The following is a 57,671-nucleotide window of genomic DNA, read 5'->3' on the forward strand; positions in this document are numbered from 1 at the left end:
CGAACGCTCAGAAGAAAATTGAACTTACTGAATTACCAAAGCCGGCACAGGAATTTTTAAAAAAGTATTTCAGTAATACAACAGTAGAAACTGTCAAAAAAGATGCTGAGCATGGAGAAAAAGGATACGAAGTAAAACTGAAAGACGGCACTGAAGTAGAATTCTGGAAAGACGGTGCTTATCGGGAAGTTGATGGGGGAGATAAACCTATCCCGACTGAATTTATTCCGATAAATATAAAAGAATATGTGTCAAAACATTATCCAAATGAAAAAATTACCCATATCGATTATGGGCACAAAGACCTTGATGTAGATTTAACGAACAAAATTGATCTTGAATTTACGAAGGAAGGTAAATTTATTAGAGGAGAAAAAAAGTAACATATCAATTTTACAATTTTTCTGAATGGTATAAAAAAACAAAACTCCATTAGAAATAATGGAGTTTTGTTTTATAAATTATATCGAAAATTTTTATTGCTGCTTGGCAGAGGTTTCAATCTCAAAAATCAAAGTTGCATTTGGTGGAATTACTCCTCCGGCACCTTTTTCTCCATAAGCTAAATTTGAAGGAAGGAAAAAGATTGCTTTATCTCCGTCTGTCATCATATCAAGCGCTTCAATAAATCCTGGAATCATTCCGTCTTTTTTTCCTACAGTGAAAGGAAAAGATTTATAACCTCCCTGTGCATCTCTGTTAGGATTGTATTTTCCGTAAGCTTTTTCAACATTAGCCATACTACTGTCAAAAAGGTTTCCGTCTTCAAAATATCCTGCATAGTGAAAATAAATAGTAGATCCTTCGGCACCTTTTGTGCCAGTTCCTTTTTGTGTAATCACATATTTCAACCCAGACGCAGTTGTGGTAGCTTTTGCTTTGGTGGCTGCAAAATAAGCCGCTTTGTCTTTAACTACTTTTTGAGCTTCAGATTTTTTTGCTTCCTCTTTTTTAGCATCGTCAGAGATAACTTTTAATGCATCAAATTTTTTAGCAGCAGCACCTTTTCGGGTAATAGTAATTTTTGTCATGATATCATCCTGAACAATTTTGTTTACATTGTCCATTCCTGAAACCACATGGCCAAAAATAGTATGTTTTCCGTTTAACCACGGAGTTTCTTTGTGTGTGATAAAAAACTGACTTCCATTTGTAGCAGGGCCTGAATTAGCCATTGCTAAAATACCGCCTTTGTCAAATATTAGTTCTTTTACGAATTCGTCTTTGAAAGAATACCCTGGTCCACCCGAGCCATTTCCATCGGGATCACCACCCTGAATCATAAAGTCATTGATTACTCTGTGAAATTTTAATCCGTCATAAAATGGTTTGCCTTTCAGTTTTTCTACTTTAACATTTGGATTTTTACCTTCAGCTAAAGAAATAAAATTTGCAACCGTTACAGGTGCTTTTACATATTCTAAAGTCAAAACAATATCGCCTTTTGTAGTTGAAATAGTAGCAAAAATACCTTCAGCAGGATTATTTGTCTTAGCTGTTGTTTTTGACGCTGGTTTTGTTGTTGTGGCTTTTGGTTTCGCTGCAGGTTTTTTAGTAGTTTGCGCTTGAATATTAAGTATTGCCAGGCAAAAAAGAAATAAAAATTTATATTTCATTATATTTCAAATTATGTGTTTTTAAAATGTATTATGGCTTTTCTAATAATTGAATTTCGAAAATAATGTTAGCGTTTGGAGGAATAACTCCACCAGCTCCGGTTTCTCCATAAGCTAAATGAGATGGAATAAAAAGTACGGCCTTATCACCAAAAGAAAGCTTTTCAACCCCTTCAATAAATCCGGGAATTAAGCCTTGTTTGCTCCCTGCTGTAAAAGGAATTGCCTGATACTGATTTGCATCCGCTTTTGCCTGAATAAACTTTCCAAATGTTTTTGAGATATCCGCAGAGCTTGAATCAAATAAAGTTCCGTCTTCTAGGAAACCTGAGTAGCTAATGTATACCTGTTTACCTGTTGTGGGTTTTTTACCTGATCCCTTTTCAGTAATTACATATTGCAAACCACTATTTGTTTTTGTAGCTTTTCCTTTTAAGGCAGTCAAAGAAGCTGCTTTTTCTTTCTGAACACCGGCATATTTACTTTGCTCTTTTGCGATCTCTGAAAAATAATCATGAAATACTTTTACGGCATCGAACTTTTTAGCCTCTTCACCATTTCTGATAATAGTTACAGCAACAACAGTATCATCCTGAAGTATTTTGTTCACTACTTCCTGATCTTTTGCTTCAACAACATGTCCAAAAATAGTATGCTTATCGTTTAACCATGGAGTTTCTACATGTGTAATGAAGAATTGGCTGCTGTTTGTCCCCGGACCATTATTTGCCATTGCCAGAACACCTGGTTTGTCAAATTTTAGATCTGAGAATTCATCTTTAAATTTATATCCGGTATCTCCAGAGCCTGTTCCTTCCGGATCTCCGGTCTGAATCATGAAATTTTCAATAACCCTGTGAAATTTCAATCCGTCGAAAAAAGGCTTTTTTTTCAGGTAATCTTTAGTTACAAATTCATTCTTTCCTTCTGCTAAGGTTACAAAATTAGCAACAGTTACAGGTGCTTTTTTATAATCTAATGCAACTATAATATGTCCTTTGTTGGTTTCAATATCAGCATATAAACCATCAGGTAAATTGCTATGCTCGTTTTTACAGGAGTAAAATGAAGTAACGGCTAATAGTAATAGTAAAATACTCTTTTTCATTTTTAAAATGTTGTTTTTATGGGTTTATTGTATCTTTTTTAGCTACAACCACTGGTTTTGCTGCTGTAGGTTTTGGAGTTTGTTTCGTTGCCGTTTGTCCGGCTGTAGTTTGTTTTGTAGAGTCAGCAGCTGGCGCTCCTGTGGCTGTAGGATCCGGAACGAAATTGCGTAAAGTAACTGTGCATATTAACGATTGATTGGTTCCGATTTTTTTGTTGTCTCCATGATATCCATACGCAATATGGGATGGAAATAAGAAAGTTACGGTTTCATTTTTACGCATTAACTTTATTCCGTCTCTCAATCCCATCATGATATCTTGTTTGTCTACATAATACGTTTGTGGACCAAGTTCAGCTTCAGAATAGATGATTTTGCCTTCAATGTCTTTTATCTCTAAATTGAAATACGCTATATCTCCTTTTTTAGGGGTTTGTGTATCGGTTAGATTTTTTTCGTCATAATAAAGCCAATAGCCTTTTCTGGTGGCGTAGTATTTTACTTTTGGATTGTTTTTGATAATTTTTTTTATCACATCCTCTTCACTTGCAACCAGTTTTTTGTTTCTGTCGGCTGATTTCTTCATAAAAGTACCGGAAGCCTGAGAAATGGGTCTTCTGGCTTCTTCGTGATGTTTACAACTAATAAATAAAACAGTAAAGAGCAAGGTATAAATGCTTCGTTTTAAGTAGTTCATATTGGGTTATATTTTTAGTTTAGTTACTAAATCTTCAAACTTTTTCAGGGTTTCTTCCATTGAAACTTCTGATCTTCCTCCGGCAGCATTGATATGTCCGCCACCATTAAAATGATCTCTTGCAAACTGATTTACATCGAATCCGCCTTGTGAACGAAAGGATATTTTAATAATGTTTTCTTCTTTGTTTTCGATAAAAATAGCTGTGAAAATAATATCTTTTATACTTAGTCCGTAATTCACTATTCCTTCTGTATCGCCTTTTACATAATTAAAGGAATCAAGTTCCTCCTGAGTTAGGGATGTATAAGAAGTTTTATATGCCGATAAAATTTTCATATTCTGCAAGGCTCGTCCCAGCAGTTGTAGACGGCTGTATGAACTATTATCAAACAATAAAACGGGTATTTCTGTATTATCTGCACCGAAATCAATCAATTCTGCTACTATACGATGGGTATTTCCTGTTGTTTTAGGAAAGCGAAAGGAACCTGAATCAGTTAATATTCCGGTATAAATGCAGGTTGCAATAGTTTTATCTATGTCTTCTTTTTTGTTTAAAAACAAAATGAAATTATAAATCATTTCGCAGGTAGAACCAAAAGAAGTATCAGAATACGTATAAGCTGCATAATCATGTGGTTTTTCATGATGGTCGATCATGATAAATGGAGCGGTTAGTCTGGCTAAAGTATGTTCCATTTCACCTGTACGATGAAAAGCATTAAAATCAAGAGTAAAAATCAACTCAGCTTCTTCTAATATTCTGGTGCAGTTTTGAGTGTCTTTCTCAAATATTTTTACAGTTTCAGAACCCGGAAGCCAGGCTAAAAAATCAGGAAAATCATTTGGAGCAATCACAGTTGGCTGATGATTGTTTTTTAATAAAAAATGGTATAGTGCCAACGTAGAGCCCATAGCGTCGCCATCTGGTCCTCTGTGCGGAATTATTACAATTTTCTTTGGGGCAGCAAGCAACAACTGTATTGCCTGAATATCTTGTATTTTCATAGTGTGCGAATTTACATTTTTTTAATGTAATGCTGAAATCATTTTAGAGATTAACACACTTTTATAGATTGAAAGTGATTAGTTAAGAGTTTTAAGTTTTCGTGAAGTGACTTATTTTGCAATAATGATTGATGTGTTGAATATATTGTAGATTCTGAAATTTAAAATCAAAGGTTTTCCAGCTCTTTTCTTTGTAATTTCTGATACAATTTATATTTGGCGCCCTTTACAATTTGAGACTTATAAATCCCAACAGGACCCGAAGAGAAATAAGCTATTGTACAGGCAATCACAATAAAAATTCCTGGCTGAATCCCAAATAATTCTATTCCCATGATAGTGCAGGCAATGGGGGTGTGGGTAGCGCCTGAAAATACAGCTACAAATCCCAGACCAGCCAAAAGTGCAATTGGCATCGGAATAATAAGAGATAAAGCACTTCCTAAAGTAGCGCCCACAAAAAATAAAGGTGTTACTTCGCCGCCTTTAAAGCCGGCACCCAAAGTAAATCCGGTAAATAAAATTTTAAGCAAAAAGTCATACCATGGATTAGAATTTGAAAAAGAATCTACAATTACCGGAACGCCTAACCCAGAAAATTTTGTGAGTCCGAAACCTGCAAAGGCAATGGCTAAAATGGTTCCGCCAATAAAAGGTCTTAATGGTGGAAATTTTATATTTTTTGAAAAAAAAGAATTCCAAAAATGAGCATTTCTTGAAAAAAGTAAAGCAGCCAAACCAGATAGGATTCCAATGATAATTGTGTATAATAAGGTAGAAAAATTGAATTCCGGAACAACCGGAATATTATAATGGGTATGTTTCACCTGCCAAAACTCAACAGTAAAATAAGCGACATATGCCACTAAAAATGACAAAACAATGCTTTTAAAATTGATTTTACTGAAATATAAAACTTCAAGCGCAAAGATAGCACCTGCCAATGGAGTTCCGAAAACGGATGCAAAACCTGCGCTGATTCCAAGAATAATCAGAATTTTTCTTTCGGAATTATCTAATTTGAAAAGTTTTGTGAATTGATCAGCGATAGCACCGCCCATTTGTACAGCAGTTCCTTCACGTCCTGCAGATCCGCCAAATAAGTGGGTAAGTAAGGTTCCTAAAAGTACTAAAGGAGCCATTTTAAGCGGAATTACTTTCTGAGGATTTTCATATTCCTCTAATAGCAAGTTATTGCCTTTTACAACAGATTCTCCCCAATAGTAATAACTGAATCCAACTAATAGCCCGCCTAGAGGTAACAGCCAGATAATCCACTGGTGTTGGATTCTAAATTGTGTAACAAATTCCAGTGAAACTAAGAAAAAAGCTGATGCAGATCCTGAAAAGAAGCCAATTAAAACACAAATGAAAATCCATTTGAAAATTGTCAGAAGTATTTCTTTTAATTTTTGAAGATTCATTTAAAGAAGTTTTGCCACGAATTTCATCAATTAAAACGAATTTTAAAAGTTCCTGATGAAATTCGTGGCAAAAAAATTATTCCTGTACTACAGCGGTAAACTCAATTTCGACTAAATATTCAGGAGCAACAAGTTTGCTGATTTCATAAAAACCGGTAGTTGGCTTTACATCCTTGAAAAAAACTGCATGTGCCTTTGCTACATCTTCGAAAGTAGAGATATCTGTAGTGAAAATTCGTGTTCTGATGACATCTTTCATTCCAACATTCAAATCTTCTAATACTTTTTCAATGCGTTCCAGAATATTGTAAGTTTGTGCATAAGCATCATCGGCTTTTACTTTTTCGCCATCAACAATAGCCACAGTGCCCGAAACCTCAATAATATTGCCAATTCTTACGGCACGACAATATCCCATTTTGTCTTCCCACGGTGATCCTGTTAAGATGTTTTCTCTTTTCATTTTTTTATAATTTTTCAAAATACTTTAAAGTATTTTGTAGTTAGATTAATGGCTTGCAATTTAAAAAAATAGAATTACAATATCATTAATTCTATACTAATCCTTTATCAAGAAATAACTTCTTTTTGTTATAATTTAGAATGATTTGGGCATGTCCCGCAAAAAAAAGCGGGCCGGGCTTTCCGCTAAATCTTTTATTCCGTTTCTCTCCATAAAAGGATATCGCTCCAATCCCTCATGCACTTCATAATTGATATTTGAATAGCATCAAATAAATGGCAGGTTTTTTGCTTCCAAAAATTAGCCTAATATATTGTTATAAAATTCTTAAACCGACAGTCAGTAATTAAATTATGTTATTTTTGCGAGACCTGAATATTGATTTTTATAAAATTTTAAAAGCCGATTCGATAATACCTTTTCAATGAAGCATATTTTATTATTCATATTATTTTTTACTTTCCTGACTGCTTCTGCTCAGAGAGAATTTAATTCTGGTTTTAAATCTATTCCAGCACCAAAGTTTGATGCTAAGCCTAAAAATATACCTGCTCCTGAAGTTAAAAATCCACAGACACAAAATTCAGATATTCCAAGTATTAAAACCCCGAATGTTTTTGATAATACGAGTATAACTCCAAAGTCCAGATTTCAGATTGGTGAAGAAAAAAACACCTTTTCTATGACCCCTAAAAATGATTTTGCTAACCCGGGAGACCGATATGTTCCTAAAATGGAAAAAGATCTTGATAAAGCTTTAAAAGAAGCCGGATTAAAAGAGGGCAGGGGAGAATTGGTCAAGAAAAATATTTCTTTGGGCGAAATAAGAACGAAGTCAGCTTATTTTATTGTTAAATTAAGAGATTTTGGTGCTATCGACGGTGATTTGGTTAAAATTTCTTCTAATGATCAGGTTATTCAAAATCAATTGTTTTTGGATAGTAATTATAAACAAGTAAAAATCATACTTGTTAATGGTTTTAATAAATTGGATTTTGAGGCATTAAATATAGGTTCTTTAGGAGGCAATACAGCTGAAATCCAGGTTTATGATGATAAAGGTACTCTGGTAACCAATGATTACTGGAATAATCTTGCGGCTGGTTTTAAAGCTACTATTATTGCAACGAAAGAGTAATTCCTTAAAAATTGTTTATATAAACTTTTTTGATTGAAAACTTCGTGTTTTTGGATTAAAAAGGATCCGCAGTTACCTTAAACTTCATATTTGCTTTTATCGTTACATCTTTAGTTAAGGTTTCTTTTAATGTAACTTTTGTTCTGATTTTATAGCTCTCGGCTTTGATATACTGATCTAATCTTTTATCCGTACATATTAAATCTATCATATTTGCTGTTGTACTAATATTGTCAAGATAAGCCAGTTCTATTTCGTTAGAACCGGTAGTAGAAATATAAAGATGTACTGATTTTAAAAACGTAAACGTTTTATCTGAAGGATCCGAAATGGATAGTTTTAAAGATCTTATTTTTACATCTTTAACCATACTGGCTTTAGTTTTGTTGTTTTCAAATTCGGAAGAAGAATTTGTAGTGACTTCTGGCGTAATAATTTCAGAAGGCAAATTGATTGGAGAGGTACTTTTAATTTTAATAGAAGCTTCATTTGAAATATTGAAGGTCAATAAATCATCAATAGCATCACAGGAACTCAAAAATAATGTAGATAAAAATGCGAAGAAAACAAGTTTTGATTTCATAGTTAATATAATAGGTTATCTCTGCAGATACGAAATTGTTTAAAGTTTGGATTTGTCTTTTTTTAAGAAACAGGATTTTTTATTGTTTCTAAAATTTATATTTCAGATTTACAGATGTTTAACGTCTTGGTGTTCAAAAAGAAAAAAAATCAAAAATCAATTTTTCATTTTCGAATATAAAAAGTATTTTTGCGCATGCAACACAACGTACTTATTTTAGATTTCGGATCGCAATATACACAGCTTATTGCGCGTAGAGTTCGCGAATTAAATATATTCTGCGAAATTTTTCCTTACAATCACATTCCAAGTGATTTATCAAGTTATAAAGCCGTAATTTTAGGAGGAAGTCCTTTCTCTGTTAGAGGAGAAGATGCACCACATCCTGATTTATCGCAAATTAGAGGCAAAATGCCTTTGCTTGCTGTTTGTTATGGAGCTCAGTATTTGGCTCATTTCAGCGGAGGTGAAGTAGCAGCTTCAAATACAAGAGAATACGGAAGAGCCAACTTGTCTTATATTAAAGAAAATGAAACTTTTTTTGAAGGAGTTTCAGAAAACAGCCAGGTTTGGATGAGCCATAGTGATAGTATTAAAGCGCTTCCGGCAAATGCTGTAAAATTAGCAAGTACACATGATGTGGAATTTGCTGCTTACAAAATTGAAGGAGAAACTACTTATGCTATTCAATACCATCCGGAAGTTTACCATTCAACAGATGGAAAAAAGATGTTGGAGAATTTCTTAGTGAAAATTGCTGAAGTTCCTCAAAACTTTACTCCAAATGCTTTCGTTGATGAAATGGTAGCAGAATTAAAAGAAAAACTAGGAAACGACAAAGTTGTTCTTGGTTTATCAGGAGGAGTGGATTCTACAGTAGCGGCAGTTTTATTAAACAAAGCAATTGGACAAAACTTATATTGCATTTTTGTAAACAACGGTTTACTTCGTAAAAATGAATTCCAAAGTGTGTTAGATCAATACAAAGGAATGGGACTAAATGTAAAAGGAGTAGATGCCGGAGATCGTTTTCTTGGCGAATTAGCAGGAATCAGTGATCCTGAAACCAAACGTAAAACAATTGGTCGTGTATTTATCGAAGTTTTTGATGATGAATCACATTTATTAGAAGACGTAAAATGGCTGGCACAAGGAACAATTTATCCTGATGTTATTGAGTCTGTTTCTGTAAAAGGACCTTCTGCAACTATTAAATCACACCACAATGTTGGTGGATTGCCGGATTATATGAAATTAAAAATTGTAGAACCGCTTAGAATGCTTTTTAAAGACGAAGTAAGAAGAGTAGGAGCTACTTTAGGAATAGATCCTGAATTATTAGGAAGACACCCTTTCCCTGGACCTGGATTGTCAATTAGAATTTTAGGTGATATTACTCAGGAGAAAGTTAGGATTTTACAAGATGTAGATTCTGTTTTTATCGAAGGATTAAAATCCTGGGGATTATACGATAAGGTTTGGCAGGCAGGAGCAATTTTGCTTCCGGTGAATTCTGTTGGAGTAATGGGCGATGAGCGTACATACGAAAAAGTAGTTGCGTTGAGAGCTGTTGAATCAACAGATGGTATGACGGCTGACTGGGTTCATTTACCTTACGATTTCCTGATGAAAGTGTCAAATGACATTATCAACAAGGTAAAAGGCGTGAATCGTGTAGTTTACGACATAAGTTCAAAACCACCTGCAACAATTGAGTGGGAATAGTATTATTTTTAAAATTAAGGTCTTACATTTGTAAGGCCTTAATTTTTTATAACCTACTATTTATGAGAGAACTTTTAACGATTTCTCTTGTGTTTATTTTGTCTTTTAACAAAATAACGGCACAAGATTCAATTATTGAGCACAAAATTCAAAAGGGAGAAACTGCTTATTTTATAGCTCAAAAATATAAGGTTTCTGTAGATGAAATCTATAAACTCAATCCCGAATCGCAAAACGGAATCAAGGACAATCAGATTATTAAGGTTCCGGTTCATTCTCCAGAAAAACCAAAATCAGACAAACGGATTACCCATATTGTTGGAGAAAAGGAAACACTTTACGGTTTATCAAAAAAATACAAAGTTTCTCAGGAGACGATTTCAGAAGCCAATAAAGAAATCCTTGTCAACGGACTTCAGGCTGGTCAGGAATTGGTAATTCCACAAAACATTTTGAATCCTCCAAAAACTGAAATTTCTGTTTCTTCTAAGTTTAAACATCAGGTTGTGGCTAAAGAATCTTTGTTTAGTATTGCCAGGCAATATAATGTTTCGGTTCAGGATCTTGAAAATTTGAATAAAGATTTACTCCAAAACGGATTGCAAATTGGTCAAACAATTGTTATTCCGAATAAAAGAAAAACGCTCGATGGAAGACTTCGTGTAATCAACCCGGAAACTTTCTTTCACGTGGTTGAGGCTAAGGAAACAAAATTTTCAATTTCCAAAAAATATGGTATTACAATCGATCAGTTAGAGTCACAAAATCCCGAAATTGTAAATGGATTAGTCGTTGGAAATAAATTAGCTATCAATACTACAGCCATTAAACCTGCAAATGAAAATGAAGAGCTAATGCTGGCTTTGGCCGAAAAACAAGTGGTGGTTGAAAAGACAAAAGCCAAAACAGTTGAAATAGATGATTTGAAAGACAGATTGGTTATTCAGAAAGAAATGAATCAGAAGATTATAAAAATCAATGATTTGAAAATGAACCTGAATGATCTTAATGGCTCTAAAGAAAATTCTGTTGAAAAATTGCGGTTGGTTTTAGAAGCGAATAAAAATGTACAGGATATTTTAATGACAAAATTAGATTCTTTAGTCAATACGATGAACAATGATTTGGACGAATTGAAACGTATGGATGTTATGAATATCAACGAATCAAAACGTTTGGAGAAACAATCTTATGAAAGTATTGGCCAAACAAGTGAATTGTCTTCTCAGTTAAAAAAAGAACTGGCTGAAAACCGAAAGGCATATGCTGGTTTAATGAATAAAGTTGAAAAGATTGCCGTAGAAGAGAATCAGGAATACAAGAAAAAAATACGCGAAAACGAAAAAAAGAACAATACCACATCAATCCAGCAAAGGCTTTCTTTAGAAGAAATTAAACGCTACAAGATTGAGCAGGAACAGGTTGATGTACAAAACCAGCTTTTAATTGCAAAAATTGATTCTTTAGATGTCCAGAAAAAAATTGAGGTGAAACGGCATATCAGCAAAGCTTCTTATTATAGCATGGAAGCCAGGAAATTTGATGATAAACTCGCTTTGGTGAAACTAAAAAAATATCAGGATGAGGCCATTAAAAATCAAAACAAATCAGGTTTAACTGAAAATTCGAAAACTGTTTCACTGGAAGAAATGAAAAAGGAGCTCAAAGAAAATCCGTTTAAAAATGAAAAAAACATAAAAATTGAAGTTTTTGATAATCTTAAAGAAGTTCCAAATGGATATTATTTGGTTTTAGGTACATTTACAGATGCTGCTCCACGGGATTCATTCATTATGAAGCTCATTGATTCAGGAGATTTTAATGCAAGTTTCTTTTTTAATATTAACAGTCTTTCTTATTATGTATATTCGGATAGATATAATAATATGGAGGAAGTTTTATACCAATGCAAGAAAAAGGAAGAAAATGAGTTATATAAAGACATTATTATTGCTAAGGCAGAAATTGATCTTAGACAATAATTAGTAAAGAATTAACTTTCGGACTGATTTTTGTTTTAAGCAGAAATTAGTATCTTGTTCGCATTAAAGAATAATTGTTTTTAATATCTATTATGAAATATTTTTTCACATTTTTTTCTATTGTTTTTTTTATGACGTGTTCTGCTTTTTCTCAGGGAAAAGTGGTTAAATATACTGTGTCAGCAGGAGAAACTATCAATCAGATTGCTCAAAAATTTAAGGTTACGCCTTATGATATTTACCAGTTAAATCCGGATGCAAGAACTTCTTTGAAGCCGAACACAGTTTTGTTGATTCCAAATAGCAGCGGTAAGTCTGTATTGGCTAAAAAAGATGAAACTTCACCTAAAAAAGGGAATACCAAAGAAGTTATTCATGAAGTACAGCCAAAAGAAACCTTTTACAGTATCGAAAAAAAATATGATATTTCAGATGAGGATTTAAAGGCTGCAAATCCATTTTTGGAAAAAAATGGCGTTCAGATTGGTCAGAAATTGGTAATTCCGGCAAAGGGTTCTGCTGCAAAAAATGTTGCTACAAATAAAAAAACAAAGGATAAAGTATCTGAAAAGTATGTTTATCACGATGTTGTGGCAAAGGAAACCAAGTTTTCTATTGCGAAAAAATATAATACAACTATTGAAGATTTAGAAAAACGTAATCCTGAAATTGTTTCGAGTTTACCTGTTGGATATCGATTAACAATAAAAGGAACGGCTCCAAAAACAGAAGCTGCAGCTTCTGTTGCAAATACTGTAAAACCCTCTGAGGCTAAAAAGTCTGCTGATAATTCAAAAAAAGTGACTACTTATATGGAGTATCAGGTAAAACCAAAAGAAACTTTTTATAGTTTAGGAAGAACATTTCACCTTACTCAGGAAGAATTGACAGATTTAAATCCCACTCTTTCTGAAGGTGTAAAAGAAGGAATGGTTTTGAAAGTTCCGTCAGGATATGTTGCTCCTGTACCAATTATTGTAAAAGAAGAACCAAGGCAAACTGAAAAACCCGCAGAAAATAAAGGCGGGATTCAAATTCTTGAAAAAGTAAAATCAGAAACTGTTTCTGCTGATCCGGAAGTAGTTGAATTAAGCAAAAAGAGAGGTCAGAATGAACGTAAAAAGCTCGTTTTGTTGTTGCCTTTTAATATTGCTAAAATTCAGAATGACACAGTAGGTTTTGCGAGTCGTGTAAAGACGGATAAGTTTTTAAATATGACGCTGGATTTTTATTCAGGAGCAATGATGGCAATTGATTCGGCAAAAACTTTAAAACTGCCAATTGATATTTCAATTTATGATTCACAGGAGACAAAAAACACTTCAAATATTCCGAGTTTAATTACGCAGAATAAATTGCAGGATGCTAATGCGATAATAGGTCCGTTTTATCAGACTAATGCTGAAACAACGGCTAATACATTACGTTTGCATAATGTTCCTGTAATTTCGCCATTGTCCAAGGATTCTGCAAATCCAATTGATAATTTGTATCAGTCAATACCAACCAATGATGTGGTCAGAAATACTGTTTTTGATTATATGCGTTCTAAAAACGGTAATATTGTTGCAGTAGTAGATAAGAAAAAGGAATCTGTCATCAGTTACATCAAACAAAACCAAAGAGGAGTTGTTTTTGCTTCTTTAACCGAAACAGGAGGTTTGGATGTTGCGAATTTGAAAAGTTTGTTGTTTCCTGGAAAAATGAATTATGTAGTAATGGAAACAGGTAATACAGCAATGATTAAAGCAACTATAAAAGCGTTAATAGATGCTCAGAAAACTTGTCAGATACAATTGGTAATACTGGAGCCAAACAGTACATTGGATACAGATGAAATTAATTTTGAAAATCTGGTAAAATTAAAATTGATGTATCCTTCAGTTACCCGTGAAAGTGACGAAGCTAAAGTGTTGATTTTTGAAAAAGAATACAAACTGAAAAATAAAGTGAATCCAAATACTTATGCAACCCGTGGTTTTGATGTTACTTTTGATACCATGATGCGTTTGGTGCAGGGGAAAACATATCAGGAAACGGCAGATTTAATAACAACGGAGCAGGTTGATAATAAATTTCAATATTATAAAAAAGAAGATGGGGGACACGCTAATAAAGGTGTTTACATTTTATATTATGATTCAGACTTAACTTTAAAAGTAGCAAATTAATGACATCAAAAGTAACCTATTTAGGCGATTTAAGAACAAAATCAATTCATGTGCAGTCAGGAAGCGAAATCGTTTCAGATGCGCCATTAGATAATAACGGAAAAGGAGAAGCATTTTCTCCAACAGATACGGTGGCAAATGCTTTGGCAAGTTGCATGTTTACAATTATGGGAATCAAAGCCCGGGATTTAAATGTAGATTTAGTAGATTCGACAGCTGAAGTAACTAAAATAATGAATGCTGAGCCAAGAAGAATTGGTGCAATTGAAGTCGTTTTTGAACTGATAAGTAATGCTGACGAAAAAAGCAGAACAATTCTGGAGCGTGCTGCAATGACTTGTCCGGTATTTTTGAGTTTAAATTCTGATATAGAAAAAAGAATTACTTTCAACTGGAAATAAGAATACAATTATAGCATTTAAAGAAGCGGGAAAAAGAATCAATCTATATTCTTTTTCTTGCTTCTTTTTTATTTTAAAAAATGGAACAGGAAAAAAAGCAACTCATAAAACTGGCTCATACTAAAATGCCCTTCGGGAAATATGAAGGACGTTTTTTAATTGATTTGCCGGAATATTATGTGGTTTGGTATCATAATAAAGGCTTTCCAAAAGGCGAATTAGGGCAACAGCTTCAGCTTGTTTATGAACTAAAATTAAATGGTTTAGAGGAATTAATCAGAAATATCAAAAAACAATACCCCAAGCCTTAAAAGAATTGGATCATGAGGAATTAGAAAATTAGATAAATGTTTAGAGAGATAACTTTAGAATATGACTTTAAAATGAATTTAATTCATTGTTTTCTAATTATCACTTGTCTATTTCTTAAATTTTCCAATTGACACATTTTCTAAATTTCTAATTAGCAAATTGTCTAATTAAATTGTACTTTTGCCAAGTTTTTTACACAACTACAATACAAACTAAACAGAATGAATCAAACAAAATATATTTTTGTTACAGGCGGTGTGACTTCTTCTTTAGGAAAAGGGATTATTGCAGCATCTTTGGCAAAATTGTTACAAGGAAGAGGATATCGTACTACTATTCAGAAATTTGACCCGTATATCAATGTCGATCCGGGAACTTTGAATCCGTACGAACATGGTGAATGTTATGTAACAGATGACGGTGCAGAAACGGATTTAGACTTAGGTCATTATGAGCGTTTTTTAAATGTTCCTACTTCTCAGGCTAATAACGTAACTACAGGAAGGGTTTATCTTTCGGTTATTGAAAAAGAAAGAAGAGGGGAATTTCTAGGAAAAACAGTTCAGGTTGTTCCTCATATTACAAACGAGATAAAAGACAGAATGCAAATTCTGGGCAAATCCGGGGATTATGATATCGTAATTACTGAGATTGGCGGAACTGTGGGGGACATTGAGTCATTACCTTATATAGAATCTGTCCGTCAGTTAGTTTGGGAGCTTGGAGAAAACAATGGAATCGTTATTCATTTGACTTTAGTACCATTTTTAGCTGCTGCCGGCGAATTGAAAACAAAACCAACACAGCACTCTGTAAAAACTTTGATGGAGAGTGGAATCAAAGCTGATATTCTAGTATGCAGAACTGAGCATGAATTGTCTCAGGAATTGCGTAGCAAACTAGCTCTGTTTTGTAATGTTAAAAAAGAAGCGGTTATTCAGTCTATTGATGCTTCAACAATATATGAAGTTCCAAATTTGATGCTTGAAGAAGGATTGGATGTTGTGGCTTTAAAGAAATTAGATTTACCTAAAAAAGCTGCTCCGGATCTAAAGACATGGAATACTTTTTTAAGAAGATTAAAAACGCCTAAACATACTGTAAATATTGGTTTGATTGGTAAATATGTGGAAATGCAGGATTGTTACAAATCTATTTTGGAGGCGTTTATTCATGCTGGAGCCGCCAATGAAACTAAAGTAAATGTAATTTCAATTCACTCAGAACATATTAATATTGATAATGTTGCAGAAAAACTAGGAGTTCTTGACGGAGTTTTAGTTGCACCTGGTTTTGGTGAAAGAGGTATTGAAGGTAAAATAGAGGCTGTTCGTTATGCTCGTGAAAATAATATTCCGTTCTTCGGAATTTGTTTAGGAATGCAAATGTCAGTTATTGAATATTCAAGAAATATTTTAGGATATGCTGAAGCAAATTCTACAGAGATGAACGAGAAAACAAAACATCCTGTAGTAAATTTGATGGAAGAGCAAAAAACAATTACTGACAAAGGTGGAACTATGCGTCTTGGGGCTTGGAAATGCGATATTAAACCAAACACTTTAGCGCATAAAATTTACGGTGAAAAAACTATTTCAGAGCGTCACCGTCACCGTTATGAGTACAATAACAAGTATAAGGATGAATTGCAAAAAGCAGGTTTGATTGCTTCAGGAGTTAATCCTGACACAGGTTTGGTTGAAATTGTTGAGCTTGAAAACCACCCGTTTTTCATTGGTGTACAATATCATCCGGAATACAAAAGTACGGTCGCAAATCCACATCCTATTTTCGTAAACTTTGTGGCTGCAGCGGTTAATTCTCATAAAAAATAATAATTAATATTCTTAGGTGTAACTTCTGAGTATAACTCACAACTAATTGCCTGTAATGAATAACTTTTTTAAATTATAATGGAAGAAAAAAAATTAGACCTTAATTCAATCATTGGCTTTGTATTGATATTTGGAATTTTGCTTTGGATTATGTACCAAAATCAACCTTCTGATAAGGAAATTGCTGCAGAAAGAGCCAAGAAAGAATTAGTAGCTAAACAGGAAGCCCAGGCTAAGGCAGATAAAGCTAAAACTGCTGCTTCACCAGCGGCAGCTGTAACTCCGGGAGATACTGTTCAATTGGCAAAATTGCAAAAAACATTAGGTGGTTTTGCTTATTCAGCGACTCTTCCTTCTGCAAAAGATTCTTTTACTACAATCGAAAACGAAAAAATTAAACTTAAAATCGCTAATAAAGGCGGTTATATTGTCGAAGCAACTTTAAAAGAGTTCGAAAAATTCCATAAAGGTTCAAATCAGTTAGTTGAATTGATTAAAAACAATAATTCGAACCTAAATATTCAGTTATTAACAACAGATAACAGAACTTTAAATTCTAAAGATTTGTTTTTTGAGCCTACACTGGCTAAAGCTGGTGCCGATCAGGTTTTAACGATGCGCTTAAAAGCAGGGGCTAACGAATTTCTAGAATACAAATATGTATTAAAACCAAATGATTATTTAGTTGGCTTTGATATTCGTTCACAAGGTCTGAATAAAGTTCTGAATTCTGCTAAACCATTGGATTTGCAATGGGATCTGAAAACGTATAGAAATGAGAAAAGCATTTCTTATGAAAATCGTTATGCAGAAATTTATTATAATTACGAAGATGGAAAAGAAAGTTATGTAGGTCAGGGCGATCATAAAGAAGAAACGCCTGAAAAAGTGGATTATATTGCATTTAAACAGCATTTCTTCACTACTATTCTGCAAACAAATACTTCTTTTGAAAAATCGCAATTAGTTTCGGAGAATTTAGTTAAAGATGAAAAAATAGATACAGTCTTTACTAAGCAATTTAAAGCAACGGTTCCCCTGGCTTTCACAAGCGGTGAAATTGATTATAAAATGAGCTGGTATTTTGGACCTGCAGACTATAAAGTTTTAAAATCATATGATAAAAGCTTTGAAAAAATTATTCCTTTAGGATGGGGGATTTTTGGCTGGATTAACAAATGGATTTTTATTCCATTATTTGGTTTCTTAAGCTCAACAATTGGATTGTCATTAGGAATTGCAATTATCATCTTCACGATTATAATTAAATTGGCAATGTCGCCAATTACATATAAATCATTCTTGTCACAGGCAAAAATGAAAGTTTTAAGACCTGATATTACTGAATTGGGAGAAAAATACAAAAAAGATCCAATGAAGAAACAGCAGGAGACAATGAAATTATACAATAAAGCAGGAGTAAATCCAATGGCAGGTTGTATTCCGGCATTGATTCAGCTTCCTTTTATGTATGCATCATTTCAGTTCTTTCCTTCTGCTTTTGAATTAAGACAAAAAGGTTTCCTTTGGGCTGATGATTTGTCCTCTTTTGACTCTGTTCTAAAACTACCATTTCATATTCCATTGTACGGGGATCATATCAGTTTGTTTCCAATTTTGGCAGCAATTGCGATTTTCTTCTACATGAAAATGACTTCAGGAGATCAACAAATGGCTGCTCCACAGCAGGAAGGTATGCCGGATATGGCTAAAATGATGAAAATCATGATTTATGTTTCGCCATTAATGATGTTAATTTTCTTTAACAGCTATGGAGCTGGATTGAGTTTGTACAACTTTATTTCGAATTTAATCACAATCGGAATTATGTTTGTAATTAAGAATTATATTGTTGACAGTGATAAAATTCATGCTCAGATTCAGGAAAACAAACAAAGAGAGCCTAAAAAGCCTAGTAAGTTTCAACAGCGTCTTCAGGAAGTAATGGAGCAGCAGGAAGCTGCTAAAAAAGCTCAGAATAATAAAAAGAAATAAATATTTCTTTAAATAAAAAAGGTCGAAATTAATTTTAATTTCGACCTTTTTTATAATTCAAATTGTGTTTTGTTAAGTCCACTGAGCTAAGTCTTTTCGATACGTTTTTCTTTGGCAGTGAATTATCGGATCAAAATTTTTCCATAGTAAATGAATGGCGTTGTTCTCAAGTAACTCAGGGGTTCTAATACAGTTCCGAATACCTTTTTCAGAGAAAGTTTTATAATATTCGTCAAAAATAATTGCTGTAACACCTTTGTTCTGATATTCAGGGTGAATGCCTATAAGATAAAAAACAACATCCTTACTGTGTTTTTTTGCTCTTAATAAATGAAGGAAACCAAATGGAAAAAGTTTTCCTTTTATTTTTTGTAAAGCTTCAGTAAAACTAGGCATTACAATACTGAAAGCGATTAATTTATCATCTTTATCGACCACAAACTTAATATATTCAGGATTTATAAAACTGATATATTTTTTTTTGAAATATTCTTTCTGAATATCAGATATGGCAACAAACGAAGCTAGTTTTTCGTACGATTCATTGAACAGATCAAACATTTTGTCAACATGTGGCATAATGTCTTTTGTTTTTGTAAAAGTTAGCGATTTTAAGCCATATCTCTTTTTGATAAGTTCCTGTGCTTTCTGGAAAAATTCTGGTTTTACGTTTGAAAACGGGAAAATACTTTCGATATATTGTTTTTCTACCTGAAAGCCTAATTGTTCAAAATGTCTTACATAGTATTCGTTGTTGTACCATGTAATCATAGTTCCCACCTGGTCAAAACCTTCTGTAAGAACTCCAACCTTGTCAAGATTTGAGAAACCCATTGGGCCTTCCATGTGTTCCAGTTTGTGCTGTTTTCCTAATTCATACACTTTTTCCAGTAAAGCTTTCGTTACTTCAATATCGTCGATGACATCAAACCAGCCAAAACGAACTTTTCTTTTATGCTGATTATTTACTTCAGACCAGTTTATAATCGCGGTAATCCTTCCAACAACTTTATCGTTTTTATAGGCCATGTAAAAATAAGCCTCAGCATTTTCAAAAGCCGGATTTTTTGTTTTATCAAATGATTCTAATTCATCTGAGATAATAGGGGGGACCCAATACGGATTATCCTTGTATAAGGAAAAAGGGAATTTGATATATTCTGTTAGTTCCTTTTTTGTTTTGGCTTCTTTAATTGTAATCATTAATGTATTTTATTTAAATTCTTAGAGTAAAGAAATTCATTTTTGGAGAGTTAAAACTTATTCATATTTAGCTTTTCTTTCACGCTCTTTCTGCTGATAGTCTATTATTTCTTCTTCTGTTGGCTCCTCTACTTTGTTCTTGTCTTTCTTGTCTTTTGTCTTTTTTACCTTTTTTGCTTTGCCGTAATTCACAAGTTTGTTTTTATGTTTGTCATCATAACGGATAGAAAAACCAATTCCTCCATATAATAATGATGGTGAATTTTTTAAATTTTTGCTAACTGAAGCATCAACTTGTACATTTCTCGATAATAAATAAGCTGCACCTCCTCTTACAATAGCATCGCTGTACAAGTCGCTTTTGTAGCCCTGATTCTCAAGAAAACCGGACCATTTGCTATTGAATCCTCTTGTCAGTGTTAGGACATATCCATAACCTGGATTGTCGGATGATATGTAATCTGCAATAAGATTTGTTACCAGTACCCATCTTCCGTCACCAAAATGGTTTTGTGTGATTAACATTAGCTTAGGACTGACATTGAATTTGTTTGAATAATAATTGAGTGTATTTGTATTATAAGCATATGGGTTGTCCCTGAGTACAAAATTAGCACCTGCAAAGATTGAAATTGCAGGTATTAATTGACGCCAGCTGAATTTTTTGTTTGCATTATAACTGTAAATATTGATGTCTTTATTGTAACGTTTAAAAGGGTCATAAATTAAGTATTTTGCGCCGAAAACGGTTTGTCTGAAGTTGCTTTTTCTAAAAGTGGTGGCTGGAGTTGTGAACTTTTCGTTTTGATATTGAATATCTCCTATAAATTCAAGCTGCTCGTGAAAAAGCCCCCAACGAATGGTAAAATCAGTACCAAAACCTGTAGCTTCATAATCTTGTAGAGAGTGTTTTTCATGTATACCATATAGACCAACCTCACCTTGTATTACCGACTTTCCGACTGAGAAGGCAGACATAGTTTCACCTGGACGATTTGAATTTATAACATCTGTATGTTGAGAAAAAAAGTATTGTGGGAGTAAAAATAGACAAGCTATCAAAAAGTTTTTAATTTTTAACATATATGTATTTTTTGATTAAAAAGTAATAACGTTTTCAAATGTACTATATTTTATTATTTATTTAAGATTGATATTTTAATTTTGAAGGATGGTTTTATTAATTTTGAAAAAAATTATACAATTATGCAAGAAGCATCATTTTCAGGGTTCCTTAAAACCATAATGTGGGTAATAGCTTTTTATTATATTTTTAAATTTTTAGCTAAAATATTTTTGCCTGTACTGGTTAAAAAAGCGGTAGAAAAAGCCGGAGAAAATTTTCAGAGGCAACAACAATATAGTCAGGATAATTCATGGCAAAGCACCAGGAGCAATAATAATGATGAGATAATCATCAATACTGCTCATGCAAAAAAGCCCCGCGAAACCAAAAAGGTTGGCGATTATGTTGATTACGAAGAAATAGATTAAGTTTGTATTCTGAAACAATCAGGATTCATCATTTAACCAAACCACCCAAAATTGAAAATAGTAAATAAGTTCTATCCGCATGCCCTTGTAATTCTGGGCTTTATTCTTGTATCATTAATTTATTTTTACCCTGTATTGCAGGGGAAACAAATTTTCCAGTCTGATATTGCTCAATATACCGGAATGGCAAAAGAGCAAAATGATTTCAGAGCGGCCGAAAATACAGAGCCATACTGGACGAATTCTGCTTTTGGAGGGATGCCCACTTATCAATTAGGAGCAAATTATCCAAATGATTTTGTAGGTAAAGTAGATGATGTTTTACGTTTTCTACCTCGTCCTGCAGATTATTTATTTCTATATTTCTTAGGTTTTTATGGTTTGCTTCTGGTTTTAAAAACGGATCCTTTAAAAGCATTTATTGGTGCAATTGCGTTTGGTTTTTCTACTTATTTAATTATAATTCTTGGAGTTGGGCATAACGCAAAAGCTCATGCAATTGCATATATGCCGTTGGTAATTGCGGGTTTTATACTGGTTTTTCAAAAAAAATACATTTGGGGGGGGCTCCTTACGATGTTTTCGGTTGCACTTGAAGTAAATGCGAACCACTTTCAGATGACTTATTACCTATTGATTTTCCTATTGATCCTTTCTGGATATTTTGCTTTTAATTTTATTAAAGAAAAACAGTTTAAAGAACTTGGGATTGCAGTTGGAGTTTTAGCAATTGCCGGAATTTTTGCTATTGGAGCAAATGCTACCAATTTAATGGCAACAAGCGAATATGCAAAATTCAGCACACGAAGCAACAGCGAACTGACTTTCAACCCGGATGGGTCTAAAAAGACTAATGAAAATGCCTTAAGCCGCGAATATATTACAGAATATAGTTACGGAATAGCTGAAAGCTTTAATCTTATTGCGCCTAGGCTTTTTGGCGGGTCAAACCATGAAAATATAGGTAAAGACAGTCGAATGTATTCTTTTATGATAGAACATGGAGTACCTTATGATCAGGCAGAAGATTTTGTTTCGGGAATGCCAACTTATTGGGGAGACCAGCCTATTGTTGCCGCGCCTGCATATATTGGTATTGTAGTATTCTTTCTTGGAGTTTTGGCGTTGTTTATTGATGATCGAAAAATAAAATATGTGTTTTTGGGTGGAGCATTATTTTCTTTAGTCCTTTCTTGGGGAAAAAACTTTTCGTTGCTAACGGATTTCTTTATTGATTACGTTCCGATGTACGATAAGTTCAGGGCAGTTTCTTCCATTCAGGTTATTTTAGAATTATGTTTTCCTGTCTTGGCTGTAATGGGAATTCAATCTTTTTTTAAGTTAAATGGAGATCCTAAACTGCAACAAAAAGCTTTGGTACAAACAACGGTTTTTGGATTAGGAACTTTATTGATTTTATTGCTTGCTAAAAATATGTTTCATTTTAGCGGAAGTAGTGATAATTATTTCTTAGAAAGTTACGGGCCAGATTTTGTTGACGCATTAAAAGAAGATAGAATGAGTCTGTATTTAGCGGATTTATTGCGTTCTGCTTTTTTTGTTATTTTATCTTTTGGATTTTTATTTTGTCACTTGAAATATAAAAATGTAATAATAACATTAGGATATATTCTATTGTTCGCATTAGCATTATTAGGCGTTTTTTATCTATTTATCGTAATAAATGAAAAATCATTATTAACGATTAAATCTTTTGTTCCTTTAATTTCATTTTTATTTACTTACGTAGTCTGGAGAGTAGTTTCTAAAAAAGATTATAACAAGCTTATAATTGTTTTAATTGGTTTACTTATGGTTTCAGATTTGTTCCTTATTGATAAAAAATACGTTTCTGCCAAAGATTTTGTAAGTCCGGTAGAAATTGCTGCTCCATTTCAGGAAACCCCATCTGATGCTCAGATTTTAAAAGATACTACTCATTACAGAGTTTTTGAGGTAAGCGGAAATATGTCCAGCGCCCGTGCTTCGTATTTCCATAACTCATTAGGAGGTTATCATGCCGCAAAACCAAGAAGGATTCAGCAATTATTTGATTATCAGATTGCAAAGAATAATATGGAAGTTTTGGACATGTTAAATGTAAAATACATCATCCAGACTGATAAAGAAGGAAAAGAGTTCCCAACCATAAACCCGAATACAAATGGAAATGCCTGGTTTGTAAGTGCTGTAAAATTGGTTAACAAACCGGATGATGTGATGAAAGCGTTAGATCATATTGATACCAAAAGAGTCGCGGTTTTCAATGTTCATGAGCATGAAGCTAAATTTAAAAATGCCAGATTAAAAAAACAATGGGATACGACAGGAACAATTAAAGTTGTACAATACAAACCAAATTATATCAAATATCAATCCGATAACGGAAAAGACGGTTTGGCTGTTTTTTCAGAGATGTATTATAAAAATGGCTGGAATGCATATGTCGATGGTCAATTAACAGATCATTTTCCTGTTGATTATGTCTTAAGGGCAATGGAAGTACCAGGAGGAAAACACACTATCGAATTTAAATTCGAACCTCAGGTTGTTAAAACAGGAAGCATCATTACTCTGGCGAGCTCTATCGGAATGTTGTTGCTTCTGATTGGAGGAATTTATTTTAAAAAATTCTTTCGCAAAGATTCACAAAGGAATCAGGAAGAAACAAAAAAATAATTTAAAATCCTTGTGATCCTTAGTAATTACTTTGTGAATCTCTGTGGAATTGAATATGGAAAAAAAAAAGCTCTTAATAATTACCTATTACTTCCCGCCAGCAGGAGGGCCTGGTGTACAACGCTGGCTAAAATTTGTTAAATACCTGCCGGAGTTTGATGTACAGCCAATCGTTTACATTCCTGAAAATCCAACTTATCCAATTGTTGATGAAGGTTTGGTGAGTGAGATTTCAGATAAGGTAATTGTTTTAAAGAATAAGATATGGGAGCCTTATCAATTGGCTTCTGTTTTTTCAAAAAATAAAACCAAGAAGATTGCTTCTGGAATTATGCCCAATAAGAAGAAACAAAGCTTTCTTGATAAACTTTTTCTTTGGGTACGCGGTAATCTTTTTATACCGGATGCCCGTGTTTTTTGGGTTAAACCTTCTGTAGCTTATCTAGAAAAATATATTAAAGAGAATAATATTGATACGATTGTTACTTCCGGTCCACCACACAGTCTGCACTTGATTGGTCTTGAACTAAAACAGAAACTAAATGTGAAGTGGTTTGCCGATTTTCGTGATCCATGGACAACCATTGGTTATCATAAAGCTCTTCGATTATCTTCTTATGCTGAAAGAAAGCATAAAAAATTAGAACATAAAGTTCTCAATTTTGCAGATATGGTTATTGTAACCAGTAAAACGACTAAAACGGAATTTCAGGCAATAACAGATAAGCCGATTTCGGTTATTACAAATGGTTACGATGTTGAAAATGTTGAGAAACAGGTTTTGGATACTAAATTTACTCTTGCTCATATCGGTTCTTTTTTATCAGATCGAAATCCAAAGTTTTTATGGGAATGTCTGGTTGAATTATTAAATGAAATCCCCGATTTTAAATCGCATTTAGAAATTAAGCTGATTGGTGCGGTAAGTCAGGAAGTACTTGATTCAATTACTGAATTTAATCTGAATTCAAATCTAAACCTTTTGGGATACGTTTCGCATCATGAAGCAATTGCCCATCAAAAAAAATCACAGGTTTTACTTTTAATTGAAATTAATTCTGAAGATACCAAAAGTATTATCCCGGGGAAGCTATTCGAATATATGGTTTCAAACCGCCCAATAATCGCGATTGGACCTGAAGGCTCAGATTTTGCAGATATTATAAAAGAAACAAACACAGGGACATTTTTTAATTATTCTGAGAAAGCGAAATTAAAAAGTGTAATTTTGGACTTTTATAATCAATTTTTGGAAGGAAGTTTGCAGGCACATGGTGTTGGTTTACAACAATATTCAAGAAAAAATCTGACCAGACAATTAGCACAATTGATAAAAGAATAAACCAAAATACAATAATCTAAACGCTACAATCAAACTCAAAAATGGGTATTGTTTTAAATCAGTCTTTTAAAAATACTATAATTACTTATATAGGTTTCGGCATCGGAGCTATTAATACGCTTTATTTGTATCCAATTTATTTAGGGGCAACATATTATGCCTTAACAAATTACATTCTTTCTGCGGCAAATGTTATCATGCCTTTATTTGCTATCGGAATGCAAAATACATTAGTCAAATTTTATTCGCAATATGATACTGAAGAGGAGAGAGAACAATTTTTGTCTTTTACAGCATTGTTCCCAATATTGATGTGTATTCCTTTAGGTCTTATCGGAATTTTTTTCTTTGATGATATTACTGATTTTGTTTCCAAAGAAAATCCTGTTGTCAGGGAGTTTATGCTGTTAATTCCGTTTATTGGAATCTGTATGGCTTATTTCGAAATTTTTTATGCATGGGCAAGGGTACATATGCATTCGGTTTTCGGGAATTTTATCAAAGAGGTGGGATTAAGGTTGTTTTCCAGTTTTGCGTTAATCGGATTGTACTTTAACTGGATTTCGCTGGTACAATTTGTTTACCTGACAGCAATCATTTATTTCGTAGCTTTTTTGATCACAATGTTTTATGCATTTTATATTAAAAGGCCGAATTTTCAGATTACAATTCCTCATAATGTAAAAAGTGTTATGGAGTATACTTTCTACATTATCTTGTCAGGTAGTGTTGCTAATCTGCTGTTAGACGGAGATAAACTGATGTTAAATCAATATATGGAAATTAAGAATATTGCTTATTATTCTGTAGCAACTTATATTGCTTTGGTCATCTCAGTTCCAAGTCGTGCCATGCATCAGATCGTATATCCGATTACTGCTAAATTAATGCATGAAAACAAGCATGATGAACTGAATATTTTGTATAAAAAAACATCAATAAATCTGCAAATTGTGGGCGGTTTTGTGATGTTGTGTATATTTGTTAATATCAATCAGTTGTATGAGATAGTTCCTGACGAATACAGGGGAGGAATTCCTGTAGTTTTTATGATTGGCTTATCTAAATATTTTGATCTGATTTTAGGAAATAATAATGCTATCATTTTTAATACTAAATATTATAAAACTGTATTATTTCTTGGTTTAGGTTTGGTAGTATTGACATTTATTTTAAACGTAATTTTTATACCGCTTTATGGTATTATGGGTTCAGCATTTGCGACTTTATTATCCATTACTTTTTATAGTTTAGCCAAATTGCTTTTTGTTGTAAAGAAACTTCATTTATACCCCTTTACAAAACAGAATTTATATTCTTTAGCTGTTACAACAGTTTTGTTTTTAGCTTTTTATTTTTGGAATTTTCCTGTTTATCCTTTGGTAGGTATTGCTTTAAAATCCATACTTGTCACGATCTTATATCTTTATCTGAATTATAAATTCAATATTTCGCCGGATATAAATAAGGTTATGAATGGTTTTTTAAGAAAAGTTGGAATTAAAATTTAATTTGTTTTTTGCTCTTTGATTCTTTAGTGTATTACAGTATTTATTTCTTTAAAAATACTCAATGTCTTGATTGGATAGCTAATATTTCTAAAAATTAACAGTTGTGCATTTTGTATTTTATAAGATAAAAACTAACTTTATGTTCCTAAATTAATAACATTTCTTCTTTTACATTGAAATATTGCTTGTAAATCACTAAAAGTGGGTATTGTTAGAGGTGTTGAGTTTATTTATTTTTGTTAAAAATTAAGCGAAGATTTTTAAGTTAGTTATTATGAAAAACAATCAATTGAACCCGGAAGAAAGTTTGCAAGTATTTTCTAATATGATTTCAAAAAAGGTTCATAATGGATTTGTACTTGAAGAGCGTAATGACAAAATGCTTTTTGCTGTACTTTCAAAAGGAGGAAAAGCTGTAGATCATGGATTCAATTTTATAATTTTTTGTTTGACATTAGGATTATGGTCGGTTGCCTGGTTATATCTAACCATAGAAGCATCTAAACAAAAAAAGATTTTAGTTGCTATAGATGAAGATGGTGTTCCTTTTGAAGAAAGATGTTTGGTTGCTTAGTTAAGCAATTTATTAAAAAATTAGCCACGAATTATTTCCATATTACAATTAGTAAAAAGAAATAATTCGTGGCTAATTTATTTAGTTTAGTTTTTCCTTTAAATAAATTCCTGTAACAGATTCTTTAACTTTTACGATGTCCTCAGGAGTTCCTGCAGCTAATAAATGTCCTCCGTTTTCACCTCCTTCAGGTCCTAAATCAATAATCCAGTCGGCACATTTTATAAGATCAAGATTGTGTTCAATTACAATAATCGAATGTCCCTTTTCTATCAGCGCATCAAAAGATGCCAGTAATTTTTTGATATCATGAAAGTGTAATCCTGTTGTTGGTTCATCAAAAACGAATAAAGCCTTGTCTTTTGTAGCGCCTTTTACTAAAAAAGAGGCTAGTTTAATACGTTGTGCTTCTCCACCGGAAAGAGTAGAAGAAGATTGTCCCAGTTGTACATATCCTAGACCAACATCCTGTAGTGGCTGCAGTTTTTGAGTGATTTTGGTTTGTTTGTTTTTTTCAAAAAAGGCAATAGCATCATCGATAGTCATCGTTAGAATGTCGTTGATATTTTTATCGTCAAAATTAATTTCGAGAATTTCTTTTTTGAATCGTTTTCCACCACAAGTTTCACAAGGTAAAGAAACATCAGCCATAAATACCATTTCTACGTTTATAGAACCCTCTCCCTTGCAGGTTTCGCATCGTCCGCCATCAACATTAAAAGAGAAGTGTTTCGCCTGATATCCTCTTATTTTAGACAGTTTTTCTTTAGCATACAAATCCCGGATATCATCATAAGCTTTTATATAAGTAACCGGATTTGATCTCGAACTTCTTCCAATAGGATTTTGATCCACATATTCAATATGCTTAATTTGCGAAAATGATCCTGTTATGTCGGTAAACTGACCTGCTTTTTCAGCAGCACTTTCCAGCTTTTTTTGCATCGCCGGAAATAATATTTTTTTTATTAAGGTACTTTTTCCACTTCCTGAAACACCTGTAATTACAGTTAAAACATCCAGGGGAAAAGTAACATTTATATTCTTTAAATTATTTTCTCTTGCTCCAATGATATCAATGTGATTTTTGAATTTTCGCCTTTTTTTAGGAACAGAAATCTCTAAGTCGCCATTTAAATATTTCGCCGTTAAAGATTCTGATTTTAGAATTTCATCATAGGTTCCCTGAGCTACCAGATTCCCTCCAAAAGTTCCTGCTTCGGGACCAATATCGATAATCATATCAGCAGCTTTCATAATATCTTCATCGTGTTCAACCACAATTACCGTGTTGCCTAAATCACGAAGCGAGAGTAAAACTTTTATCAATCGTTCAGAGTCTTTAGGATGCAAACCAATACTTGGCTCATCCAGAATATACATTGATCCAACTAAACTGCTTCCCAGCGAGGTGGCAAGATTGATTCTCTGGGATTCACCTCCTGATAGTGTTGCGGAGTTTCTGTTTAAAGTCAGATAATCTAAACCAACTTCAGTCAAAAAGGATAGACGATTGTTGATTTCCACCATTAACCGTTTGGCAATTTGCTGTTCGTAAACATTCAAATCGATGTCTTTGAAAAAAGTCACCAGATGTTTTATTGGCAGATCAACCAAATCAGAAACTGTTTTGCCGTTTATTTTTACATATGAAGCTTCTTCACGTAAACGTTTTCCGCGACATGCGTGACATTTTGTTTTTCCGCGATAACGCGACAACATGACGCGATTTTGTATTTTATAATTTTTCTCTTCTAACTCTTTGAAGAAACTGTTTAATCCCTGAAAATACTGATTTCCTTTCCAGATTAGATCTTTTTGATCTTCTGTAAGTTCGAAATATGGTTTGTGAATTGGAAAATCGAATTTATAAGCATGTTTTACAAATTCATCTTTATACCAGCTCATGCTTTCGCCTCTCCATGGATAAATAGCGCTTTCAAAAACAGATAATGCTGTATTTGGCACGACCAAATCAGCATCAATACCAATAATGTTTCCGTAACCTTCACAAACAGGACATGCTCCATAAGGATTATTGAAACTGAATAAATGAACATTGGGCTCTAAAAATGTAATACCATCTAATTCAAAATTATTGGAATAAGAAAATCTTTTATCTGTACCTAACTCCTGAAGAAAACAAATTCCCTTTCCTTCAAAAAAAGCGGTTTGTACAGCATCTGCAAGACGATTGTAAAATTCTTCTTCCTCCTTAACAACGATTCTGTCAATAACCAGTAAAATGTCTTTATTGTCTAATTTGTGAATATCCGTGGGTGTAAATTCATCTAAACGAACCATTTCGTTATCGACTAAAATACGGGCAAATCCTTGCTGTAGAAGGACTTTAAGTTTGTCTTCAAGCTCACGGCCTTCTTCAAGATGTATAGGAGCCAGCAATAACCATTTGCTGTCTGGTTCAAAACTTTTTACATCTGAAACAACATCGGTTACTGTATTTTTTTTTACTTCTCTACCGGAAATGGGAGAATAAGTACGTCCAATTCTGGCGTATAAGAGTTTGATATAATCGTAAATTTCAGTCGAAGTTCCTACAGTCGAACGTGCATTAGTGGTATTTACTTTTTGTTCAATTGCAATTGCGGGAGCAATTCCTTTGATATATTCAACTTTAGGTTTATCTAAACGGCCTAAAAACTGACGAGCATATGATGACAAGCTTTCCACGTAACGGCGCTGCCCTTCGGCATATAAAGTGTCAAATGCCAAACTTGATTTTCCAGATCCTGAAAGTCCTGTAATCACTACAAGTTTATTTCGCGGAATAGCAACATCTACATTTTTTAAATTATGTACCTGAGCGCCTTTAATGATGATATTATGTTTTGGGTCTAATGTCGAAAGATCAATCTGCATAAAAAGTCAATTTCTACAAAAGTAATCAATTTTGAACTTAGTTTTGTTAAGGTAATTGTTCCAAATTTTAACAGAATCCGGGAGAAAGGGCAGGTTTTTTTATTGATATATTTTTATATTAAAATTTGTTGGTTTGATTGAAAATAACCTATTTTAGAACTGTTTTATAAAAAATTAAACCATTGTAAATTTGAAAACTAAACTTTCCTTTCTTTGTTTTTTGATGTGTTTAAGCCTGTTTTCTCAGGAATTACCGCCAATTATAAAATACCCTTCAACCATTTATGGTGCTGGGAACCAGAGTTGGATGATTGCGCAGGACGAACAAAATATAATGTATTTTGCCAATAATGAGGGACTTTTGGAATATAATGGAACGAATTGGGAGTTATATCCAACCCCAAACGAAACCATAATGCGATCTGTGAAAGTAATCGATAATAAGATGTATACAGGTTGCTACATGAATTTTGGTTACTGGACAAGACAATCAAATGGAAAATTAAAATACACTTCGCTTAGCGACAAAATCAAAAATAAAATTCTGGACGATGAGCAGTTCTGGAATATTTTAAAATATGATCAATGGATTTTATTTCAGTCTTTGAACCGAATTTATATCTATAATACCAAAACCAAAAGATTTAAAATTATTGCACCTGAAAATGGTGTTGTAAAATCATTTTGTACTAAAAATTCGATTTATTACCAAACTACAAATGAAGGTCTCTTCGAAATCGAAGAAGGAAAAGGGAAATTGATTTCAAACCATCCTGTTATTAAAAAAAATACAATTGTAAATGTCTTTGCTGTTGATGACGGCTTGCTGATTCAGACGCAATTAGAAGGATTTTATAAACTAGTAGGGACAGTTTTAACTCCTTTTAAAACAGAAGTAGATTCACAAATAAAATCAGGATTTGTGTATAGCAGTCAAAAGCTTCATAATGGTAGTTATGCTTTAGGTACCGTTTCTGATGGAATTTTTATTTTATCGGATTCAGGAAAATTAAATTATCATATTTCGCAAAGTAAAGGATTAAGCAATAATACTGTTTTGTCTTTGTTTGAAGATAAGGATCAGAATGTTTGGATTGGTCTCGATAACGGAATTAATTGTATCAATTTGCAAACCCCTGTGCATAGTTTTACAGACGATACGGGTGTATTAGGAACTGTCTATGCTTCAATAACACATAATGGAATGCTGTATGTGGGAACAAATCAGGGATTATTTTGTAAAAGGTACCAAAGCAATGGCGATTTTCAGTTTATTGATGGAACAAAAGGTCAAGTCTGGTCATTATTTGAATATGATAATACTCTTTTTTGCGGTCACGATTCAGGTACTTTTATTGTAGAAAATACTTCGGCAAAAAATATTTTTAGAAATTCAGGAACATGGAAATTTGAGCCAGTTCCGAATTATAAAAATGTTCTGTTTCAGGGAAATTATTACGGAATTTCGGTTTTAGAGAAAATTAATAAACAATGGCGATTTAAAAATAAAATTGAAGGTTTTAATTATTCATCACGTTATTTTGAAATTGCTCCAAACCAGGAAATTTATGTGAGTCATGAATACAAGGGAGTTTTTAGGTTTAAAACTGATTATTCTTTTTCAAAAGCAAAGGATTTTTATGCGTATTCTTCACCTAAAAAAGGAAAAAATGCAAGTCTTACAAAATTCAATAATACGATATATTATGCTTACAAAGACGGGATATTCAAATTAATTTCAGTTACAAAACAGTTTGAAAAAGATAAATTACTGAGTTCTATTTTTGAAAAGGATGAATATACTTCGGGTAAATTGATTGTTGACAAATCGAATAAAATCTGGTTATTTTCTAAAAACTATATCCATTATTTTTCTGTCAGTAAGTTAAGTCATCAACTAAAACAAAATGTGATTCCAATTCCTTCATCTTTAACGAATTCGATGCAGGGTTTTGAAAATATTACACAAATTTCAAAGGCAGCTTATTTAATCGGGACTACCGATGGTTATTATATGCTTAATATTGATGATTTAAGTTTTAAAAACTATACGGTTTCGATTTCAGAAATTTCTATTAATGAGCAAAATCAAGCTTTAAAAAATGTTGTTCTAAATACCGAAGGCAACTTTAAATCAAATGAAAACAACATTACTTTTAATTATACCGTTCCGGAATATAATAAATACATTAATTCAGAATACCAGTATTTATTGGAAGGTTTTCAGAATGAATGGAGTGAGTGGAGTACAAAATCTTCTGTGAATTTTAAAAATTTATCTCCGGGAAAATATACATTTCGAGTCCGTGCAAAATATGCCAATACACTTTTACAAAATACGGCTACTTATACTTTTATAGTTTTAAAACCTTGGTATTTAACGAATCTGGCTTGTTTTATTTATTTATTGCTGCTTATTGTGATTGGCTATTTTATCAATAAAGCTTATCGAAACTTTTATCAAAAGCAAAAAGAGAAACTAATTGAGGAAAACAATCTTTTATTAGAGATCAAGGAGCTTGAAAATGAGCAGCAATTGATGAAACTAAGAAACGAACAGTTGTCACAGGATGTGGATAATAAAAACAGGGAGTTAGCAGTTTCAACCATGAGTCTGAACAGCAAAAATGAACTTTTAGCTTTTATTAAAGAAGATTTAAAGAAAACGGCTCAGGATGATAATAGAAACATCAAATCCGTTATTAGAACTATAAATGACAATATTACTGAAGAAGACTCCTGGAAAGTTTTTAAAGAAGCTTTTGATAATGCAGACAAAGACTTTTTAAAAAGAATAAAACAGATACATCCCTTACTTACTCCTAACGATTTAAGGCTTTGTGCTTATTTGCGTTTGAACCTTTCTTCAAAAGAAATCGCTCCTTTATTTAATATTTCGGTCCGGAGTGTTGAAATAAAACGATATCGTTTACGCAAAAAAATGGATTTGCAGCATGAAATCGGTTTAGTAGAATATATTTTGTCTGTATAGTACATTCACAGTACGCTATAAATACCTATACATTACCTCAACATTTGCGTTTTATTGTGAATTATACACTTATTTGTTAAAAAAATTAACATTTGTAATTTATGATTGTATAAAGGTGATTTTTGATATATGTGTATTTTATATCTGCTTTTTTTGCGATGTATGTTTTTTGTTGAGGTTATTTTTATCTTATTGTTAAAGAGATACGATACATTTATCATTCAATAAAAAACTAACTAAATATGAAACCAAAATTATTATTAATGGTATTGTTACTATTTACCTCTTTTGCATTTTCGCAGACTTTTGATGTAAATGGGACAGTGCTGGATGCTTCAGGAATGTCACTGCCTGGAGTGAATGTAAAAGTTAAAAGTTCTTCACAAAGTACAACCACAGATTTTGACGGTTCTTTTAAATTATCAGGTCTCTCAAAAGGAACGATAATCGTTTTAAGTTACATCGGTTTTCGCACGCAGGAGGTTTCTGTATCGGGTAGCAAAATAACTGTTAAAATGAGTGATGATGCAAAGTCATTGGAAGAAGTTGTTGTGATTGGTTATGGAAGCCAAAAGAAGAGGGAAGTAACAGGTGCAGTTTCTGTTTTAGACAGTAAAACACTCGATGTGTTAAAGCCTGCAAGAATTGAGCAGGCGCTGCAAGGAACCATTGCAGGTGTAAATGTTACTACTCAGTCAGGAGCTCCAGGTGCACCTTTGGATATTCGTATTCGTGGGGTAGCTACAAATGGTGAAAGCAGACCAACAGTAATTATAGATGGTTATGTTGGAGATTTAGGATTACTAAATCCAAATGATATTGAAACAATTACAGTTTTAAAAGATGCCCAGGCAGCTATTTATGGAACTATTGGAGCTAATGGAATTATCCTGGTTACTACCAAAATGGGGAAAAAGAATTCAAAAACGAGAATTTCCTTTAACAGCTATTCAGGATTTCAGGAGACTTCAAGAAAATTACCAACTTTAAATGCTACAGAATATGCACTTTTATTAAATGAAAGTTATTCTAATGGAGGTCAGCCAATTCCTTACACAAATGTTAGCGGTTTAGGAAAAGGTACAGACTGGCAGGATCAGGTTTTTAAGAAAGGTGTCCCTATTATTAATAATGATTTGACAATTTCCGGAGGATCAGAAAAAATAACTTATTCTGTAAGTGGATCACACCTTGATCAGGAAGGTATTGTAGGCGGAGATAAATCAGGCTATTTGAGAAATACGGCAAGATTGGCATTAGGAGTTGATTTGAGCGATAAATTCAAATTAAAAACAAATGTAATTTATACTTATTTTACAAGAAATACATTAAATGAAAATGGTCTTGGATCTGTATTATTTAATGCATTAAACGTTCCGGCAACGCTTAGCCCTTACACTTCAACTGGCGAACTTGCTTTGGTACCAAGTACTACAGGTTTGGGAACAGAAATTATAAATCCATTGGCTCAGATTGAAAATACTTATAACGATTATAACTATAAGAAATTAAACGGGAACTTTGGATTAGATTATAAAATCTTCAAAGGATTTACACTTTCAAGTTCAATTGGTTTCAATACATCAAATAGCGAATCAAAAACATTTGCGAAAAAAATCAGTTATGGTGGAAAAGTATTCGATGTACAAAGAAGTTCTGTAACTCAGGGATCTGTAAATGATAATAATTATTCATTTGACCTTTTTGGAACTTATACTACAAAAGTTTTAGAGAATCACAGTATTACAGGAACTCTGGGAACAACAATTTTTAAACAATGGGGTAATGGATTAACTGCAACAGGTTTTGATGTTCCTAATAATTTATGGGAATTTGCTGATATTTCTTTAACAAAAGGAATTTCTGAAACACTTACTAATACTTCTTATGTATACGACCAACGAAGACTTTCTTATTTTGGAAGACTGCAATATGATTATAAAGGGAAGTATTTGTTTTCTGCCATGATCAGACGTGATGCTTCTACTAAATTTGGTCCAACTAATACGATAGGTTATTTTCCTTCATTTACAGGAGGTTGGGTAATTTCTGATGAAGACTTTTTTGGACAGCCAAAATTCTTAAATTTCTTGAAGTTAAGAGCAAGTTACGGTACTTTAGGAAATGACCAAATTCCTAATTTTGGTTATTTAGGAATTCTTAACGGAGAAGCAACGTATGTGTTTGACGGAACTTTAAATAACGGTACGGCAATGGGACAAACACCGAACCCTGATTTAAAATGGGAAGAGGCAAGAAAATTTGACGTTGGCTTAGATTTTAGATTTCTTAATGATAAAATATCTGTAGTAGCAGATTATTTTATAGATACCAGAAAAGATTTATTGATCCCAAATATTCCGGTTTCAGGTATTATCGGTACAGGTGCTCCGGGAGCTAGTTCTCCAACATTAAATGCCGGTACAGTTAGAAATGCGGGATTTGAATTTGCAATAGATTATAAAGAAAAATTCTCAGATGCATTTTCAATGAGTGTGGGTTATAATGTAACTTTCATTAAAAATGAAGTTTTAGAAGTGAATAATGGTACAGGGTTTATTGAAGGAGGAGCATTTGGAGTAGGTCAGCCTGCGCCATCTCGTATGGAAGTTGGAAAGCCAATGGGATATTTTTACGGATATAAAACAGATGGGATTTTTCAGAATCAGGCAGAAATTGATGCACATCCATCTCAGTTAGCATTAGGAGCAAACCCTGCGCCTGGTGATATTCGTTATGTTGACGTAAATGGAGATGGAGTATTGGATGCAAAAGATAAGACTAACATAGGTGATCCGGTTCCGGAAGCGACGATGGGATTCAATTTACAAATGAATTACAAAAATCTTGATTTCGTAGTTTTCACATTTGCTTCTGTTGGAAATGATATGGTTCGCAATTACGAAAGAACACTTTCTGATGCTAATCGTTTAAATTATGTATTAGACAGATGGACAGGAGAGGGAACAAGTAATTCAACTCCAAGAGTTACGACTAGTGCAACTTCAAACAACGTTTTTTCTTCATACTTTGTTGAAGATGCTTCTTATTTAAGAATACAAAACGTTCAATTAGGTTATACTTTAAGTCCTGATGTGACCCAAAAAGCAGGAATTACAAAATTAAGACTTTATGCTGGTGTAAACAATTTATACACATTTACAAAATATAAAGGATTTGATCCGGGAGCTTCTTTTGGACCTGGAAACAGAGACAATGTATCTCAATCTCCAATTGGAGCTGGAATCGATTATGGATTTTACCCAGTACCAAGAACCTATTTATTGGGCTTAAACATTAATTTTTAATTTCAATTAAAATGAAAAAATATATTTTTACAACTTTAGCAGCGATAACATTGCTTTCTATCGTAACAACTTCCTGTTCGGATGAATTTGTTAACCCCGCTCCCGAATATTCTATTGATTCAGAGAATTATTTTAATTCAAAAGAAGAATATGATAATGCCTTAATTGCCGCTTACGATTTACTGCAATCTACATATGTTAATGTTTTATTAGGAGAAATTGCATCAGATAATACATTGGCGGGAGGAGAAAGCCCAACAGACGTTATTGGTTTTCAGCAAATTGACGATATGATCCATACTCAGACAAACAGTAATCTTAGAGATATCTGGAACTGGATGTTTGCCGGAGTTCAGAGAGCAAATTATATTCTTGAGTTTCAAAATAAAACTGATTTTGAAGGAAAAACGCAATTAATAGCTGAAACACGTTTTCTTAGAGCATACTACCAATTTGAATTAGTAAAATGGTTTGGTGGTATCCCTATGAAACCAGATGCGAGGTTTGTACTTGGAGATGAACTTAAAATTCCGCGTTCATCAGTTGCAGAAGTTTATGCTTCTATCGAAGCTGATTTAACTTTCGCAGCAGCTAATTTATCTCCAACTGCTTCTCAAAAAGGAAGAGCTACGAAAGGTGCTGCATTTGCATTACTTGGAAAAGCATATTTATATCAGGATAAATTTACTCAGGCTGCTACTGCTTTACAAAGTGTAATTGACTTAGGTACTTATTCATTAAAAACAGGCAATGATTATACTAATTTGTTTGAGTTATCTGGAGAAAACGGTACAGAGTCTGTTTTTGAAGTACAATATACAGATGTTGAAGGAGCAGGTTTTCCTTGTTTGCAATGTAGTGAAGGAAATGTTGCTGTAGGTTTCAGTGGAGTAAGAGGTTATAGTGGTCCATTCTTTAGCGCAGGTTTCAGTTTTAATATTCCAACAGCAGAAAGTGCAAATGCTTTTGAGTCTGGAGATAAACGTAAAGATGTATCAATTCTGGATATTAATGCCTGGGCAGAAGCTAATGCTAATTATGATAATGGAAACGGGATTAAGTTTGGAAAAGGAAACGAAGACACTGGATTCTTCAACAGAAAATACCTTCCAAGAACGAGAAGCAAAGAAGCAGCAGGAGATTTGAACTTAACAAATCCAAATAATTACAGAGCAATACGTTATGCAGATGTATTATTAATGGCTGCAGAAGCTTACAACAGAGGAGGTATAAATGATGTAAAAGCAAGAGAGTATTTAAATCAGGTTAGAAGACGTGCTTTTGGAGATAATACTCATGATATATTTGTTTCTGGGGCTGCATTGACTGATTTGATACTGAAAGAAAGAAGACTTGAATTATTTGGTGAAGGGCATCGTTTCTTTGACTTAGTAAGGACTGGAAATGCAGAAGGAACAATACCTGGATTTACAGCAGATAAAAACGAATTATTTCCACTTCCGATTGAAGAAATTCAATTTGCTAATGGAAATTGGGCACAAAACCCTGGATATTAAAAAACATCAATTATGAAAAAAATATTTTTAATTATAAATCTTTTCGTTTTAGCGACAATTTTAAGTTGTGCAAGCGATGAACTGGATGTGAATTTAGACGGCATAACAGCGCCTACAAATGTTTCGACTCTTACAACTGTCACTCAGGATAACACAGGAAAGGTTACTTTTTTACCAAAAGGGGAAGGAGTAACGCAATTCAAAGTCAATTTTGGTGACGGAAGTCCTGAATCTGATTACGTTCAGGCTGGTGTAACTTTAGTGCATACTTATAAAGAGGGTGTATACAAATCTAAAATAATTGCAATGAGCATTAATGGAAAAACAACCGAAGTTGAACATGAGGTAGTAGTTTCATTTAGAGCTCCAGAAAATTTAGAGGTAATCATTACCAATGATCAGTCAGTTTCTAAAAAAGTAACTGTAAAAGCAACTGCAGATTTTGCATTGTTTTATGATGTTTATTTTGGCGAAGCAGGTAAACCAGATCCTGTTTCGGCAAATAATGGAGAATCAGTTTCATATACATATCAGCAACCTGGTGTATATACTATTCGTGTAGTGTCAAAAAGTGCTGCTGTAGAAACTACTGAATATACTGAAGATTTTGAAGCAATACTTATTCTAAATCCTACTTCATCTGCTCCAATACCACCAAACAGAAAGGCCGGAGATGTAATTTCTATTTACGGTTCAAAATATACAAATGTAACCGGGACAAATTATTTCCCTAATTGGGATCAGGGTAATCAAGGAAGCAGTTGGGCAGAGTTTGATCTGAATGGAGATAAAATGCTAAATTATATCAAATTAAGCTATCAGGGAATTGCATTGGCAGACAATGTTACCATTGATGTTTCTGGTATGGATTTCATCCACATGGATGTTTGGACAGCTGATTTGCAAAAAATTGAAACTTCTTTGATCAGCAAAACAAATGGTGAAAAACCGGTAGTAAGAGATCTTACAGCTAATCAATGGACAAGTATAGATATTCCAATTTCAGCGTTTACAAGCCAGGGATTAGGTGTTGCAGATATTTTCCAATTGAAATTTGTTGGAACACCTTGGGCAGCTGGTAGCGTTTATATTGATAATATTTATTTCTATAAAGAAGCTGCAACAATTCCGGCAGCTCCAACTCCGACAAAAGCGGCTACAGATGTTTTATCGTTATTTAGTAATGCTTACACAAATGTTGGTATCGCAACATGGAGAACTTCATGGTCTGATGCTGCGTTAGAAGAAACTGCAATTGCAGGGAATGCTGTAAAAAAATACTCAAACTTAAATTTTGTAGGTATTGAACCAAATTCGCCGATTGATGCATCTGGAATGACCCATTTTCACGTAGATGTATATTCCACTGATTTTACAGAATTCAGAATAAAATTAGTCGATTTTGGAGCCAATGGAGTGTATGAAGTAGGAGGTGATAATGTCGAGCATGAAATCAAAGTTACTGCGCCTGCACAAGGAACCTGGGTAAGTTTAGATATTCCGCTTAGTGATTTTACAGGGCTAACAACACGTGCGCATATTGCACAGATGATCTACTCAGGAAATCCTTCTGGAAGTCATACTGTGTATATTGATAACGTTTATTTTCACAAATAGAAAATAGGACATTATTAGTCAATTAAAATGAATTTACATTTTATAAAAACAATTGAAATGAAAAAATATAATAAATACTTTGTCTTCCTTTTTGTATTACTCTTTGCAGTAAGTTGCCAAAAAGATGATTATACTTTTGGAGATATAACCACGCCAACAAATCTGAAGGTTACGGCTGAGATTGTTGGTAAAACAGCTGACACTCCATATGGCGATGGTTCAGGATTAGTAAAGTTTGTTGGAACGGCAGATCATACTATTTCATACAAATATGTTTATCCTGACGGGACATCAGATAATTCTCCAAATGGGAAAATGACAAAACGGTTTACTAAAACGGGAGTTAACAAATACACAGTAACTCTTGTAGCATCAGGAACAGGTGGAGTGGTAAGTACTACAACTATAGATGTTGAGGTAAAAAGTGATTTTAGTGATGAAGAAGCTGTAAAATTATTAACAGGCGGAACTTCTAAAAAATGGTATTGGGCAGCGGCAGAACCTGGACATCTTGGTGTAGGTCAAAATGATGGTGATGCTACCAAAAACTTTTATGGAAACTATTATCAGGCAGGACCTTTTGAGAAAGCAGCTTCTCCGACAAGTAGTTGTTTATACGAAAACGAATTAACTTTCTCTTTAGATGGAGATCAGTTGAAACTTGAATTAAATAATGGTGGTTCTACATTCTTCAATGCTGCTTTTGCAAGTGTAGCAGGAGGAAGTTCGCCAGACGATGCTTGTTTGTCTTATAGTACTGCTGGTGCTAAAAATGTTTCATTAAGCCCTTCCGAGTCTGTTGTAATGGCAAATCCAAAACATGCAGAACAGACCAGAGGTACAATGATAAATATTGCAGACGGAGGGTTTATGGGGTATTATATTGGACAGAGTTCTTACGAGATTTTATCAATTACAGCCAATAGAATGGTTGTAAGAGCAGTTATGGGAGGAAATCCGGCTTTAGCATGGTATCATGTCTTTACTACCACCAAACCCACCCAGGTTCCTGATACAGATGTAGATTATACCAATTTAGTCTGGTCAGATGAGTTTAATACTGATGGTGCTCCTGATGCTGCAAAATGGGGGTATAATTTAGGTACAGGAGATAATGGATGGGGAAATAATGAAAAACAAAATTATACTAATTCTGCCACGAATGTAATCGTTCAGGGTGGAAGCCTTAAGATTACAGCCAAAAAAGAGGCTTCAGGAGGCCAGGCTTATTCCTCTGCAAGATTGGTAAGTGACAGCAAATTCAAATTTACTTACGGAAAAATAGAAATAAGGGCTAAACTTCCTACAGGTGCCGGAACCTGGCCGGCAATCTGGATGTTAGGGCAAAATTATGCAACAAAGCCATGGCCAGCCTGTGGAGAAATTGATATAATGGAGCATGTAGGGAACAATCAAAATGTTGTACTTGGGACATTTCATTATCCTGGACGTTCGGGAGGAAATGCCGACTCAGGTAGTAAAACAATTGCAAATGTGTCTACTGAATTTCATGTATATAAAGCCGTTTGGAGCCCTGCATCTATAAAAATCTATGCAGATGAAATACTAATACATTCAATTACAAATACGGCGGCACTACCGTTTAACAGCGACTTCTTTTTAATATTAAACGTTGCAATGGGTGGAAATCTGGGTGGAAATATTGATCCTGCTTTTACACAATCTTCTATGGAGATTGATTATGTAAGGGTTTATCAATAAATGATTAATTAGTAAGAACAGAATTGAAAGGTCAGTTTTTGCTGGCCTTCAATTCTTAATTTAAAAAATATTAGCATGAAAAAAGTAATGTTGCTTTTTGTAATTAGTAGCTTCTGCATGGCTCAGCAAGCTAAAAGAAAACTGATTTGGGAAGAAAATTTTAATAAGAAGATAAATGAATCTGTCTGGAATTTTGAAGTCGGTGACGGATGTCCAAATCTTTGTGGATGGGGAAACAATGAAAGGCAAATTTATACCAAAACGAACCACGAAATAAAAGAGGGAAATTTAATTATTGAAGCCAGAAAAGAAGGAGAAAAATATACTTCGACAAAAATCACAACTAAAGGGAAAAAAGAGTTTTTGTATGGCCGAATTGAAGCAAGGGCCAAGCTGCCTGTTGGTCATGGCTTATGGCCTGCATTTTGGATGTTAGGTGCAAATATTGATGAGGTAAAATGGCCTAAAACAGGAGAAATTGATATTTTAGAATATATAGGGAGAGATCCGCATATGGTTTATACGACCCTGCATACTCAGGACAGTCACGGAAATACAATCAATACTAAAAGAACCGAATTTCCAAACATAGAAGAAGGATATCATGTTTATTCAATTGAGTGGAATAAGAATAAAATTGATTTTTTCGTTGACGAAATTTTGGTTTACACTTTTAATCCTGTAGATAAGAACGAAAATACATGGCCTTTTAATAAACCATTTTATATCATTATTAATTTAGCAATAGGAGGTAATTTTGGCGGACCTGCTGTTGATGATACAATTTTACCTCAAAAATTCTATGTTGATTATGTTCGTGCTTATGAATAATATAAAATAATTATTATTAAAAAAGGAAGTGTAAGTTGTTTAAAATAAATATTTTAGATAAATATACGCTTCCTTTTCAACTGTTAAAACATTCCGGTTATTGAAGATTTAGAACAACTTTATATACAAAATTTGAAATTAATTAATATTATTTCGAATTTTACTATTAATTATTCTGCAGATCGTTTGCTTTTTAAAATAAAAATTTGTTAAATTTGGACTGATTATTAACAAACAAAAAAAACACAAGCCTATATAATAAAATTACTTTTTAGAAAATTACTCCAAATTTTAAACAAAACTAAAAAAGTAGTATTATGGCTGATCTGCATATTCCTGACGCTCTATTGGTTAAAAATTATGTTGAAGGCAATGAAAATGCTTTAGCAACATTAATAAAAAGGCATGAGTCCAAAATATATGGATTTATATATTCTAAGATTGCTGATAGAGATATTTCAAACGATATTTTTCAGGACACTTTTATTAAGGTTATTAAAACTTTAAAATCCAATTCATATAACGAAGAAGGTAAATTTTTGCCTTGGGTTATGCGTATTTCTCACAATTTAATTGTAGATCACTTTCGCAAAACAAAAAAAATGCCAATGTACAGAGAAACAGAAGAGTTTTCGATTTTTTCGATTATGTCTGATGATTCATTAACTATTGAAGGTAAAATGATTGTTGATCAGGTAGAAGTTGACCTTAAAAAACTGATTCAGGAACTTCCTGAAGATCAGAAAGAAGTATTAATGATGCGAATGTATCAGGATATGAGTTTCAAGGAAATCTCCGAACTGACAGGTGTTAGTATTAATACTGCGCTGGGAAGAATGCGTTATGCGTTAATGAATCTGAGAAAAATTATAGATAAACATCAAATTATTTTAACCAACTAATACTATTTTGAGTAATAGCCCGTTATACTAGTATAAAACATTTTCATAGTATGGCGAAAATTTACTCTAAGAAAGCATTAGCTTCTAAAGACTTAAAACCAAAGAAAGAAGTAGTTTCTTTTTTATTAAGTTATTCACAAGCTTTAAAAGTTGTGAAAATCGAAGATAAAAGTTTTGAGATCATAGCTAATTAAACAGCCCACTACTTTTGTCGGATGTTTATTCGAAAGAAAACCAAATGGTCGTTTTGGTTGAAAGCTCACTATTCGTATTTAAATACAAATAGTGAGTTTTTTTTTTACTCATTTATGTTGTTGGAATATTGCAAATATTTGTAATACAGAATGTTGTAAAGCAATAAATTTTGTAAGTAAATTATTTGTTTTCATGGGACATATGAAAAATAGTTTATATTTTATTTGTGTATTCGTTTTTTAATTATATTTTAGATAAAAAATAGAGTTGTATGCAAAAAAAGATATCAAAAAAAGCATTTATTGTTTTAATAAGGTTAAAAAATGATTTTTTTTGCAACTTGTAAGAAATGTCTAACCTTGTAAAATAGCTAGTATGATAAAAAACTACCCTAATCGTTTTATTTAAGTTTGATAAGCTTTTAAATCAGTCAGATTTAGAGCTATAAGTTTAATTTGATAATGTTCCCAAAATCTAGTTTAACAATCAAACTAATCTAAACATGAAATTAAAATTTATAATATTATCAATAGCATTGATAAATGTTGGAGTATATTCACAAAAGTCTCAAATAAAAGATGCGCAGTCTTTGTTTGAAAAAGGAAAGGCGGAAGAGGCTATTGTGATTTTAAAAAAAACAGAATACCTTATTTTGAATGCTCCCGATGAAGAAAAATCAGAGTTTTATTTTCTAAAAGGAAACGTATTAAAAGATTTAGCTGGCAAAAATATTGATGCAGCTAATAACTTTTCTGATGCATCACAGTCCTATCAAGATGTAATTTTGTACGAAAATGAATCTGGAAAATATAAATTTTCAGTAAAAGCCAATTTAGCCTTAAAGGACATGAAATCAAAGTTGGTGAATGGTGCTGCAGCCGATTTCAAAGCAGGTAATTTCAAAGAAAGTGCTGAAAAGAGTTATAAAGTATATTTGTTTGATAAAAAAGATACATTGAACTTGTATAATGCTGCTGCAGCCTACTTAAATGCAAAGGAATACAATCTGGCAATCCAGCATTATGAGCAGTTAAAAAAAATTAATTTTTCAGGAAATGGAATTATTTATTATGCCACTAACAAAAAAACAAAAGAAGAAGATGCTTTTATATCTCCTAAAGCACGTGAATCCTATATACAGGAAGGACTTTACGAAAAGCCGAGAAACGAAGCTGTTCTTTCCAGAAAATTTGATGTTTATAAGAGCTTAGCGTATGCTTACCTGGAGAGAAAAGATTTTATAAAAGCAGAAGCCGCTTACAATTATCTTATAGAGCTAAATCCTAATTTTATTGATTCTTATATTAATCTTGCGTATTTAAAATTACAATCCAAAAAAGAATTAGTGGATAAGATAGATGCTTTAGGAAACTCAAAAAAAGAAATGCTGGAGTATGATAAATTAACGGCTAAAAAAGATGATATAACCAGAAGTGCAATTCCGTTTCTTCAAAAAGCGTTGTCTATTGAACCAAAAAATCCGGATGTAACAAAAACACTGTTGGGAATTTACAGATCTCTTGATATGACAAAAGAATATAATGCTCTAAAAGCAACAAGTAATTAATGACAATTAGTTTTATTAGGTGTTAATTGTTTAAACAGCTTTGGATTTTATATTTTAAACCTCAAGGTTTGGCTTAATCAGGATTTTTATTTCGAAAAGAAAAACCAAATAGCTGCTTTATTGAAAGCTCACTATTCTTATAAAAATAAGAATAGTGAGCTTTTTTACTTAATAATTTTATTTTTTTTGATAAAAATGGATGATCAATCTTAAATTCGCGGTGCAGTAAATAACAGGATTTGCGGTTTAAATTTTTAATTAATTAAAGGAATTGTACTTTAATTATGATTTTTATTGTTACCGTGTTAAAGTTTAGTGCTTTGTTAGGTTGCCTGATTTTTATCTGTGGTTTATTGAAAAAAAGCTTTTATTTTGTGCAAATCAATACATTTAAATTTGTCGGATTGGAAATGATTCAGAAAAAAGAAATAAAAGTAAAATAAAAAATTAAACCATCAATTTTAGTATCTATGAAGAAAAACTACAATAATTTATTTTGTTTTGTTTGCGTCTTTTAATGTATATAACATCAATTATCAATTTATTTAACAATCAAACTAAACAAAAAAATGAAAAATAATATTAAAATACTATCCTTTCTGTTATTGATTAATGTTGGTGTATTTGCCCAAAAAGATCAAATAAAAGAAGCCCAGTCTTTTTATGACAAAGGAAAAATTGAGGAGTCAATAACAATTTTAAAAAAAATAGAATACCTTATTGTAAACGCTCCAGATGTAACTAAATCTGATTTTTTTTATTTAAAAGGAAATAACTACAAAGATTTAGCCTCTAAGAATATAGATCCGAAAAATAATTTTACGATAGCTTCAGGTGCCTATCAGGATGTGCTTTTGTATGAAAATGATTCACGTCATTACAAATATGCTTTTAAGGCAGATTTAGCTTTAAAAGATATTAAATCAAAACTTGTTAAGGGTGCAATTAGCGATTTCAAAGAAGGGAAATACAAAGAAAGTGCTGATAAGAGTTATGAAGTTTATTTATTTGATAAAAAAGATACCTTAAACTTATACAATGCAGCAGCAGCTTCCCTAACAGGTAAAGATTATGTATCATCTATCAAATATTACGAAGAACTAAAAAAAAGGAACTATACAGGAACAGGAACTATTTTTTATGCAACTCATAAAAAGACAAAATTAGAAGATGCTTTCGTTTCTTTAGGTGCGCGTGATTTAGCCGTTAGTGAAGGAGTATACGAGAAACCCAGAAATTTTTCGCCTCCTTCAAAAAGAGAAGAAGTTTTAACTAATCTGGCTTTTTCATATTTAGAGAGAAATGATTTTGCTAATGCAGAAAAAAATTATCAGGATGCTTTACATGTAAATCCTAATTGTATTAATTGTTGCATTAATCTTGTTTTTGTCAAAATGGAATTGAAAAAGGCATTGTTAGATCAGATGAATGCACTGGGAAATACTCCAAAAGAAGTAAAACAATATGATGAATTAAATACTAAAAAAGATGAGATTGTAAAAAGTGCAATACCGTTTCTTAAAAAGGCTTTAATTATCGAACCAGGCAATGAAGAAGCAAAAAAATCACTTTTAGGTATCTACAGAGCTCTGGAAATGACTAATGAATATAATGCTTTGAAAAACAGTAAATAATTTATAAGGAAGCTGCTAAACTTTTTTTTTGGCAGCTTCTTCTATTATTGATTTTTTTCCAATAGTTCTCGTAATAATATCTTTTTCCAGACTCCAGCCCCTTGCAGGAGAATATTCACGTCCGTACCAGATAATCTGCAAGTGTAAATCATTCCATAAATCTCTTGGAAATAATCTTTTAGCATCTTTTTCTGTCTGGACTACATTTTTTCCGTTCGAAAGATTCCATCGGTACATTAGTCTGTGAATATGTGTATCAACAGGAAAAGCCGGAACCCCAAATGCCTGCGACATCACCACACTGGCCGTTTTGTGCCCAACAGCTGGCAAAGCTTCGAGTGCTTCAAAACTCTGCGGAACTTCCCCGTTATGTTTTTCAATTAAAATTTCTGATAATCCGTAAATTCCTTTTGACTTCATTGGCGATAAACCACATGGACGTATAATTTCCTTAATTTCTTCAACCGACATTTTAATCATATCATATGGGTTATCAGCCTTTGCAAATAATAAGGGAGTGATCTGATTTACACGGACATCTGTGCATTGTGCAGAAAGTAAAACGGCGATTAATAACGTGTAAGGATCTTTATGGTTAAGCGGGACAGGTATTGTAGGGTAGAGTTCTTTTAACGTATTTATAACAAATTGTACGCGAGCTTCTTTATTCATTTCTGTATTTTTAATCCCGTAAAAATAGCATAATTTTGATGATGTGCCTAATCCGGCTTTACGTTTCAACTCCTCATTGTCAAAGTAACATTTTTAAGCATTAACAAGAGCTTCCGCTGGTCGCTTTCTTAATGCAAAAAATGTAAACTTTTACAATTCGGGGGTTTTCACTATAATCCGGGGCAGAAAAAACAAGTAACAATTCATAATTAACAATTATAAAACATGACGACATTACAAAAAGGAGATAAAGCTCCCAATTTTTCAGGAACAGATCAGGACGGAAAAACACATACACTGGCAGATTATAAAGGAAAAAAGCTGGTAGTTTTCTTTTATCCCAAAGCAAGCACACCGGGTTGTACGGCAGAGGCCTGTGATTTAAGAGATAATTACGAACGCTTTAAAGCTAAAAATTATGAACTTTTGGGTGTAAGCGCTGATAGTCAGAAGGCGCAATTGAAATTCAAAGACAAATACGAATTTCCTTTTCCGCTTTTGGCAGATGAAGGCAAATCAGTTATAAATGCTTTCGGTGTTTGGGGACCAAAGAAATTCATGGGAAGAGAATATGACGGAATCCACAGAACCACTTTCGTAATTGACGAAAAGGGAATAATCGATGAGGTTATTTTACAGGTTAAAACAAAAGAGCATGCAGCTCAAATTTTGAAATAACAGTAAAGTACAATAAAAAATGCCCTTTTCGAAAAGGGCATTTTTGTAATATCTATATTGAAAATACTATTCCAAAACCAAACCAATCTGACCGTCGTCATCTAATTCGGTTTCTACTGAATCATCTTCTGAGATTTCAGGCCTTTCCGGAATTTCTTCAACAGGTTCTTCGTAAGGCAGCGGTTCTAATAAATTGACTTGTCTTAACTTCTCTGTAGTTAATTGATTTCCTAAGGCTTTAAAACCTTTTACGGCTATAAAGTCTTCTACGTCAATATGTAAATCTTCTTTTTGAACTCCTTTTACTTTCGCAAAAACCAATTGCGCCACTGGACGATAATCTGTAGATACAATTTCTAACTGCGAATTTGGGTGATCAGTAATGAAACTTTCTTCCTTTCCTTCATTTTCCACAAGGAAACGTTTTAAGAAGTAGCGCTCTTTTTCACCATCATAATAAATCGCAGAAATCGGTTTTTTCGGTTTCCATTTTTCCAGCACAATCATATCTTCTTCAAAGTGAGTTGATAACTCCGGAATAATTACTTTTAGTTTACCGGATTGACTGATGACCAAAATTTTATCCGTTGGTTTGAATTCTCCTAATAATTCTCCTCTGCCGTCAACGTTTAAACGTTTTACAGTATCATCAAACCATACTTTTCTTGGTAGTAAAGTCGAAATTCCTTTTTCTTTTAATTCGATTTTTTTGATTGGATATTTGGTAACCAGATTTCCTTTAGAGCTACGTCCTTTGATTGCTAATTTTGCAAAATCAATATCGAATTTTAGTTTTTTGATCGTTCCAATCTGACGCAGCAGTATGGTAACCACTTCGGCTTCACCGTTTGGATTATGTGAGAAATAAACAACCTGAGAACCTTTTGTTCCATTCGTTAAATCATATGCTTTGTCTCTGGTAATTCCGGTAACGTTAAAACGTTTAATGTAAGACGGACCGGATTTTCCATCACGATAAATCATATTGTAAATGGTTCGTTTATCACTCTTATCAAAAACGGCAACATGTATAATATCTTTACCTACAAATGTTTTAGCATCCACTTTTGTAATCATCATTGTACCATCGCGCAAAAAAACAATGACATCGTCAATATCAGAACAATCACCAACGTATTCGTCTTTCTTTAAGCTGGTTCCAACGAAACCTTCTTCGCGGTTTACGTATAATTTTGTGTTTCGTAAAACAACTTTTGTAGCTTCAACATTATCAAAAACACGAAGTTCAGTCTGGCGTTCGCGCCCTTTTCCGTATTTCTCTTTTAACTTAGTGAAATAAGCAATGGCAAAATCGGTAAGATGCTCCAGATTGTATTCGACCTCTTTCATTTCCTCTTCTAACCTTGAAATCAATTCATCGGCTTTATCGGAGTCAAAACGGGTAATACGAATCATCGGAATTTGAGTCAGTCTTTGCAGATCCTCATCTGTGATTTCTCTTACGAATGATTTTTTGAAAGGCTCAAACCGGTCATACAAGTATTTGTATAAGGATTCCCTGTCGCCGTATAATTTGAAGTCAATGTACATTTCTTCACGAATGAAGATTTTCTCCAGAGTAGAAAAATGCCATTTATTTTTTAATTCTTCTAACTGAATTTCTAATTCCTGACGAAGCAAATCAACGGTTCTTTCTGTCGAAATTTTCAACATTTGAGAAACACCTATAAACAGCGGTTTGTTGTCTTCAATGACACATCCTAGGGGCGCTACAGAGGTTTCGCAAGCCGTAAATGCAAATAAAGCATCAATGGTTTTATCTGGAGAAACCCCTGGAAACAAGTGAATTAAAATCTCAACATCAGCAGCGGTATTGTCTTCAATTTTCTTGATTTTAATTTTGCCTTTTTCGTTCGCTTTCAAAATACTGTCAATCAAAGTCGAAGTATTGGTTGAAAACGGAATCTGCGTAATTACCAGTGTATTTTTGTCTAACTGTGAAATCTTCGCACGTACACGTACACGACCGCCACGCATTCCGTCGTTATAATTCGAAACGTCGGCGATACCAGCCGTCATAAAATCCGGATAAAGCGTAAACGGTTTTCCTTTTAAGATTTTAATCGAAGCGTCAATTAATTCATTGAAATTATGAGGCAGAACTTTTGTGGAAAGTCCTACTGCAATACCTTCTGCTCCCTGCGCTAAAAGTAATGGGAATTTTACCGGAAGATTGTTTGGTTCAGCACGACGACCATCATAAGATACGCCCCAATCGGTGATTTTTGGAGAGTATAAAACCTCCAAAGCAAATTTAGACAAACGTGCTTCGATGTAACGCGAAGCTGCCGCACCGTCCCCAGTTAAAATATTTCCCCAGTTTCCCTGGCAGTCAATCAATAAATCTTTTTGGCCAATCTGTACCATTGCATCACCAATACTCGCATCTCCGTGTGGGTGATACTGCATGGTGTGTCCAACTACATTAGCAACTTTATTATAACGGCCGTCATCCAGCTCTTTTAGCGAGTGCATGATACGACGTTGAACCGGCTTAAAACCGTCCTCAATTGCTGGTACGGCACGTTCCAGAATTACGTACGAAGCATAATCCAAAAACCAGTCTTTGTACATTCCGGTTACTTTGGTAATCACGTCTTCGCCTTCTTCTTCCTGATTTTCGTAAAAATGCTGCCCTTCAAAATGCTTGGCATCTACATCAATAATCTCGTCATCTCCATTTTGATTGTCATCAATCTGGTTTTCTTCTTGATTATTCTCGTCGTCGTTAGGAATTATGTTATCGTCTTCTTCGTCTTTCATTTATTTGATTCCGATATTTATTTTATTTAATCTGAACATTTTCAATTGTATGCTGACTCTTTTTATAATTTTTAATTAAAACATACGTGATTGCAAAACTTACAATAAACACAAGTGCTGCATAAATTAATTTTTTCTTTTCCATTTTTTATATTTCTTCCAGTTCATCAATTTCAACTTTCAGATTCTTAATAATAAAATCCTGTCTGTCCGGAGTGTTTTTTCCCATATAGAAAGATAAGAGCTGCTCAATAGAAGTATGTTTGTCCATCATAACAGGATCAAGTCGGATGGTGTCTCCAATAAAGTTTTTAAACTCATCAGGAGAAATCTCTCCCAAACCTTTAAATCGTGTGATTTCCGGTTTTGGCTTTAGTTTCTCGATCGCGTCTTTTCTTTCTTCTTCAGAGTAACAGTAAATCGTTTCTTTTTTGTTACGAACCCTGAAAAGTGGTGTCTGCAAAATATACAAATGCCCTTCTTTGATTAATTCCGGGAAAAATTGCAAAAAGAAAGTAATCAAAAGCAAACGAATATGCATTCCGTCGACATCGGCATCGGTTGCGATTACGATGTTGTTGTAACGCAGTTTTTCTAATCCGTCTTCGATATCAAGTGCCGCTTGAAGCAAATTAAATTCTTCGTTTTCATACACAATTTTTTTCGTCATTCCGTATGAATTCAAAGGCTTACCACGCAAACTGAAAACAGCCTGTGTATTAACGTCACGCGACTTGGTGATCGACCCAGAAGCCGAATCTCCCTCGGTGATAAAAAGCGTACTTTCTAAGTTTCTTGGGTTTTTGGTGTCCGGAAGATGTGCTCGGCAGTCTCTTAATTTTTTATTGTGAAGATTGGCCTTTTTAGCACGGTCCGTTGCCAGTTTTCTAATTCCGGATAATTCTTTACGCTCGCGTTCTGCCTGCAATATTTTACGTAATAAAGCTTCTGCTGTTGCCGGATTTTTATGCAGGTAATTATCAAGTTTTGTTTTGATGAAATCATTAACAAACGTACGAACTGAAACTGCGGGTGTTCCGTCATCAGAACCCATATCTGTCGAACCTAATTTGGTCTTGGTCTGGGACTCAAAAACCGGTTCCATCACTTTAATACTAATGGCACTTACAATCGATTTACGAACGTCTGACGCTTCGAAATTCTTATTGTAAAACTCACGAATTGTTTTTACAACAGCCTCACGGTAAGCTGCCAAGTGCGTTCCTCCCTGAGTGGTGTTCTGACCGTTTACGAAAGAGTGATATTCCTCGCTATATTGCGTTTTACTGTGTGTAAGCGCAACTTCGATATCATGCTCTTTTAAGTGAATAATCGGATATTCTAAGTCTTCTTCATTTATTGTTTCTTCTAATAAATCACGAAGTCCGTTTTCTGAATAATATTTTTCTCCATTGAAAATAATCGTCAGTCCATTGTTCAGATAACAATAGTTTTTGACCATTTTTATGACATATTCTAAACGGAATTTATAGTTTTTGAAAATCGTTTCGTCTGGCGTAAAAATTACTTTTGTTCCTTTACGTTTTGTGGTATCTACAACATCTTCTTCCTGAACCAGGTTTCCCGCAGAAAATTCTGCTGCTTTTTGTTTGTCATCACGAACTGATTCTACGCGGAAATAATTCGAAAGCGCATTTACGGCCTTCGTTCCGACACCATTCAGACCAACTGACTTTTGGAAAGCTTTAGAATCGTACTTTCCTCCAGTATTCATTTTCGAAACTACATCGACCACTTTACCCAATGGAATTCCACGTCCGTAATCACGAACAGAAACTGTTTTGTCTTTAATGCTTACTTCGATAGTTTTTCCGGCACCCATAACGAATTCATCGATACAGTTGTCTAAAACCTCTTTTAAAAGAATATAAATACCATCATCAGGCGATGATCCGTCCCCTAATTTCCCGATGTACATACCCGGACGCATACGGATATGTTCCTTCCAATCGAGTGAACGAATATTATCTTCGTTGTATTGATTTTGCTCTAGCATAAATGAATTTAGGATTTTTGGCTAATGTACCATTTATCGGTAAAAAATAAAAGTGTATTCCTTATTTGTTATGAATAATAACAGTTTAAAACCTATTTAAATTGACTTGTAAATAATAACTCCAATAAAATTATGAAAAAACTGATTTTTTAGCAAAAAATACTATTTGATTCCGAGTACTTGTTTGGCTAAATCAATCATTTCGGGTGTTCCCGTGTTTTTGTTTTTTTCGTCAGAAAGTTTGACAACACCTTGCCAATGTGCGTGGTCAGGTCTTGTTTCCGTTAATTTAATGACCATATTCATAGATGGTAAACCTACATCATTTGTAAAATTAGTCCCGATTCCAAAAGACATTCTGATTTTATCCCTGCAGAAATCAGCTATGGTTTTTACTTTATCAAAATTAAGGGAATCCGAGAAAACAATTGCTTTAGATTTTGGGTCTATGCCCATTTTAGTGTAATGTGAAATTACTTTTTGTGCAAACTCGACCGCGTCGCCGCTATCATGTCGTACACCATCAAAAAGTTTGGAATATTTTTTATCGAATTGATTAAAAAATATATTTGTTGTATAAGTATCTGTAAGTGCAATTCCGAGGTCGCCTCCGTAAACTTGTGTCCAGTGTTCCAGACTGATCGAATTAGCCATTTTGAATCCGTACTGTGCAGCATGAAACATAAACCATTCGTGTGCGTGTGTTCCTAAAGGCCTGCGATTGTTAAGCATTGCAAAATGCACGTTGCTGGTCCCCAGAAAGCTTTCTGAACCATAAGTTCTCAGTGTTTCATTTACTAAATGATGTACTTCGTAAGAATGACGGCGTCTGGTCCCAAATTCTAAAACAGAAACTCTAAGTTTATTGTAATTGTCAATTTTGTTTTTGGTCAGTTCTTTTATAGCGTCATCATTTAAACGGATTAAAAGATTCGATTTATAAAAGAGTTCAGAAATCAAAGCCATCAATGGGACTTCCCATAAAATAGTACGATACCAATACCCTTCGATTGTAACTTTGATTTCTGAGCCTTCCTGGATAATATGGACTTCTGACGGATCGTAGCTGTAACCTTGCAGAAAATCCAGATAAGTAGGGTCGAGATACGGACAATAGTGTGATAAATAATTTTTTTCGTCTTTTGTTAATCTCAGGTCTGCCATCGCGTCTACAGATTTTCGAAGCAAATCGGAAAAACCAGGCGGAAAAACATGTTTGCCACGATTGATAAAGCCGTAACGGACTCTGGCTTTTGGGAAAAGCCTGATTACAGCATGCTGCATCGTAAATTTATAGAAATCATTATCTAAGATCGATTTCAAAAATGTTGTTTCCATAATTCAGTCCGTTAATGTTTTTTTTTTTTATCACTAACTGCTAAGTTACGCCAATTCAGTAAAATAAGAAAGAAATCTGGTTAGCGATAATTATTTTTGAATTACTTTAAAAGAAGCAATACTGTTGGTGTCCAGATAAAATGTGATGTGATTTCCGATCGTATTATCAAAAGTAACCTGAAATTCTAAACTGCCTCTTTTTTCTTTTGAGTTTACTATTCTAACGGGCTGGTTTTTTTTATTCAGGTAATAAAACGTATCTGACTTTGATATGTTTTTAATAGCAAAAGTTATTTTATCGCCATTATTGACTTCGATTATTCCCGATTCCGGGGTTATAATCTTATAGTCTCCCGTAATTGTTTTGTTGTAGATTAAAGGTCCGTTTAGAAACTCGTCCTTATTTAATTTGCGATTAAGAAAAGAACCTGAATCAGGGAAATGTTTAGCAAAAAAGTAATCGGGTTCAGTATCAAAATAGACCGGATCAAAATCTTTTACCATTCTGCCCTTATTGCCGTCATAATAACCTTGCCCCCAGGTTACATCAATTAAACGCCATTTTCCATCAATTAAAGCAATGTTCCAGGCATGATTTGAAGAAGTACTTTTTCGGCCAATATCAGCCAGTCTTGTTTTGGAATCTCCTCTGATGATTTCTGATTTGATTTCAACCAATGCAGTCAAATGTTGAAATAAAAGGGTAAAACCTTCGCAGACTGCTTTTTTAGATCTGAAAGCCTTTTGAAGTATTTGGTTATTAAACTCTTGTATCTTTTTTTGTTTTTCAGCTTCATTTCGATAAGAAAAACGCATTGCTTGGGGCGGATTTAAAAATGCGGCATAATCATATTTTATGTTAAATGCGATCCAGCTGTAAATAGCCCTTGCTTTGTCATAATCGGAGTTGAAATCCTTGTCGATTTTTTCGGCTAATTCTTCAGTATTGTCAAAGTTTTTAGGGTATTTCAGTACAATCGCATCAACAGCATTCAGTTTTTGAGAGTAGGTGAGGTGAAGGCTGATGGCATTAAAAAAAATGAATGCAAAAACGAATTGTATAAATTTCATTAATTAAAACTGTTTTTTACAATTGTTTTTAGTTCGTTATCAAATTCGGGATTTGAGATTTCATTTTTCTCCAAATCAAAATTAGAATTGAAAGAAGGCAGCGAAAAAAGTCCTTTTACCTGAGCGCCATATCTTGGAAAAGCAGTTTTTGCAATTTCTAAAACCGAAGCGCCGCCTCTTGCACCAGGAGAAGTTGCCATCAAAAGCATTGGTTTTTGCTGAAAAATATCTTTGACAATTCTGGAACTCCAGTCAAATACATTTTTAAAAGCAGTTGAGTAATTACCATTGTTTTCAGCCAAAGAAACCACCAGAATGTCGGCACTTTCTATTTTTTTCAGAAATGATTTTGCGATTTCGTGCTGTCCAATTTCTTTTTCCAGATCAACGCTGAATAAAGGCATTGCAAAATCATTCAGATCTAAAACTTCTATTTCTGCATTTTCAAATTGATTTGCGGCATAAGCAGCTAAATGTTTATTGATAGATTGTTGGCTGTTGCTTCCTGCAAAGGCTATAATTTTCATGGTTTATTTTTTAATTAAAAATACTAAATTTAAATTACAATTAAAACGCAGCAAATTGAAATAAATTTCACTAAAAAAAGAGTCCAAAAATGAATGATTCTTTTTTGGACTTTTATGATTTTGAATAAAGTGAATTTAATTCTGTTCTAATTGTTTTTCCGGATGATAACCAAAAAGATGATGTTCTTTTATAATTTCGGCAACTCCGGATGGAAGCATTGGTTCCCAGCCAGGTTTTCCCTGACCAATCATTTTTAATACTTCACGAGAGAATACATTTAAAATATCAGGATTGTAGTCAACAATATCAACCACTTTTCCGTTGAATTTAAAGAATTTATATAATTCTTTCATTCTTGGATGTACTTTAAGGTTTTCAGAAGTAATAATTTCTCCATCTTCACCCAGCATTGGATATAAGAAGACTTTCATATCGCGATAGAATAATTTTCCAAAAGCTTCAAGGATTCCTCCACTTAAATGGCGGTAATATTTTTCATCAAAAATATCGACTAAATTATTTACCCCCATTGCAAGTCCCATACGGGCTTTGGTATAATTAGAGAAATATTCAACAACTTTATAATATTCCTGGAAATTCGAAATCATAACGGTTTGGCCTAATGAACAAAGTAATTCAGCTCTGTCCATAAAATCGCGTTCATCGATTTCTCCGTCTGAACGTAGATTTGAAAGCGTAATTTCAAAAACGACTAACGTATTTTCTTTCTCAACCTTATTTTCCTCCAGGAACATTTTTAAAGATTTCCTGTACATGTCCACATTTACATTGGTTACAGGACGGAAACTTCCTCTAAAAGCAAGAAGGTTTTTCTTGTATAAAATGGCTGCCGGTAAAATATTTTTTCCTTCCGGATTGAACATTACGGCATCAGTCATACCGTTTTTAACCAGTTGTAAACTCATCAGACGATTATCGACATCTGCAAAACGTGGTCCTGAGAAGTTAATTGTATCAATTTCTAACTGATCTTTGTCTAAGTGATCGTATAGATAACGAAGTAATCGTTTTGGGTCATTATATTTGTAGAAAGCACCATAAATCAGGTTAACACCTAAAATTCCTAATGTTTCCTGCTGTAATCGTGCATCGGTTTCTTTGAAACGAATGTGAAGAATAATTTCGTTATACGCTTCGTCCGGTTCAATCTGGTATCGGATTCCAACCCAGCCGTGTCCTTTAAATTGTTTAGCAAAATCTATAGTGGCAACAGTATTGGCGTAACTGAAAAAAAGTTTGTTTGGGTGCTTTTCCCTGCTCAAACGTTCTTCAATTAGTTCTCCTTCAAAGGTTAACATTTTTTTGAGTCGGTTTTCAGTAACATATCGTCCATCACTTTCTGTGCCATAAACCGCGTCACTAAAATCTTTATCATAGGCAGACATTGCTTTTGCAATTGTTCCGGATGAACCTCCGGATCTGAAAAAATGTCTGACAGTTTCCTGTCCGGCACCAATTTCTGCAAAAGTTCCGTAAATATTTTCGTTTAAATTAATGCGTAATGCTTTGTCTTTTATAGAAGGAATCTGAGCGATGACCTTGTCACCTTTGAGTTTTATTTCTGTGCCCATTTTATTTTGAATAGATTTGTTACAAAGTTAGTAAATTAGCGTTCTAATGAAAGAGAAATAATCCCTATTTTTGTAAAAAAAACAAGTTCAATTGAAGATTTATTTTTTAGGTACCGGTACTTCTCAAGGTATTCCCATTATTGGGATTGATCACCCTGTTTGCAAGAGTTCAGATGCTAAGGATAAAAGGCTCCGTGTGTCGATTTGGATCACATGGGACGAACATTCTTATGTTGTAGATTGCGGACCTGATTTCAGGCAGCAGATGCTTTCCTGCGGCTGTCGAAAACTCGATGCAATTTTATTCACACATGAGCATGCTGATCATACTGCTGGTTTAGATGATATTCGCCCTTATAATTTCAGGCAGGGCGAAATTCCGGTTTATGCACATCAGAGGGTTATTGATAATTTAAAAAGGCGTTTTGATTATGTTTTTGAAACGGTAAATAAATATCCGGGCGCACCAAGTGTAAAAACGATTGAAGTAATCAACAATAAGCCTTTTGCTATTGGAGATAAAATGGCTGTCCCGATAAATGTTATGCATGGTGACTTGCAG

General features: G+C 33.4%; 43 protein-coding genes (2 of these 43 cut by a window edge). 26 read left to right on the forward strand and 17 right to left on the reverse strand.

Annotation, left to right across the window (positions count from 1 at the left end; translation table 11 throughout):
- On the forward strand, nt 1-383 hold the 3' portion of the coding sequence (locus GXM16_RS13300) for a PepSY-like domain-containing protein (RefSeq protein ID WP_229684357.1). Its footprint begins 46 nt before the window's first position; the window shows 383 of its 429 coding nt (coding positions 47-429); its start codon lies off the left edge, out of view; its stop codon occupies nt 381-383.
- A gap of 93 nt (nt 384-476) precedes the next feature.
- On the opposite strand, the gene GXM16_RS13305 is transcribed toward GXM16_RS13300, so the two are convergent.
- From GXM16_RS13305 to GXM16_RS13330, 6 genes are all read right to left on the reverse strand, one after another.
- Nucleotides 477-1,616 (reverse strand): peptidylprolyl isomerase, encoded by a 1,140-nt coding sequence (locus tag GXM16_RS13305; protein WP_163394938.1) that lies wholly within the window; start codon nt 1,614-1,616, stop codon nt 477-479.
- Nucleotides 1,617-1,647: 31 nt separating this feature from the next.
- Nucleotides 1,648-2,724 (reverse strand): peptidylprolyl isomerase, encoded by a 1,077-nt coding sequence (locus GXM16_RS13310; RefSeq protein ID WP_163394939.1) that lies wholly within the window; start codon nt 2,722-2,724, stop codon nt 1,648-1,650.
- 16 nt (nt 2,725-2,740) lie between these two features.
- On the reverse strand, nt 2,741-3,421 hold the full coding sequence (gene gldI / locus GXM16_RS13315) for a gliding motility-associated peptidyl-prolyl isomerase GldI (protein ID WP_163394940.1): 681 nt from the start codon (nt 3,419-3,421) through the stop codon (nt 2,741-2,743).
- Between the two features lie 6 nt (nt 3,422-3,427).
- Nucleotides 3,428-4,432: a DHH family phosphoesterase gene (locus GXM16_RS13320; protein ID WP_163394941.1), complete on the reverse strand. Its 1,005-nt coding sequence runs from the start codon at nt 4,430-4,432 to the stop codon at nt 3,428-3,430.
- Between the two features lie 167 nt (nt 4,433-4,599).
- Nucleotides 4,600-5,856 (reverse strand): chloride channel protein, encoded by a 1,257-nt coding sequence (locus tag GXM16_RS13325; RefSeq protein ID WP_163394942.1) that lies wholly within the window; start codon nt 5,854-5,856, stop codon nt 4,600-4,602.
- Between the two features lie 76 nt (nt 5,857-5,932).
- Complete coding sequence (locus GXM16_RS13330) at nt 5,933-6,319, reverse strand: RidA family protein (protein WP_031454945.1); 387 nt, start codon at nt 6,317-6,319, stop codon at nt 5,933-5,935.
- 424 nt (nt 6,320-6,743) lie between these two features.
- Between GXM16_RS13330 and GXM16_RS13335 the strand changes: the two genes are divergently transcribed.
- Nucleotides 6,744-7,457 (forward strand): hypothetical protein, encoded by a 714-nt coding sequence (locus GXM16_RS13335; protein WP_163394943.1) that lies wholly within the window; start codon nt 6,744-6,746, stop codon nt 7,455-7,457.
- A 55-nt stretch (nt 7,458-7,512) separates the two neighbouring features.
- Here GXM16_RS13335 and GXM16_RS13340 read toward each other — a convergent pair whose 3' ends face one another.
- Entirely contained in the window at nt 7,513-8,040 is a 528-nt protein-coding gene (locus GXM16_RS13340; RefSeq protein WP_163394944.1) for a hypothetical protein, read from the reverse strand.
- A 195-nt stretch (nt 8,041-8,235) separates the two neighbouring features.
- Between GXM16_RS13340 and guaA the strand changes: the two genes are divergently transcribed.
- From guaA to yidC, 7 genes are all read left to right on the forward strand, one after another.
- Entirely contained in the window at nt 8,236-9,765 is a 1,530-nt protein-coding gene (gene guaA, locus GXM16_RS13345) for a glutamine-hydrolyzing GMP synthase (RefSeq protein WP_163394945.1), read from the forward strand.
- Between the two features lie 62 nt (nt 9,766-9,827).
- Entirely contained in the window at nt 9,828-11,747 is a 1,920-nt protein-coding gene (locus GXM16_RS13350; protein WP_163394946.1) for a LysM peptidoglycan-binding domain-containing protein, read from the forward strand.
- A gap of 92 nt (nt 11,748-11,839) precedes the next feature.
- Nucleotides 11,840-13,918, forward strand: a complete 2,079-nt coding sequence (locus GXM16_RS13355) for a PBP1 and LysM peptidoglycan-binding domain-containing protein (protein ID WP_163394947.1) — start codon at nt 11,840-11,842, stop codon at nt 13,916-13,918.
- Nucleotides 13,918-14,319, forward strand: a complete 402-nt coding sequence (locus tag GXM16_RS13360) for an OsmC family protein (protein ID WP_163394948.1) — start codon at nt 13,918-13,920, stop codon at nt 14,317-14,319. Before GXM16_RS13355 ends, GXM16_RS13360 begins: the two co-directional genes overlap by 1 nt.
- 80 nt (nt 14,320-14,399) lie before the next feature.
- Nucleotides 14,400-14,630 carry a DUF3820 family protein gene (locus tag GXM16_RS13365; protein WP_163394949.1) on the forward strand — a complete coding sequence of 77 codons (231 nt, stop codon included), beginning with the start codon at nt 14,400-14,402 and terminating at the stop codon, nt 14,628-14,630.
- Between the two features lie 222 nt (nt 14,631-14,852).
- Nucleotides 14,853-16,466 (forward strand): CTP synthase, encoded by a 1,614-nt coding sequence (locus tag GXM16_RS13370; protein WP_163394950.1) that lies wholly within the window; start codon nt 14,853-14,855, stop codon nt 16,464-16,466.
- Between the two features lie 78 nt (nt 16,467-16,544).
- Complete coding sequence (yidC, locus tag GXM16_RS13375; protein WP_163394951.1) at nt 16,545-18,461, forward strand: membrane protein insertase YidC; 1,917 nt, start codon at nt 16,545-16,547, stop codon at nt 18,459-18,461.
- Nucleotides 18,462-18,533: 72 nt separating this feature from the next.
- Here yidC and GXM16_RS13380 read toward each other — a convergent pair whose 3' ends face one another.
- Nucleotides 18,534-19,664 (reverse strand): GTP cyclohydrolase, encoded by a 1,131-nt coding sequence (locus GXM16_RS13380; RefSeq protein WP_163394952.1) that lies wholly within the window; start codon nt 19,662-19,664, stop codon nt 18,534-18,536.
- 57 nt (nt 19,665-19,721) lie between these two features.
- Nucleotides 19,722-20,747: a transporter gene (locus tag GXM16_RS13385; RefSeq protein ID WP_163394953.1), complete on the reverse strand. Its 1,026-nt coding sequence runs from the start codon at nt 20,745-20,747 to the stop codon at nt 19,722-19,724.
- A gap of 123 nt (nt 20,748-20,870) precedes the next feature.
- On the opposite strand from GXM16_RS13385, the gene GXM16_RS13390 reads away from it, so the two are divergent.
- The 5 genes from GXM16_RS13390 (at nt 20,871) to GXM16_RS13415 (ending at nt 27,264) form a co-directional block, all read left to right on the forward strand.
- Nucleotides 20,871-21,158 (forward strand): DUF4834 family protein, encoded by a 288-nt coding sequence (locus GXM16_RS13390; RefSeq protein ID WP_163394954.1) that lies wholly within the window; start codon nt 20,871-20,873, stop codon nt 21,156-21,158.
- Between the two features lie 51 nt (nt 21,159-21,209).
- Nucleotides 21,210-23,837 (forward strand): YfhO family protein, encoded by a 2,628-nt coding sequence (locus GXM16_RS22865; protein WP_229684356.1) that lies wholly within the window; start codon nt 21,210-21,212, stop codon nt 23,835-23,837.
- Nucleotides 23,838-23,892: 55 nt separating this feature from the next.
- Nucleotides 23,893-25,179, forward strand: coding sequence for a glycosyltransferase family 4 protein (locus GXM16_RS13405; RefSeq protein ID WP_163394955.1), 1,287 nt, complete (start codon nt 23,893-23,895; stop codon nt 25,177-25,179).
- 41 nt (nt 25,180-25,220) lie between these two features.
- Nucleotides 25,221-26,690, forward strand: a complete 1,470-nt coding sequence (locus GXM16_RS13410; protein ID WP_163394956.1) for an oligosaccharide flippase family protein — start codon at nt 25,221-25,223, stop codon at nt 26,688-26,690.
- Nucleotides 26,691-26,964: 274 nt separating this feature from the next.
- The gene (locus GXM16_RS13415) at nt 26,965-27,264 is read left to right on the forward strand and encodes a hypothetical protein (RefSeq protein WP_163394957.1); all 300 of its coding nucleotides are present in this window, start codon (nt 26,965-26,967) and stop codon (nt 27,262-27,264) included.
- Nucleotides 27,265-27,345: 81 nt separating this feature from the next.
- Here GXM16_RS13415 and uvrA read toward each other — a convergent pair whose 3' ends face one another.
- Nucleotides 27,346-30,144, reverse strand: a complete 2,799-nt coding sequence (gene uvrA, locus GXM16_RS13420) for an excinuclease ABC subunit UvrA (RefSeq protein ID WP_163394958.1) — start codon at nt 30,142-30,144, stop codon at nt 27,346-27,348.
- Nucleotides 30,145-30,334: 190 nt separating this feature from the next.
- On the opposite strand from uvrA, the gene GXM16_RS13425 reads away from it, so the two are divergent.
- The 10 genes from GXM16_RS13425 to GXM16_RS13465 all read left to right on the forward strand — a co-directional run bounded on the left by GXM16_RS13425 (nt 30,335) and on the right by GXM16_RS13465 (nt 46,429).
- Complete coding sequence (locus GXM16_RS13425; protein ID WP_280115145.1) at nt 30,335-33,136, forward strand: triple tyrosine motif-containing protein; 2,802 nt, start codon at nt 30,335-30,337, stop codon at nt 33,134-33,136.
- A gap of 242 nt (nt 33,137-33,378) precedes the next feature.
- On the forward strand, nt 33,379-36,444 hold the full coding sequence (locus GXM16_RS13430; RefSeq protein ID WP_163394959.1) for a SusC/RagA family TonB-linked outer membrane protein: 3,066 nt from the start codon (nt 33,379-33,381) through the stop codon (nt 36,442-36,444).
- 11 nt (nt 36,445-36,455) lie between these two features.
- Nucleotides 36,456-37,961 carry a RagB/SusD family nutrient uptake outer membrane protein gene (locus GXM16_RS13435; RefSeq protein WP_163394960.1) on the forward strand — a complete coding sequence of 502 codons (1,506 nt, stop codon included), beginning with the start codon at nt 36,456-36,458 and terminating at the stop codon, nt 37,959-37,961.
- A 12-nt stretch (nt 37,962-37,973) separates the two neighbouring features.
- Complete coding sequence (locus GXM16_RS13440) at nt 37,974-39,578, forward strand: hypothetical protein (protein WP_229684355.1); 1,605 nt, start codon at nt 37,974-37,976, stop codon at nt 39,576-39,578.
- Nucleotides 39,579-39,635: 57 nt separating this feature from the next.
- Entirely contained in the window at nt 39,636-41,300 is a 1,665-nt protein-coding gene (locus tag GXM16_RS13445) for a family 16 glycosylhydrolase (protein ID WP_163394961.1), read from the forward strand.
- 75 nt (nt 41,301-41,375) lie between these two features.
- Nucleotides 41,376-42,131: a glycoside hydrolase family 16 protein gene (locus GXM16_RS13450; protein WP_163394962.1), complete on the forward strand. Its 756-nt coding sequence runs from the start codon at nt 41,376-41,378 to the stop codon at nt 42,129-42,131.
- 317 nt (nt 42,132-42,448) lie between these two features.
- A complete protein-coding gene (locus tag GXM16_RS13455) occupies nt 42,449-43,033 on the forward strand; it encodes an RNA polymerase sigma factor (RefSeq protein ID WP_163394963.1) in 585 nt (194 codons plus the stop codon).
- 50 nt (nt 43,034-43,083) lie between these two features.
- The gene (locus tag GXM16_RS22670; protein WP_165608771.1) at nt 43,084-43,227 is read left to right on the forward strand and encodes a hypothetical protein; all 144 of its coding nucleotides are present in this window, start codon (nt 43,084-43,086) and stop codon (nt 43,225-43,227) included.
- Nucleotides 43,228-43,730: 503 nt separating this feature from the next.
- On the forward strand, nt 43,731-44,795 hold the full coding sequence (locus GXM16_RS13460; RefSeq protein WP_167519869.1) for a tetratricopeptide repeat protein: 1,065 nt from the start codon (nt 43,731-43,733) through the stop codon (nt 44,793-44,795).
- A 569-nt stretch (nt 44,796-45,364) separates the two neighbouring features.
- Nucleotides 45,365-46,429 (forward strand): tetratricopeptide repeat protein, encoded by a 1,065-nt coding sequence (locus GXM16_RS13465; protein WP_163394964.1) that lies wholly within the window; start codon nt 45,365-45,367, stop codon nt 46,427-46,429.
- Nucleotides 46,430-46,444: 15 nt separating this feature from the next.
- Here the strand turns inward: GXM16_RS13465 and GXM16_RS13470 are convergent, their stop codons facing one another.
- Complete coding sequence (locus GXM16_RS13470) at nt 46,445-47,101, reverse strand: endonuclease III domain-containing protein (RefSeq protein ID WP_163394965.1); 657 nt, start codon at nt 47,099-47,101, stop codon at nt 46,445-46,447.
- A gap of 225 nt (nt 47,102-47,326) precedes the next feature.
- Here GXM16_RS13470 and bcp point away from each other — a divergent pair, with 225 nt between their 5' ends.
- Nucleotides 47,327-47,779: a thioredoxin-dependent thiol peroxidase gene (bcp, locus tag GXM16_RS13475; RefSeq protein ID WP_163394966.1), complete on the forward strand. Its 453-nt coding sequence runs from the start codon at nt 47,327-47,329 to the stop codon at nt 47,777-47,779.
- 66 nt (nt 47,780-47,845) lie between these two features.
- On the opposite strand, the gene GXM16_RS13480 is transcribed toward bcp, so the two are convergent.
- The 6 genes from GXM16_RS13480 to GXM16_RS13505 form a co-directional block, all read right to left on the reverse strand.
- The gene (locus GXM16_RS13480; protein WP_163394967.1) at nt 47,846-50,563 is read right to left on the reverse strand and encodes a DNA gyrase/topoisomerase IV subunit A; all 2,718 of its coding nucleotides are present in this window, start codon (nt 50,561-50,563) and stop codon (nt 47,846-47,848) included.
- A 148-nt stretch (nt 50,564-50,711) separates the two neighbouring features.
- Nucleotides 50,712-52,580, reverse strand: coding sequence for a DNA topoisomerase IV subunit B (locus GXM16_RS13485; RefSeq protein WP_163394968.1), 1,869 nt, complete (start codon nt 52,578-52,580; stop codon nt 50,712-50,714).
- A 162-nt stretch (nt 52,581-52,742) separates the two neighbouring features.
- Nucleotides 52,743-53,918, reverse strand: a complete 1,176-nt coding sequence (gene pncB, locus GXM16_RS13490; protein WP_163394969.1) for a nicotinate phosphoribosyltransferase — start codon at nt 53,916-53,918, stop codon at nt 52,743-52,745.
- Between the two features lie 90 nt (nt 53,919-54,008).
- Complete coding sequence (locus tag GXM16_RS13495) at nt 54,009-54,989, reverse strand: transglutaminase domain-containing protein (RefSeq protein WP_163394970.1); 981 nt, start codon at nt 54,987-54,989, stop codon at nt 54,009-54,011.
- Nucleotides 54,989-55,516, reverse strand: coding sequence for an NADPH-dependent FMN reductase (locus GXM16_RS13500; RefSeq protein ID WP_163394971.1), 528 nt, complete (start codon nt 55,514-55,516; stop codon nt 54,989-54,991). The genes GXM16_RS13495 and GXM16_RS13500 overlap by 1 nt, the downstream gene beginning before the upstream one ends.
- 135 nt (nt 55,517-55,651) lie before the next feature.
- Nucleotides 55,652-57,109, reverse strand: coding sequence for a TonB-dependent receptor (locus tag GXM16_RS13505; RefSeq protein WP_163394972.1), 1,458 nt, complete (start codon nt 57,107-57,109; stop codon nt 55,652-55,654).
- A 91-nt stretch (nt 57,110-57,200) separates the two neighbouring features.
- Here GXM16_RS13505 and GXM16_RS13510 point away from each other — a divergent pair, with 91 nt between their 5' ends.
- Nucleotides 57,201-57,671 carry the 5' portion of an MBL fold metallo-hydrolase gene (locus tag GXM16_RS13510; RefSeq protein WP_163394973.1) on the forward strand. The gene runs 294 nt beyond the window's last position, so 471 of the gene's 765 nt are visible here — the first part of the coding sequence; its start codon is at nt 57,201-57,203; its stop codon lies off the right edge, out of view.

Origin of the sequence: Flavobacterium limi (genome assembly GCF_010645075.1) — a bacterium.
GTDB lineage: Bacteria > Bacteroidota > Bacteroidia > Flavobacteriales > Flavobacteriaceae > Flavobacterium > Flavobacterium limi.

What these genes read in the sequence shown, in the direction of transcription:
- GXM16_RS13445 (WP_163394961.1), top strand. Translation starts at nt 39,636, where the DNA reads ATGAAAAAATATAATAAATACTTTGTCTTCCTTTTTGTATTACTCTTT.
- GXM16_RS13440 (WP_229684355.1), top strand. Translation starts at nt 37,974, where the DNA reads ATGAAAAAAATATTTTTAATTATAAATCTTTTCGTTTTAGCGACAATT.
- GXM16_RS13470 (WP_163394965.1), bottom strand. Translation starts at nt 47,101, where the DNA reads ATGAATAAAGAAGCTCGCGTACAATTTGTTATAAATACGTTAAAAGAA.
- uvrA (WP_163394958.1), bottom strand. Translation starts at nt 30,144, where the DNA reads ATGCAGATTGATCTTTCGACATTAGACCCAAAACATAATATCATCATT.
- GXM16_RS13385 (WP_163394953.1), bottom strand. Translation starts at nt 20,747, where the DNA reads ATGTTAAAAATTAAAAACTTTTTGATAGCTTGTCTATTTTTACTCCCA.
- GXM16_RS13495 (WP_163394970.1), bottom strand. Translation starts at nt 54,989, where the DNA reads ATGAAATTTATACAATTCGTTTTTGCATTCATTTTTTTTAATGCCATC.
- GXM16_RS13455 (WP_163394963.1), top strand. Translation starts at nt 42,449, where the DNA reads ATGGCTGATCTGCATATTCCTGACGCTCTATTGGTTAAAAATTATGTT.
- GXM16_RS13415 (WP_163394957.1), top strand. Translation starts at nt 26,965, where the DNA reads ATGAAAAACAATCAATTGAACCCGGAAGAAAGTTTGCAAGTATTTTCT.
- GXM16_RS13405 (WP_163394955.1), top strand. Translation starts at nt 23,893, where the DNA reads ATGGAAAAAAAAAAGCTCTTAATAATTACCTATTACTTCCCGCCAGCA.
- GXM16_RS13370 (WP_163394950.1), top strand. Translation starts at nt 14,853, where the DNA reads ATGAATCAAACAAAATATATTTTTGTTACAGGCGGTGTGACTTCTTCT.
- GXM16_RS13390 (WP_163394954.1), top strand. Translation starts at nt 20,871, where the DNA reads ATGCAAGAAGCATCATTTTCAGGGTTCCTTAAAACCATAATGTGGGTA.
- GXM16_RS13505 (WP_163394972.1), bottom strand. Translation starts at nt 57,109, where the DNA reads ATGGGCACAGAAATAAAACTCAAAGGTGACAAGGTCATCGCTCAGATT.
- GXM16_RS13380 (WP_163394952.1), bottom strand. Translation starts at nt 19,664, where the DNA reads ATGATTACAATTAAAGAAGCCAAAACAAAAAAGGAACTAACAGAATAT.
- GXM16_RS13500 (WP_163394971.1), bottom strand. Translation starts at nt 55,516, where the DNA reads ATGAAAATTATAGCCTTTGCAGGAAGCAACAGCCAACAATCTATCAAT.
- GXM16_RS13355 (WP_163394947.1), top strand. Translation starts at nt 11,840, where the DNA reads ATGAAATATTTTTTCACATTTTTTTCTATTGTTTTTTTTATGACGTGT.
- GXM16_RS13435 (WP_163394960.1), top strand. Translation starts at nt 36,456, where the DNA reads ATGAAAAAATATATTTTTACAACTTTAGCAGCGATAACATTGCTTTCT.
- gldI (WP_163394940.1), bottom strand. Translation starts at nt 3,421, where the DNA reads ATGAACTACTTAAAACGAAGCATTTATACCTTGCTCTTTACTGTTTTA.
- bcp (WP_163394966.1), top strand. Translation starts at nt 47,327, where the DNA reads ATGACGACATTACAAAAAGGAGATAAAGCTCCCAATTTTTCAGGAACA.
- GXM16_RS13340 (WP_163394944.1), bottom strand. Translation starts at nt 8,040, where the DNA reads ATGAAATCAAAACTTGTTTTCTTCGCATTTTTATCTACATTATTTTTG.
- GXM16_RS13410 (WP_163394956.1), top strand. Translation starts at nt 25,221, where the DNA reads ATGGGTATTGTTTTAAATCAGTCTTTTAAAAATACTATAATTACTTAT.
- GXM16_RS13365 (WP_163394949.1), top strand. Translation starts at nt 14,400, where the DNA reads ATGGAACAGGAAAAAAAGCAACTCATAAAACTGGCTCATACTAAAATG.
- GXM16_RS22670 (WP_165608771.1), top strand. Translation starts at nt 43,084, where the DNA reads ATGGCGAAAATTTACTCTAAGAAAGCATTAGCTTCTAAAGACTTAAAA.
- yidC (WP_163394951.1), top strand. Translation starts at nt 16,545, where the DNA reads ATGGAAGAAAAAAAATTAGACCTTAATTCAATCATTGGCTTTGTATTG.
- GXM16_RS13480 (WP_163394967.1), bottom strand. Translation starts at nt 50,563, where the DNA reads ATGAAAGACGAAGAAGACGATAACATAATTCCTAACGACGACGAGAAT.
- GXM16_RS13485 (WP_163394968.1), bottom strand. Translation starts at nt 52,580, where the DNA reads ATGCTAGAGCAAAATCAATACAACGAAGATAATATTCGTTCACTCGAT.
- GXM16_RS13465 (WP_163394964.1), top strand. Translation starts at nt 45,365, where the DNA reads ATGAAAAATAATATTAAAATACTATCCTTTCTGTTATTGATTAATGTT.
- GXM16_RS13335 (WP_163394943.1), top strand. Translation starts at nt 6,744, where the DNA reads ATGAAGCATATTTTATTATTCATATTATTTTTTACTTTCCTGACTGCT.
- GXM16_RS13430 (WP_163394959.1), top strand. Translation starts at nt 33,379, where the DNA reads ATGAAACCAAAATTATTATTAATGGTATTGTTACTATTTACCTCTTTT.
- GXM16_RS13320 (WP_163394941.1), bottom strand. Translation starts at nt 4,432, where the DNA reads ATGAAAATACAAGATATTCAGGCAATACAGTTGTTGCTTGCTGCCCCA.
- GXM16_RS13350 (WP_163394946.1), top strand. Translation starts at nt 9,828, where the DNA reads ATGAGAGAACTTTTAACGATTTCTCTTGTGTTTATTTTGTCTTTTAAC.
- GXM16_RS13360 (WP_163394948.1), top strand. Translation starts at nt 13,918, where the DNA reads ATGACATCAAAAGTAACCTATTTAGGCGATTTAAGAACAAAATCAATT.
- guaA (WP_163394945.1), top strand. Translation starts at nt 8,236, where the DNA reads ATGCAACACAACGTACTTATTTTAGATTTCGGATCGCAATATACACAG.
- GXM16_RS13310 (WP_163394939.1), bottom strand. Translation starts at nt 2,724, where the DNA reads ATGAAAAAGAGTATTTTACTATTACTATTAGCCGTTACTTCATTTTAC.
- GXM16_RS13450 (WP_163394962.1), top strand. Translation starts at nt 41,376, where the DNA reads ATGAAAAAAGTAATGTTGCTTTTTGTAATTAGTAGCTTCTGCATGGCT.
- GXM16_RS13305 (WP_163394938.1), bottom strand. Translation starts at nt 1,616, where the DNA reads ATGAAATATAAATTTTTATTTCTTTTTTGCCTGGCAATACTTAATATT.
- GXM16_RS13325 (WP_163394942.1), bottom strand. Translation starts at nt 5,856, where the DNA reads ATGAATCTTCAAAAATTAAAAGAAATACTTCTGACAATTTTCAAATGG.
- GXM16_RS13460 (WP_167519869.1), top strand. Translation starts at nt 43,731, where the DNA reads ATGAAATTAAAATTTATAATATTATCAATAGCATTGATAAATGTTGGA.
- GXM16_RS13330 (WP_031454945.1), bottom strand. Translation starts at nt 6,319, where the DNA reads ATGAAAAGAGAAAACATCTTAACAGGATCACCGTGGGAAGACAAAATG.
- pncB (WP_163394969.1), bottom strand. Translation starts at nt 53,918, where the DNA reads ATGGAAACAACATTTTTGAAATCGATCTTAGATAATGATTTCTATAAA.